This window comes from Dyadobacter sp. CY326 (genome assembly GCF_021390515.1).
Lineage (GTDB): Bacteria > Bacteroidota > Bacteroidia > Cytophagales > Spirosomataceae > Dyadobacter.
Genome location: NZ_JAJUXI010000002.1, coordinates 57,672 through 115,342, shown reverse-complemented (window position 1 = coordinate 115,342; position 57,671 = coordinate 57,672). Strand labels below are relative to the sequence as shown.

The window sequence follows — 57,671 nt, the reverse complement described above, 5'->3', positions numbered from 1 at the left end:
TTATGGAAGTTCAGATGTGATCGAAGAGGTTGAAGTTTCAATCCCATCAATCCAGAGTGAAAATGATGTCTTGATCCGGGTCAAGGCGGCAGGTGTAAGTCCAATAGACATAAAAATCCGCATGGGGTTTATGAAGGAGGCACGCCCTGTTGAAATGCCCTTTACACCCGGCGGTGAGGCTGCTGGGGTAATTGTAGCCATTGGGGATGGGGTAACAATGTTTAAAGCGGGTGATCAGGTTGTTGCCCTTACCAAGACAAACGGTTATTCCGAGTATGTGACAGTAAACAAGGACTTTGTGCTGCCTATGCCGGAGGGGCTATCCTTTGAACAGGCAGCATCAATTGGTGTCAATATCGGGACTGCACAATCAGTGCTCTTTACTGCCGGGCAACTTGAAAAGGGTCGAAAAGTATTGATCCAGGGTGGGGCTGGTGCGGCCGGGGGAGCAATGGTGCAACTGGCCAAAGCCGCCGGTGCGTACGTAATCGCCACAGCGTCCGGAAAAGGTGTGGAACTGGCAAAAAACCTGGGTGCTGACCAGGTTATTGATTATAAATCACAGGATGTGGCCCGTTTGGTCAACGATATTGATCTGGTGGCCGATACCGCGGGTGGCCAGGCCCAGGAAAAGCTTTTTCAGGTGTTAAAGCCAGGCGGAAAACTATTGAGTATTGTCATACCCCCATCACAGCAGTTGGCAGAACAATACAAGGTAAAAGCTGGTTTTGTAGCCTCAGACATCTCAGTGAAAACCTTGCAGAATGGCTTGGAGCTGGTAAAGGCCGGGAAATTCAAACCAGTGGTTTCCAAAGTATTTAAGCTTGGTGAAGCAGCGAAAGCCCAAGATTTTTTAACGGCTGGTGGTGTAAATGGTAAGGTTATTCTTACGGTCGATTAAAATTAATTCTATAATCTAAAAATCAAAAAAATGAATAAAAAGAAAGTTCTGGTGGCTGGTGCGACCGGATACCTTGGAAATAAAATCGTTGCCGAACTACTTAAACTCGGCACGGAAGTCACGGCAATGGTCAGGGCAAGCAGCGATAGAAGTAAACTTGTGGAAATGGGCGTCAAAAGCTTTGTCTTAGGTGATATGATGGATGCCCCTTCTTTGAGTGAGGCTATATCACCAACATATGGATTCGATGCGATTGTGGCAAGTGCAGCAGGATACACGAAAAGGACAAAGGGCGACAGTCCGGTAATTGATACGATCGGGTACCAGAATCTGGTGGATGCTACCAAGGCAGCAGGAATCCCCCGTTTTATACTGATCTCTATTCTCGAATCCGATAAAGCCAAATCGGTACCTCACTTTTATAATAAATATCTGATCGAAAAATATCTAAAAGAAAAAAAGCAGCCTTCCATTGCACTCAGGCCGGGTGCGTTCCTTGACCAGACACCGGATTACATCATCAAGAAAATTACAAAAGGAGTGCTACCAACATTCCTAACAGGAACTTACGGAGTTATTTATACATCACAACTTGCCAAAAAGATCTGTTCGGAGAGCTGCCAACGGCCGAAGAAAGTGTGAGACAATATTGCCTTGACCGTGGGCTGATCTAGGAATATATTCCAGATTCAAACGTACAATTTACAGATATAACTTAATAATTGAAGAGATAATGAAATTACTAGAAAAGGTAACATTGGGAAAACAAACATTGCAAAACGCGCTTGCTATGGCACCCATGACACGCAGCCGTGCTAACAGCGAGGGTGTTGTGTCAGATCTGACGACTTTATATTACACCCAGCGGGCAAGCGCGGGACTTCTGATCACAGAGGCTGTAAATATCTCAGAACAGGCACAGGGTAGTCCTTTGACACCTGGCCTTTACAGCGAGCAGCAGATTGAGGCCTGGAAGAAAGTGACAAAATCCGTTCATGACCAGGGAGGCGTAATTTATGCACAGCTTTGGCATACTGGCCGTGTTGGGCATTCAGTGGACAGGAAAGGAAAACTTCCGGTGGCACCATCAGCGATCGGGATAACAGGGCAGCAGCATTTCACCTCCCAGGGAATGAAAGATTACGAAACGCCTCAGGAATTAACCACACAAGAGATCAGACAGATCGTAAAGGATTATGGCCAGGCAGCCAGAAATGCTATTGAAGCTGGTTTTGACGGCGTCGAACTGCACGCAGCATTCGGATATTTACCTAACCAATTTTTATCAGAAAGTGCCAACCTTCGAACTGATGCGTATGGTGGCAATATTGAAAACAGGAACCGCTTCGTGCTGGAAGTGATGCAAGAACTCGTTGATGTGTTGGGAAGTGATAGAGTAGGCATTAAGCTATCACCAACTGTCTATTATAATAATATAGTAAACAGTGATCCTGTTGCTCAATTCTCACCTTTGATCGAAGCTTTGAATGAATTGCCCCTGGCCTATATTCATTTGATGAATGGCATGTTCCCTTTGGACAACTTCCCAAAAAATCCTAAGAATGCTGTTGAAACATTTGGCGAAATAAGTAAACACCTGGTCATCGGAAATGCCGGTTTCAATAAAGAAAGTGGGGAAGCGGAACTCGAAAAGGGGATCGCTAAAGTAATTTCTTATGCTTCATTGTTTCTGGCCAACCCGGATCTGCCAAGACGTTTTCAATTGGATGCTGAGTTGAACCAACCTGACAAAGCTACCATGTACGGTGGAGGCGAGCATGGATACACAGATTATCCGTTCCTGGAAGATTGATTCTGAAGTCTCCTTTGAGTACTCAAATGCTTGCGTAAAATTTAAAGCTATGGATTTAAAAACTTTTAGAAATCGTTGCCTCTCGTTGGGGCAGGCCACTGAAAAAATGCCATTTGATAAAGCGAAAGCGGACTATGACAAAAACTTGCTGGTATTCTCTGTGCTTGACAAATGGTTCTGCTTCTTCAATGTTGAAGCATTCGACTTTTGCGACATCAAATGCAGCCCGGAGGAATCACAGCAACTGCAAGACCAGTATGAAGGCGTAAAGCCAGGCTACCATATGAACAAAAACATTGGATCAGTGTCTATTTCAACCAGGATGTTGCTGACTCCAAAATTCTAGAACTCGTTACCAAATCGTATGACCTGGTTGTAAGCGGTCTAACTAAAAAGCAGCGTGAGCATTTACAGGGATGGAGTAGGACGTTAATTTCACATTTGAATAAAACAATATGAAAATGAAAGATAAACCTGCTTACTAGCAAAATTAAACAGAGCAGGAACGTAAACTCGCTGAGCACATCATCGGGCTGGAAAGATCAGCACTTGACAAATGGTTTAACGGTGACACTTCTGGTTACAAGCAACTTTGGTCAAAGCGAAGTTTCACTTACTGTGTTAGCCCCCTAAACGGTTGGACAAAATTGTAAAAACAGTTTAGTCCATTTAATTTAGGAATCATGAGTAAACAACGGCGAACATTCAGTGCCGAAGATCGGTACTCGATCGTACAGGAATCTATTCGGAGCGGACCTTCCGAGGTTAGCAGAAAGTATAGCCTGTCACCCTCTCTTTTGAGGAGATGGAAGGAAAAGTATTTGGCGAGTGGCAAGGATGGCCTTCGAGATTCTTATCCACGGGTTGACCCGCAAGTACGCATCTTAGAAGAAGAAAACGAACGCTTGAAGCGCATAGTAGCCAAGCAAGCTCTCGAACTGGAGGTAAAAAGTGAACTTCTAAAAAAAACTCCTATCGGACCGAGGAAAAGATAGCTGTCATGACTCAATATCAGCGATCTACAACGAGAAAGGAATTGTGTAAATGGCTAGGTTTACCCCGTAGTGTATCTTATTATAGAGCTCGAGATGGCAAACCAGGAGCAAAACCTAGTCAGATAACAATGAAGCTGGATGGCGCTTTGGTACCTAATGAAGATGTGGTAATTCGCATTAAAAATGCTTATTGACACCGAATTTAACGCGTTTGGATATGAGTATGCTACGCACGAATTGAAAAAAGAATATCTGATCAATAAGAAGAAGGTGTACCGGCTTATGCTTGCCAATGGCCTTTTATTGAACAAAATGATTCGACCCAGTGGAAAGCGTGATTTTGTTCAATTTCGTCGTATTGAGGCCAGTAAGCCATTAGAATACTTGTGCTGGGATATTAAATATGTTTGGGTTCATGGTGAACGTGGCAATTACTATTTGCTGAGTATTCTGGATGTTTACACCCGTAAAATTATTGATTGGATCTTCCAAGGCAGCATTCGGCAGCTTGATTTAATAAACTTGCTTCGCCGGGTTAACCATTTTTATCAGCTGCAAGGTGTAATCTTACGAAATGACGACGGAAGCCAGTTCATTGCCCACAAGGTTCGAAATTTTCTAATAAATTCGGATGTAAAGCAGCAATTCACCCATGTTGCAACGCCTGAAGAAAACTCTTATATCGAAGCCTTTCACAGTATTTTAGAACGTGAAGTGATTGAACGGAACCAGTTTGCTAGCTATTATGAGGCCAAAGACACAATCCAGCGTTTCATCAAACATTATAATGAAAGTCGCCTCCATCGTTCAATCGGTTTCGTGACGCCCCAACAAAAATGGGACGAAGCGATGGTTTGTGACACAACCATCTTGGAAGAAGTGTCCAACTTATAAGGGGTCAAGACAGTGATTCGGGACCTGGAAAACAACTATAATCCTGACGTAAGCCGCTTTCGAGCGCTGAATTAAGATACTACCGGGTTGGTAGGCCAAAGATGTAGAAATGTTACTTTAAAGGGCGTGCCGTTTCGGTTCGCCTTTTTTTTAAGGAATTTGAGAATGACGTTATCTTGTATAAATTACTTCAAATTTAATATTCAATGAAAATGACTCTTGCAGAATGGGGCCTGACAATTGTGTTAGGTGGATCAATATTATCAATCGTCGGCGCGTACATTCAATATACAAAAGAGATAAAGGATGAAGAGGAAAAAACTAAGCAGTATAAAAATCTCTTGGATAGAAGTACCACGTTGCTCCAAAAAGCGGAGATCACGATTGTAAAGCAAGACTCCCTATTTACAACTCAAGTGGAGATTTTGGAGAAAGCAGGTGTCACTATCACTAAACAAGATTCTCTACTTCAAACGCAAAGAGAAATTTTGGATAGGTCGACACAGACTATTGAAGCACAAGCCAGAATCGTTGAACAGCAAATTCAAACCCTTAGAACATTAATTGGCAGTGAAGAACCGCCTGTCGTTGAAATGGAGGTAGTGGATATTGCCTCGGTATCTGTATATAAGCTTGTATTTTCATTGAGAAATTTTGATCAATATCCAACCCGGGATGTTGAAGTCACAGTTGAAGATAGATTCATCGACAGAGTGCAAGGCCCAGAATTCATCAATGATTTTAACTCCGGACAGAAGGAAATTGACAAAATTATTGACACTTATAGGAAGGAAGAGGGTACTAGCAAAACATACACAACCATATTACGAACACAAAAAAAAACTTTTCACAATAGTTTGATGTCGCTATCAACTGAGCGCTCTACTATTTCAATCAAAGTTAAGTGGCCGTTTGGAGCATATGAAATAATCTTAAATCTTTCTAATAACAATTATATGCCAGATCTTTCGCCATCATATATTATGAAAGAGTCTGGTACTCTTAGTATTGATCGTGGTAACGTAGTGGAAAATAGAAAATATTTCAGATTTGTGAATCCAGTTGATGAACGTTTAGTAGAGAATAAAAAAGCATGGATACGAGCAGTTCGAGAAAAAAGACAAAGGTAGGGAGGTTGCTGTGTTGGCCAACATGGTTATATTTGTTGAGAGCACTTATCAAGTAAGCTTAAAATTTGGTCAAAACTGAGCTTTGTGTCATGTATAATGTACGATCATTTTTGAGGGCTTCTGAGTTTAAGTTTACTTTGCTAAACATGTGTGCAGCAAGTGAATTGATTCTGTTCTTGTGTGAAGTAATTACATTGAAGGCATATTTAATATCAACATTCACAACGTTTCTCCTCTATGTCGTAGCGAGGCGATGGATTAGATAGATTCTACTTCTTTTTCTTCTTGTTCTTCTTTTGTGCTGATTTCAATTGAATTGAAGGATTTTGTAATGCTGACGATGGAATCTTGCGAAATGATGGAAGTTGATTAATTGTCACGTTGATAACAGGTGCGGACTCAGGTTTTTGTTTACGAGTTTCTACGAGGGTTAATATTGCAACGAGCATTCCCACAAATGCAAAGAAAGTCATTAATCCAGTGTTGACCAGATTCCAATTTCTTTGGAAAACCGGAGAGTCGAACAGTTCTTTGACGGCAGGATCAACTTTTACTACTTCTTCTCTAAACTGTTCGGGTGTATACTGGTTCTCTTTTGCTCGTAATGCTACTTCTTTAAACTGAGTAATAACACCTGGGCTAACTCTTGGGGCTGAAAAAAGTGTAATTAATCCTTTTTCATCAAAGTTGTAAGTTCCGTCTTGTACCCTTGCTGACGACCCGCATTTAGGGCAAGTAGCATAAGAGTCTGTAATTGTGACATTTGTTGAATTTTCTATATGGATGGCACGTGTTGCCTCAAAGATGAACCGGCAGGATGGACGTTGGCATGTTGCTAAAAGTTTGTTCATGAGTTAGTGATTTGAGTAGAATGTTTAAATGTGGTTACCAATTGTAATTTTTAATGTTCGGGTCAGTCCGTAATCCTAATGATTTTAAATAAATGTCAGTGATCTGGATGGAAGAATGTCTCAATAGTCCCTGCAATTCTTTGATTCCTACACCGGCCTTGTAAGCCTTTACGGCGCCGGTATGCTTCCAAGAATAAAGTGTGTATCCCTTTTGAATCAATCCCAATTTCTCCAGTACTTTTTCGTGTCTGCGGAATGGAACCTGCTTACTGAGTGGAAATTTGCCCGGCTTCATGCCAGCGGAAAATAAATAATAGTCAGGTTTCATAAATACCATGCGGGTTTGCAATTCGTGAGCTAATGCCGGAATGATTTGCGCCGTTTCCGTTTTGCCACTTTTGCTCATTAGGCCATGCACCAAAACGTAGCCTTCCTGCATGCGCACGTGCCCAAACTGTAATTTCAGTATTTCCCCTGGCCGGATGAATCCATAGTAAATCATGCGGGTGAATAAATACAATTCCGGATGGTGCAACATTAGCTCCTTTTCAACTGTCGCTTTGTCTTCATCAGTAAATGCAACATTTTTCATGGTGGCCGGTTCCTTCAAGGACTTTACCTTAAAGGGGTTGATTTCTATTCCCGTGCGCTCCTGATATTTTGAAAACATGGAAAGCAAAAATTGTGTGGTATTGTTAGCCGTCCGTGCTGAGTTTTTAAGGTTGTTTAGCATAAAGTCCCGAAACAAAATCGCATCTCCTGATTTGAATTCAGAAATGTATAGCGAGCGTTTGTCAGCAAACAATTTCAGCTTATTGATAGCGGCCTGATAAGAAATGATTGTTTTTGCAGAAACGCTAACAGACGTTGCCGAAAGAATGAATTCAAGTGCCTTAATCAGATCGTCGTTCTTTTTAATGGCATCCGGTTTCAGATCAGCTGCTTGTTTTTTGAAGTGGTAACCTTTTTTCAGCAGATCGTTGCATGCACGAACAAGCCGGTTGCCTTCGGCGGTCCTGCTTTTTACATCCCTGAAATTCATTGAAATGCTTGTGCGCTTGCGAACAAGTTTGCTGGTTACTTCATCCCAGGCATAGAACTCGACATACCAAACTTGTTTCAGGTCCTTGTTGCGGTCCCTGAGCACTGCCAACTTATAAGGTAACTCTGTGTCGTGACTTTTATGCATTCCGAAATTTGGCAGATTATTTGTCGAAATAATCAAAAAAGCCGCTCCTGCAAGCAGAAACGGCAATTGGCAGAGAGGAAGAGATTCGAACTCTCGATGCAGTTACCCACATACTACCTTTCCAGGGTAGCTCCTTCAACCACTCGGACACCTCTCTGTTTGGTGGTTATGGGGTGCAAAGATAGCTTTTATCGGTTTACTTGCAAATCAAATGATTGGCCAGTGTCAAATTTGTCTGACCGAATGTGCGATTTTGGCCGCTTAAATACTCATTTCACCGCGTAAGGGTGTTGCCAGCAGTTCAATGCAACTGCTAACATTTGTTTCTTTGCCAAAAACATACATCATTTTTGTGATCGCGGCTTCGGCAGTGATGTCTGAGCCGCTTACAACGCCTGCGCTTTTCAGGAAGCGGCTGGTTTCGTAGTGACCTTGTGCAACTCTGCCGCCGTCACATTGGGAGACGTTGTAAATGACAATGTCGCGCTCGATTGCATTGCTTATTGCATTGAGAAACCATGGAGCAGTGGTTGCATTGCCCGCGCCATAGGTTTCGAGCACAATGCCGCGCAGACCTTCGATGCTTAAAATTGATTCAACGACCAGCTGACTGATCCCTGGAAACATTTTTATGAATGCCACGCTGCTGTCCATACGTTGCTGTACTTGCAACGGAAGGTCTGCTCCGCGCTGACTAATGTAAGGCAAATTATATTCAATGCGGACGCCCGCTGTCGCAAGCGGAGGGTAGTTTTCGGAATGGAATGCATTGAAATCGGAGCTTTCGCGTTTCTTGCTGCGGTTGCCGCGGAGGAGCAGGGAATTGAAATAAATGCACACTTCGGAGATGACCGGTTGTCCGCTCAGGTCCTTGGCGGCTGCAAGTTCCAATGCAGTAATTACGTTCTCGCGTGCATCCGAACGTGCTACGCCAATGGGCAATTGCGCTCCCGTCAGGATTACGGGCTTATTCAGATTTTCAAGTAAAAAACTCAGCGCAGAGGCTGTGTAGGCCATTGTATCTGTGCCATGCAGAATCACAAAACTATCGTAATGTGCATATTCATTGGCAATAATGTTCGCCAGCTCAATCCAAATTTCCGGATTCATGTTCGACGAATCAATGGGCTCCGAAAGTGACAAAAATGTGATGTCAAAGTTGAGCCTGCTTATCTCCGGAACTTTCTCGATGATCTGGTCGAAATTGAAAGGAACGAGTTGCTTGCCCTTTGTTTCATAAACCATTCCCAGCGTGCCACCGGTGTAAATCACGAGCACCGAGCCAATTGTCGGTTCTGGGGAAATTGGATTGATACGGATCTTATTATAAGCCATTTACACGGATCATTGAAGGAATTGACTGGATTTTCGAAGCAAACTTTTTGCATTTTCGCTCGTCGCATCAATGACTTCTTGCTTCGAAATCTGCTTCAAATCGGCAACACGTTCGGCAACTAAATCAATGTAAGCAACTTCATTCCGTTTGCCGCGATAGGGGACGGGCGCGAGATAGGGTGCATCTGTTTCGAGCACAAGATGTTCGATATCTACGTAAGGAATCACTTTATCGAGGCCACCGTTTTTAAAAGTTGCCACGCCGCCAATGCCGAGTTTGAAACCTAATTCAATGGCTTTATTTGCTTCATCCAACGTTCCGGTAAAGCAATGAAAAATGCCTTTTAACTGCGAATCGCCGAATTCCTCAATCAATTTCACCGTTTCCCAAAACGCACTTCTGCTATGAATATCAATCCATAAATCGTGTTTTCGTGCAAGCTTGCATTGATACAAAAACGCTTCTTCCTGCTGTTTCTGGAAAGTTTTATCCCAAAATAAATCCATCCCGATCTCGCCAATGGCAATGAAACTGGCTTTTTCCAGCCAATCCTCCATAATGGTCAATTCTTCGTCAAAATTCTCTTTCACATAAGTCGGATGCAAACCGATCATGGGCAGGCATTTGCCGGGAAAGCGTTCAGCAAGTTGCATCATGCCGGGGATTGTGGCATGGTCGCAATTGGGCATCCATATTTGCTCTATCCCGGCGTTCCATGCTCTTTCCAACATCGCGTCGCGGTCTTCTGCGTAATCGTCACTGTATATATGTGCGTGGGTTTCTATCATTTGAATTAGTACTCCCGACCTTTCCAGATCGTTTTGTTTGGTAAATAATAATTAACGAGCATAATTAAGCCAATGCTGACCATGTAAAACCAGAAAAGCAGCGCGGCTTTCCAAAGGTCATATTGTTTGAGCATGAGAACAGCCGTGAGCGAAATGCCGGTCACGAGCACGTAATATTGGATAATGCTTGACCATACATTGATAGGGAACCAAATCGAGATCAGGAACAGTATCGGCACAATCAGCGACGACACGAACAGGCTCAACCGCGTCAGCCAATAGGATTCCATCACGCCGTGCATCCACCGTTTCCGCTGCCTTAGCAATTCGGGAAAGGTGTTCATAGGTTCCGAAATGCTGATCACTTCGGGTTTGTAGGCCATTTGAAAATCATATCCTTGCCTTACTATTCCGATGAACAGCGCGTAATCTTCAACAATAGAAAATCCGATTTTTTCGTAGCCGCCAATGGCGAAATAGGCGTCCCGCGTAACCGCCATATTGTTGCCCATCCCGGTAATCGGAATTTTTAATAATGAGAAAAAACGCGTCGCAGTCAACGCAAACAGCCATTCCATCGACAGCATATCCGCCAGCCAATGAATGTGCTTCATCCGCGTCAACCCGATCACGACACCCGTTTCTGGCCTGAAATGAGCAAGCATTTGCGCGATCCAGATGGGCTGGACGGCAATATCGGCATCACAATAAAAGAAATATTCGCCGTTCGCTTCGTGTGCGAGTTGCGCCAACACATTGGCTTTTCCCTTTAATCCTGCAATCTGCTTGGTAATTTTAATGCATTTAAACTGCGATTTGTCACATATATATTTGGAAACCAGCTCATTAGTCCGATCATCGGAATCGTCGTCACCGACAATTATTTCAATATTTTCTTTGGGAAAATTCAGCTCATGAAGGGATTGCAGGCATCTTTCAATATTTTTCTCTTCGTTCCGTGCGGCGACGAGAATGCTTACTTGAATGCGATTGCTTGTTGGAAGCATGTACTAATGCAAATGTTAATTGTCGTAATGTGTTCATCGTAAGGTTATTAACCTACTTCATAGCCATTGCTTCAAATGCGAATCCGAGATTGCTGAAATGATCCAGGAACCTGGGAAGCGCATATTGCATGTTCTTTGCGGCTTTGACGCTGTCGTGGAACAAAACAATTGAGCCAGGGCGCGCATATTGAATGGATTTTTCAAGACAAATTTCCTGCGAGATCTCCTTGGAAAAATCCCCGCTCAAAACATCCCACATAATAATCTTGCGCTCCTTCCTCACAACCCTAGACTGACTCTTTTTAATCCGCCCATAAGGTGGTCTGAAAAGGTTTGTAGGCACATTCAATGTTGCTTCACATTGCTTAATGTTGTCCAGATACAAGGCATCTTCCGTCTTCCAGCCATTCATGTGATTGAATGTGTGGTTGCCGATAGAATGCTGATTATCAATGAGTTTTTGGAAAATTTCAGGGTGCTTCTCAACATTATTTCCAATGCAAAAAAAGGTGGCTTTGGCCTTGTAACGTGCAAGTGTTTCAAGAACCGACTCAGTAATGTCAGGGATTGGGCCGTCGTCAAATGTCAGGAAAATCTGCTTTTCCCGAGTAGGAATGTGCCAGACAAAGCCTGGGAAAAATGCTTTCAGCCAGAAAGGCGAATGGTGTAAAAACATTATTAAAATTGATGTCGGGCGCGAATGATGCCCAAATATAAAGGGTTAAAAAATAAGAAGCTGCCCTTTTGGAGCAGCTTTCTTACTAATAACATTGAGCGGATTATTTTAAAATCTTCGCTTTATCAGGCATGCGCAAATGCTGGATTGAACATTGAAACCGCTTTGGCTTCCAGGAATGACTCACCCATCAGATATTCGTCCACAGATCTCGCTGCTTCACGACCTTCGCTGATTGCCCACACAACCAATGATTGTCCGCGGCGGCAGTCGCCTGCTGCGAACACTTTTTCGTTACTGGTTGATTGGTAACCGTTCGTTTTAATGTTGCCACGCTCGTCGAATTCTACTTCCAGGTCATTCAAAAGTCCTTCTTGTTGCGGATGCAAAAATCCGGCTGCCAAAAATGCAAGGTCGCAAGGAATGTTTCTTTCGCTTCCTGCAACTTCTTTCATTTGCATACGGCCCGTTTCAGGATCTTTTTGCCAATCGAGGTCAACGATTTTCAATTCTTTCAAATTGCCATTTTCGTCGCCTACAAATTCTTTTGTATTGATAGACCAATGTCTGTCGCAACCTTCCTCATGCGAAGTCGAAGTCCGCAACATCATCGGCCAGTTCGGCCATGGCGTGCTGGAATCGCGTTCTTTTGGAGGGATTGGCATTAATTCAATTTGCGTAATTGACGTTGCGCCGTGACGTCCGGAAGTTCCTACACAGTCAGATCCTGTGTCACCGCCACCGATAACGACAACATGTTTGTCTTTTGCAATGATCTGTCCGTTCGTATAAGGCGCGCCGCGGTGGTCCACTTCCGGGCTAATGCCTGCATTGCGTTTGTTTTGCTGGCTAAGGAATTCCATCGCGAAATGAACGCCTTTCAAATGACGGCCTTCAATTTTCACATCTCTCGGAATTGTTGAGCCCATTGTCAATAACACAGCATCAAACTCGTCCAGCAACTCATTCGCTTTCACAGTAACACCCACATTCACATTCGTGCGGAATTCAACACCTTCTGCTTCCATAACCGCCAAACGACGGTCTATAATGCTTTTTTCTAATTTAAAATCAGGAATTCCATAACGAACAAGTCCACCGATTTTATCAGCGCGTTCCATCAGCACTACTGAATGTCCGGCCTGGTTAAGCTGGTAAGCCGCAGCCATTCCCGCAGGTCCTGAACCTACAACGGCCACTTTTCTGCCCGTGCGGAATTTCGGAACTCTTGGTTTTACCAAATTCAGTTCAAAAGCTTTTTCAATGATCGCTTTTTCAATGTATTCAATCGCCACAGGCGGCTTATTAATTCCTAATACGCAAGATGCCTCGCAAGGGGCAGGGCAAATGCGGCCTGTGAATTCCGGGAAATTGTTGGTTGATGACAAAATTTCGTAAGCCAACGCCCAGTTTTCATCATACACCGCGTCATTGAACTCGGGAATAATGTTGCCTAGCGGACAACCATTGTGGCAAAAAGGGATTCCGCAGTCCATACAACGGGCTGCCTGCTGTTTGGAATGAGAGTCTGTGGGGGCTGTTTCAATCTCACGATAATCCGAAAGACGTTCGTCAATGCTTCTCTTCTTTGGCAACTCCCTTTCAAACTCTAAAAATCCGGTTGGTTTTCCCATTCTTATATTGCTTATTAAATCGTTATTCTAATTAAAAATCACTGCTTTAATGTTGGTAACCGCCTATTGGTGAACTACATCCACAACGATATCTTTATAAACCACGTTCTTATCAGCAATCTGCTGCGCAAGCGTAATGCCGCGTCCTTCGAGTGCTTTTTTGAAATCCGCAGGCAACACTTTCACAAATTGCTTCACCGACTGTTCCCAGTTTTGGATCAATTGGAATGCAATGTTGCTGGTCGTGTACTGGAAATGTTTGTCCAAACATTCCCGCAAAATGCCTTGATCTTCGTCATTAAGCGGGTCCAGCGAAACCATTTCCATGTTCACTTTCTCTTTGAACGTGCCGCTTTTATCCAAAACATAAGCCACACCGCCCGACATTCCAGCCGCAAAGTTTCTGCCCGTTTCGCCAAGAATCACAGCCAAGCCACCCGTCATATATTCCAAACCGTGGTCACCAACGCCTTCCACAACCACCTTTGCACCTGAGTTACGCACGCAGAAACGTTCACCCGCTGTTCCTCTAATGTAAGCGTCGCCCGAAGTTGCACCGTAAAAAGCAACGTTACCAATGATAATGTTCTCTTCCGGCTTGAATTTCGAATCGCGGTCTGGGTAAACGATCAGCTCAGCGCCACAAAGCCCTTTCCCAAAATAGTCATTGGCGTCACCTTCCAGTTCCAAACGAAGTCCGGCAGTGTTGAATGCACCAAAGCTTTGTCCCGCCGTTCCACGGAATTTGAAGTGAATGTTTCCTTTTGGAAGCCCAGCGCCACCGTATTTTTTAGAAATCTCATTAGAAAGCATTGTCCCAACCGAACGGTTCAAGTTGTTCAACGGAAACTCAGCATAAATTTCATCCTGACTTTCCAAAGCCGGTTGCGCCGCTTTGATCAAATCCCAGTCGATAATGCTGTCGATGCCGTGATCCTGTTCTTCCTGTTTGAACTGAGCAACCGACAGGTCACCTTCTTTATATAGGATCGCGTCGAAGTTCAGGTTTTTGTATTTCCAATGTTTGATATCATTGCGCAGTTCAAGATATTGGGCTTGTCCAACCATCTCATTTACAGTCCGGAAACCAAGTTGTGCCATAATCTCGCGCAACTCTTCGGCCATGAAGTGGAACATATTTACCACATGCTCTGGTTTCCCCGAAAACAACGCACGCAATTCTTTATTTTGTGTTGCAACACCCACAGGGCAAGTGTTCAAATGGCATTTGCGCATCATAATGCAACCTGCTGCAACCAATGCTGCCGTCGCCACGCCCCATTCTTCTGCACCAAGCATCGCTGCAATCGCCAAGTCGCGACCCGTACGAAGCTGACCGTCAGCCTGAACGGTAACACGTCCGCGCAATTTGTTTTTAACCAAAGTCTGGTGCGTTTCCGCCAAACCAAGCTCCCAGGGCAAACCTGCGTGACGAATCGAACTCAAAGGTGAAGCACCCGTTCCGCCGTCATAACCGGAAATCAGAATGTGGTCCGCATGCGCCTTAGCAACACCCGAAGCAACTGTTCCAACACCAGCTTCCGAAACCAATTTCACGCTGATCCTAGCCTGACGGTTTGCATTTTTGAGGTCAAAAATCAACTGAGCCAAATCCTCAATCGAGTAAATATCGTGGTGGGGCGGGGGAGAGATCAAGCCTACACCCGGCGTCGAGTGACGTGTGCGACCGATCCAGTCATCCACTTTGAAGCCCGGAAGCTGTCCACCTTCGCCCGGTTTTGCACCTTGTGCCGTTTTAATCTGTAATTCGCCAGCATTGCTCAAATAATGACTGGTAACCCCGAAACGTCCGGAAGCAACCTGCTTAATCTGCGAATTCATGCTGTCGCCATTCGCCATACGCGTGTAACGCAATTCGTCTTCGCCACCCTCTCCCGAGTTGGATTTGCCTCCAATCCGGTTCATGGCAATGGCCAATGTTGTATGCGCTTCCCACGATATAGAACCAAATGACATGGCACCCGTAGCGAAGCGTTTGAAGATGCTCTCAACCGGCTCAACCTCTTCAATTGGAATAGACGTTCCTTTTTTGAAACGCAGCAATCCGCGAAGCGTTAACGCCTTATGGCTCTGATCGTCAATTAGTTTCGAATATTTCTTAAATGTTTCGTAGCTGTTGGTTTTCGTAGATTGCTGCAACAAATGCACAGAGGCAGGGTTGAAAATGTGTGCTTCTCCACGTTGTTTCCATTGGTAAAATCCACCCACTTCCAGCTTAGGTTTCGAGTCCGGCGTTTCGTGGTAAGCCACTTTGTGACGCACCAGGATTTCACGTGCAATCTCAGAAATCCCCATTCCGCTAATGCGTGAAATGGTTCCTGTGAAATATTTATCAACCACATCTTTATTCAAACCAACGCATTCGAAGATTTGTGCGCCTTGGTAAGACTGCAATGTAGAAATTCCCATTTTAGAGAAAATCTTTAAAAGCTCCTTATTAATGGCCTTAATGTAATTATAATGTAGTTTCTCGTCCGTGAATTCACCTTCAATCATTCTCTGGCGGTTCATGAAAGAAAGCGTTTCAAATGCCATATAAGGGCAGATTCCCGCAGCACCGTAACCAATCAATGCGGCAACATGGTGTGTTTCCCAAACATCTCCCGCTTCAACCAAAAGACCCACTTTCCCTCTCAATCCTTCGCGGATCAAGTGGTGGTGAATGGTTGCAGTCGCTAATAATGAAGGAATTGGCGCGTGATCCGAGTCGATAGCACGGTCAGATAGGATCAGGATTTCAAATCCATCGTCAATCGCATCCGTTGCGTAACGACAAATGCGCTCCAATGCTCTTTCCAAAGCTTTTCCGCCTTCGTCTGCACGGAAATAAGTGTTTATTGTTTTGGCCTGAAAACCGTCTTTGTCTACAAAACGCAGTTTATCAAACTCCTGCACCGACAAAATGGGATGCGGAAGCGCGATCTGGCGACAGTGTTTTGGTGTCTCGGTTAATATATTTTCTGTTCCACCCACGAAAGAAATCAGCGACATAATCGAACGTTCGCGGATCGAGTCAATCGGTGGATTGGTAACCTGTGCAAAAAGCTGTTTGAAATAATTGGACAAATGCTGGCTTTGCTCCGAAAGCACCGCCAAAGGCACATCCGTTCCCATCGAGCCAATCGCTTCCTGACCAGTCTGGCCCATAGGAGCCAAAATCATCCGTAAATCTTCTGATGTATAACCAAATGCAACTTGACGTTTCAGCAATGCATTGTCATCATAAGCACGGTAAGTGCGGATCGGGTGATCCAACTGATCCACGTGCAACTTGTTCTCATCCAGCCATTTCTGATAAGGCTGACCTGAACAAACGGCTGCTTTAATTTCTTCATCAGGGATAATGCGGCCTTGCTCCATATCCACCACGAACATGCGTCCTGGCTGCAAGCGGCCTTTGGTAACAACGCGCGATTGATCCACATCCAAAACCCCGGCCTCAGACGCCATAATAATTGTGTCGTCGTCCAAAACCCAGTAACGCGAAGGGCGGAGTCCGTTACGGTCGAGCGTTGCGCCCACCATTTTACCATCCGTAAACGAGATGGAAGCCGGACCATCCCAAGGCTCCATCATTGCAGCATTGTATTCATAAAATGCTTTGCGTTCAGGATCCATTTGCTCGTTTCCGTCCCAAGCTTCGGGAATAAGCATCATCATTACGTGTGGCAATGAGCGGCCCGAAAGATGCAGCAATTCAATTGCATTGTCCAGGTTTGCCGAGTCAGACTGATTTCTGTCGCAAATCGGGACGATCATGTCCATTTCTTCTTTTGTAAAAAACTCAGAAGCAAATGATTTTTCACCGGCACGAATCCAGTTCACATTTCCTTTCACGGTGTTAATTTCACCATTGTGCGCAATGTAGCGGAATGGCTGAGCCAGTTCCCACGACGGGAATGTGTTGGTAGAAAAACGTGAGTGAACAACCGCAAGCGCAGAAACCACCGATTCATTTTCCAGATCCGGGAAATAATATTTTAGCTGGGCAGTTGTAAGCTGTCCTTTATATGAGATTGTACGGCAGGAAAGGGAAGAATAGTAAAAGCTTCTTTCCACGCCCTTAACCGTATCGCGAATCATTCTCGCAGAAACCTGGCGCAGAATGTAAAGTTTTCTTTCAAAACCAAGATCGTCCGTCACTTCGTCCGGGCGCTTGATAAACAATTGCTCCACATGCGGTTCAACAGACAATGAGCCTTCGCCCAATGTGTTGTTCAATGTGGGCACTTTCCTATAACCTAATATATGAAGGCCAAGCTTTTTGACTTTGCGGCTCAGAATGTCGCGGCATTCTTCACGCATGGTTTCATTGCCTGGGAAAAAGATCATCCCCACGCCATATTCACCAGCAGGCGGCAGCTGAAAACCTAAATGTGAACATTCTTCAACAAAAAACTCGTGTGGAATCTGAATCAAAATGCCTGCACCATCACCCGTGTTCGGATCAAAGCCGGTTGCGCCCCTATGTTCCATGCGTTCAAGCATGTGAATGGCGTCTGCCACGATCTGGTGTGACTTGCGGCCCTTAATGTTAGCCCGGAAACCTATACCACATGCATCATGCTCAAATTCCGGACGGTACAGTCCCTGATTTTCTACCATTGGTTCAATCATTTGCGACATTAATCGAAGATTCAGAAGTTGACAAATTCGTAAATAGAATTTGTTTAAATAAGCAATTAAAAATTAGCGCTAAACCGCCATTGGGTTATGGTTAGGGTAAAGCCACGCAAGATAACCATAAAAGATATTTGGCCGAATACGGAAATGACAAAATTTTCTATCAACCAAGATTTTTGATTATTTAGTTACAAATAATATGGAAATATTGATAATTGTTTAAGCCATAACCGCATTACTTATTAAATTTATAATAGAAAATGAGAGTTTTGCCTTCTTCGTGAAATACAAATTGCGTCTTGTTAAATTAATAAATAACGGTGACAAAGCCAAAAAAAACGTCTGGCTTTTTAATGGCCAGACGTTCTGTAATGTTTTATTTATGTAAAACCTAGTAGTTACGGCTCTTTCGATTCAGTCACATTATCGTAATCCTCATCATCATAACCATCATCGCCAGCGCCAAATTCGTTTTCCAAACTATGCATGAAAACCGCGTCAATGGCTTCTTCTTTTGATGGCAACACTTCCATATCCGGGATTTTAAGATCTTCTAAAAGATCCATAAAATCATCATCACGCGTTACGATCACCAGCAGGCCCAGGTCGTTGGCGCAGAGCCAGTTGATTTTTTTTAGAATCGTCACCCCAACCGGATCCACCGATTTCACAGGCTGCATATTCACGATCAGATTGTGATATCCTTCACGGAAAATTTCGCGCGCTGTTTCCTCGAAAGCTGCCGGAACATCACCCGCAAATGCAGGCTCTTCCAGCTCTATATATACAAATTGTTCTTTCTTTTCCAGTTTATAGTTCATTGCATTTTTTGTTTTGTCAAAAACAATATTTTAATAAAACGGCAACAGAATATGCTTATAATGCTCTTAGAATGGCGTTTTCAATGCGTTTTAGCGGATTGTCCAGATTGTTTTTCTGAAACTTGTTACCTGTCACCTTTTCAAATAATTCAATGTAACGATCTGAAATAAGCTGTACACGTTCGTCGTCCATTACGGGCACGGTTTGTCCATCTTTACCTTGAAAACCATTCTGTATCAACCATTCTCTTACAAATTCCTTGCTAAGCTGTTTTTGTGGAAGTCCTGCTCGCTGATTCTCCGCATATATGTCGGCGTAAAAATAGCGTGAAGAATCCGGCGTGTGGATTTCATCAATCAAATAAATAACACCATCCAGTTGCCCAAATTCATATTTTGTATCCACTAAAATTAAGCCCTGGTCAGCCGCCATCTCAGTTCCTTTGGCAAAAAGCGCCAGTGTATATCTTTCCAAATGTTCGTAATCATCCACACTTACAAGTCCTTGTGCGAGAATTTCTTCACGCGAAATGTCCTCATCGTGGCCTTCATGCGCCTTGGTTGTCGGCGTAATGATCGGTTGTGGAAGTTTGTCATTTTCTTTCAAACCATCCGGCAGCGCGACGCCGCAAACTGAGCGTTTGCCAAGCGAATATTCACGCCATGCATGTCCGGCCAGATAACCGCGGACAACCATTTCAACCGGATAAGCCTGGCATTTCAAACCAATGCTCACGTTCGGATCGGGCACTTCTTCCAGCCAGTTGGGCACAATGCCAGACGTTGCATTCAGGAAATGCGCCGCGATCTGGTTCAAAACCTGGCCTTTGTAGGGAATCGCCCGCGGCAGGATCACGTCGAAAGCAGAAATGCGATCGCTGGCAACCATTACAAGTTTTTTCTCAAAGGAATAAACGTCGCGCACTTTTCCTTTGTAAAACCCTGTCTGGCCAGGAAATTGAAAGTTGGTTTCTGGAATGCTATTCATCTTTTTATAGTAAAAATTACCACTCTATTTCGTCTTGTTTTGCCGTTTTAGACTTGTATTGCTTCTTTCTGAGCTGGTAAATATATTGCGATTCGTTTGATTTCATGGCATCCAATATCGCACGGGCCTGTTCCTCAGACATATTCATCTCCCGCAAACTCCGCAGCAATTCCTCTTTTTGCACATCTTCGGCCACTTCTCTTGTTTCTGGTTTCGGCTCCGGGGGCGTTGGCTCATTTCGCTCGGCGACAGCATCTTTTTCTGATTTTTTCTTTTTGTTGTTGAAGTCAGATGGCTTGTCAACTCCTGAAAATGCCTTTTTCAAAACAATGTAATTACTTCGGGCGAGCCCGTTGCCCGGTTCAAGTCTTAATGCTATTTTCAAATGATCCAGCGCATTTGCAGTGTCCTGTTGGCTGACCTTGATCAGTGCGATCTGGCTATTGGCAATGGACGCAATGGTGTTATTATCAATGTGATCCAGTAATTCGTAGTGTTTCAGCGCAAGCTTGTAATTGCCCATTTGATAGTACGAATGCGCGAGGTTCAGGCGGGCAGCCGGGTCGGAAAATATGGAGCCGTAAGTGATTTGATAATACAGGTCCGCCGAGTGCTTAAACTGCTTGTTGTTATATGCCTGTTCCGCGCCCAGTTTCCGCTCATTGGCCTTGGTAATGGAGTCAAAAGTCCGATTATCCCAGAGCCAGAGCAAAACATAAAGAATAATTGCGGTCATGTGTGATGCTTGGTGAGACGCAAAAATAAGCATTGATCTTTACAGTCGGAACGTTCCGATGGTAATTAAAACGTCGAGCACGATCAGCAGCAGTGCCGCACCGAGGAAGTAATAATATTTGTTACTCACCACCGTAATCGTCCGCGAATCTACCAATGTTCCTTCCGCCTGATTTACGTCGTTGGTCAGTTTCGGCATTTCGTTTTTCGCATTATTTAGCTCGTAATAGGAGCCTCTGGACGCTGTGGCCATCGTTCTAAGGAAATTTTCGTCTAGTTTGCTGATCACCAATTTGTCATTCTTATACATCAAAGGCTTACCATTCTGTTGAATGCTGATGCCCACTTTCGTTCCGACGGCAACTGTGTAAACGCCAATTCCAAACCTCCGCAGATTATTGTAAAGCGCGCCGCTGCAAGATGAATTGTTCTCGCCATCGGTGAAAAGGATCATCATTTTGGAGCGTCCGTTCGGGTCAGCAGCATTCATGAGCTTGCTATAAGCCAGCTGCGTCGCGTCGCAAATGTTCGTGCCGCCCGTTGCCAGCAAGTCCGTTTGTAACGATTGGATAAACAGCTCCAAAGCCGCGCCGTCGTAAGTCAGCGGGACGTGGATGAATGCTTCATTGGAGAAAATAATGATCCCGATCCGGTTAGCGCGCTCATTTTGGACAAAGCGGTTCATTTCAAACTTCACTTTTTCCAATCGCGAAGGCGTCACATCTGCTGCGTCCATGGATTTGGAAAGGTCAACGATCATAAAAATATCTTTTCCCTTCGACTGAATCTGTCGGTCAGCTTCTCCGAACGACGGTCCAAGCAAACTAATGATCAATAATGAGAAGGAAATGGTGCGTAAAAAAAGTTTGAGGATAAGTGTTCTCGCGGTGGTTTGGAGCTGCCGTGCGATGCGGACTGTGCGGATTATGTAGGCTGTGTAGATTAAAATGAAGAAAAGTATAAATAAAAATTCAGTGGTCTCAAAGGGGTAATTCCAGTTCATAATGAACGCTTTGGGTAATTTAAAATTTTTCAAAAATAGGGAATTGCGGCTTCTGATAAAGTTTTTTTGAGGAAATGTTTGTTTTTCTGACAGGCAACCTTCTATATTTGCAACCCAGAACGGAAAGAAGGAGGGATGGGTGAGTGGCTGAAACCAGTAGTTTGCTAAACTGCCGTACTCGCAAGGGTACCGCGGGTTCGAATCCCGCTTCCTCTACACCGATCTAAAAAAGTAACAAGAGGAGCTGACAATTGACGAAATCAAGATATCAGCTTAGCAATTAAAATAACTCGGGGAGTGGCGCAGCCCGGTAGCGCATCTGGTTTGGGACCAGAGGGTCGCAGGTTCGAATCCTGTCTCCCCGACATCGAAAAAAGGCAGTAAGCCGTATGCAGATACTGTTTACTGCCTTTTTCTTTAAAAGTTTTGGTCCGGTAGCTCAGCTGGATAGAGCAACTGCCTTCTAAGCAGTAGGTCATGTGTTCGAATCACATCCGGATCACGTTTAAGCACTTAGCATTAATTTGTTGAGTGCTTTTTTTGTGCCTTAATTTGTCTCTTGTCCTTCTTGCGAATCTTACTTATTATTGCATAAGGAAATATTCGAGTCCTTCATATCACACACATACTAACGAACAAAAAATATGATGTCATCACATTCAAACTTTCATACGCTTAGCAGAAGCATCACCCCTTATTTGCATGAGGCAAATAAAGGTTTTGGAGCAAATGCGAAAAATGTGCGAAATGAAGAACATTTGGCGTTGAAAGACCTGAAAATTCATTTGCAGGAAAAAACAAAGTCTATTGAACGACTAATCGGATTTTTAGAAGATGTCACCTGGCTTGATATCCCTGATGATCAAACCCGCACTGCGATTGTAGACCTCATTCACATTGCCAAGCTTTATCACAAAGAAGAGCAGGTTTATGGCGCTTCGCTGCAAGCAGATCAGACAAATAAAGAGCTTGAAGAATTTTTACTTGCCCTGGATGATCTCAAAGAAACAATTCAGGATGTAAAGTCCGCAATCATTACACTTCCCAAACTCGACGGCTATAATGAAATTTTTGACGAGCTGTCGAGATTGTAAATGAAAATTTTTTGTACACAAAATTTTAAGAGCCAGTTTGAAACGCTTGTTAAGAATAATGCTTACAAGTCTTTGCAACAGGGAACTCATAGATTACTTTTTTAATCCAGACCATGACAAACTTTCCGGAACGAGGTTAAACGGTCATGCACGACCCTTTCCTGAAAAAGCGACTAAACGGCTCAGGAGGATTCTGCGCTTACTATTACATCGTGATCAAGGACGATTGTCTTTACCTCGCGTTTGTACATCCTAAGACAGGAAAATACGGAATGAACAACATTTCGGACGAGTACAAACGTCTGTTGGCAAAGGAAGTGTTAGAGGCGATAAAAAGTAAAGCTTTTTATAAGGTGGAAGTTAGTGAAGTGAAATCGCAGATCATTTTTGTAGAGATTGTTTAAATAACTTGTCGGAAATCCGGACTTTTTACATACATTTGAGCATGAAGAAATTCTCAACAATGAAGGAGGCCTTTGAATATTGGGCGAAGAATATTTACCCAACATTGCCGCCTGATGTTAAGAAAGGAAGATATACAAGTGCTTGGAAAGATTACACTTATCAGCAGGGGATTTCTGAGAAACGGATGACAGAAATACTATCGGAATTCGGCAAAGTCGATATCAAGTTGGAGATAACTTTTACACCGAACTAAAATTTTTTGCTCAAAATTAGTCGGAAAGCTCGACTAGTATAAGTCAGGGAAAAACCCGGAGCGTCTTAGTTTCTGAGGCCGAGAGTCTCCGGGGGAGTTTAATCAGTAACAATTAAACATTGTAAATGTATGCGAACAGCACATGAATTAAAAGCGAAAAGTGCACAAGTTAGGAACAATGAGGCTGTCAGCATGGTGAGACAGGAGATGATTGATGGTCAGGTGAAGCAGCTGGTTGCCTGCATTCATGATTTTTTTGACGAAAATGACGCTTGTGGGCCAGTTTGTTATTTGAATGAACTGATGAAAAGCCGCGCTGATAATGCAGAAGGATTGAGGATATCGAGTTTTTTGATGCAGTTGGAAAGATTTAACCGGAGCTTTCGAGTGTTGCAAACTGGCAATCGCAGGTCGGCCAAATCATGATTTAAATTGATGTAAGTAATTGACATTCATTTGTTAGGTGCTTTTTTTATCGAAATGTTAAAGAATTTGATACACTTTCCATCAAACTCTGTTGACTTCGTTTTAAAATCCTAATCATGTTTTGTTGCTCTTCCGCAAATGTTATGCAAACACAAATAATTTAATATATGGATTATTTCCAATAAAATGGATTTATTCCATATATTTGAAAAAAAACTTAATGGACTCCTATGCAGAATGTGCAGTATGTGATCGTATCCGAAGACATGGTTTGGCTCTGGTATTATGACCGGTTTGGGACCAAGCATTTCAAAGAATTACTGGCCAAAGAAGCGACCAACTTCATAAAGCAGATTGCTTTGAAGGAGCAGCCTGCGGAAATGATGGCGTTATATATTGAAAAAGAGACCATTCCGAGGGATAAGCTATCCGGAACAATCTCTTTTTAATATTGTGATTTGAAAAGATTAGGTCGCAAGAGGAGGTCCGGACGGGATCATGATCTTCTCGCGTTTCATTTTAAATTTCAGTTTTTTAGCTGTGAACTTGGCTGTCATGTATTCGCCCATGTAAATGGAGCCTGTCATCGCGTCATTCTTTACGGTTCCTGAAAACATGAATGTAATTGAATCACCGGGCTGGCGGTCGGTGCTGCGCATTTTGAACTCGTTGCCTTCCACAGTTCCCTGCAATTCCCGCACGCTGAATTCGCCTTTGTGTGAGCCTTCCAGCCAGTTGCCGTCCTGCTCAATGATCAGCATGTGCTTGCTCGTTGAAGAGAAAAACTCAACATCGGCTTCCCAATGTCCCTTCAAGGAAACAGCGGCTGCTGCCATATCAGTTTTTTGCGGCGTGCGTTTTTGAGACAAAACCTCAAACAAACGATCAGAAACCACTTTTTCGTCACCTGGCTGCATTTGTCCCGTTGTGATAGAAACGAATGTTGCGCCGTCCCGACTTCCGCCGCCCAACGCAATCCGGGGCTTGCTGCGACCGAAAAGCTCAGCAATTTCTTCTCCCGTAATGTTCAGTTTTGCAGGGTCCCAGGATATTCGCAGTTGCGGCGTCCGGTTTGAAAGTTCAGTTGGTTCAATGACTTTCGTCTTCACGGACTCAATTGTTGAAACCTTTTTGGAAATGCTGTCCAGCCACGAAAGCCATCTTTTCCATTCGCCGGCATGGTCGCGCTTGGTCCAAGCTTCAACGGCTGCAACCATTCCCATCGTCTCCTCGCGGCCCACTTTGTTGTCGCGGCCAGGACCATGATGCGGAGCGCTTGCCTGCCAGGCCGACATGAGCAAATCTTTTCTACCTAACACTAAACCAGCACATTGCGGGCCGCATAAGGCCTTGCCGCCGCTATAAATCACCACGTCGGCGCCCATTTTCAAATGCACATTCGGGATAGTGAGATCTTCTGCGGCTGCGTCCACCATTACAGGAATGTTCTTGGTTTTGGCAATTTTTGAGATCGCTTCAAGCGACATTGGACCTGCCATGGAGGATTCACCAGCCATTAAGTAGATCATCGCCGTCCGCGAACTGATCGCATTGGACAGCTCTTCAATGGAATCAACCGTGATCAGCGTTACGCCAACATTGCGAAGCGCGTGGTCGTAAACGTTGCGCGAATATCTTGGAATAATAACCTCTGTTTTCTCAAAACCTTCCAAATTAGGAATACGAACCAGCTTTTCAGGATTGCCGCCCGTCACACAAGCCACCGTCACATGCTTCATTCCCGCCGCGCAGCCAGCCGAAACCAGCCCCCACTCAGCGCCCGTAAGCTCGGCCAAACGTTTCCCCGCGCCAAAAGCAAGTTCATCATATTGCACAAAAACCTGAGCAGCAGCGTCCATTGCAGCGCGCACTTCGGGCCTTTCGATGGAGCCGCCAATGATCGTAAACGTTCCGCGGCAGTTGATGATTGGCTCCACGCCGATCGCCTGGTAAATTTCTTTGCTTGCAGCCACTTCGGCTTTTCGGGATTTGATTTCCTCGGTCGCTTTTTTGGGAACCATGAGGCTTCCGGCAAGCGGGAGCATGGATAAATCTTTAATTACATCTCTTCGTTTCATTACTTTTTTAAATACAGGTTAAGGAACATTAAGGGAGAAGCGGAAAAATAGCGCAGTAAAATATAAGATTTCGTGTAAATAATAGAGGGCAATTGTTTTGTGTTGCCATAAGGCGCATTAAAAAGACGAGTTTAACATTAAAACGAATCTTTACCAAATATAAAAGAACCATTCGCGGGTAGGTTACCGGGGACATTATGTTAGAAAAATTTGGCCAAAATTGAATTTTGCATTCGAAATGATGGCTTTTGTTTAATATAACTTAACGGAGAACAACATTAATTACCGATCTTTACCAACCGTTTTCTACCTTCTGCTGACTTTTAAAAAAGACCGTTTTGCGAATAAAATCCAGGCTTTACGATTTATGGATTAGAATGTTAGGGTCGCCGTCCGACTTTCCTCTCAACGCCCGCATTTTCCACGCCGTAAGCCTGATCTCGATCGCTGCGCTGATCTACAATGTGCCGTTTAACTATATTATAGGTTTACCAAAAATTGCGATTGCCAGCATGGTGGTTTTGATAATCATGTGCATGCTCTATTATAATTCGCGCATTAAAAACAGGGTTACCGTTTCCGTCCTGATTGCAAACATTGTGGGGCTGGGATTATTTACGCTGAACTATTTTTTGAACTCAGGCCTAAACGGCCCGACTGAATTATTTTATCTGCTTTTTCTGCTGCTGAGCATCGCAATAAGCCCTGTAAATCAATACAAGGTCTGGATTCCAATCAATATTTGCCTCGTGTTGACGATGAATGCGATCGAATATTTTTATCCTGAAACTGTTCCTTACACTTATTCAAATCGCGCGAATGCATTCGTCGATCAGATGTCTGCATATGTCGTGGTGGCCATTTTGGCTTATATTTCAATGGATAACATTCGGAGGAGCTACGAAAGCGAGCGGACTGCCGTGCTGGAACAATCGAGATTCATAGTCGAGAAAAATGCGCAGATCCTGAAACAAAACGAAGGATTGGAGCGCATTAATGCGGAAAAGAACAAGCTCATGTCCATCGTGGCGCATGACCTGCGGTCGCCGCTCGCGAGCATTCAAAACTTCCTTGAATTGCTGAATCAATACGACCTCGACGAAGCGCAAAAAGCAGACATCAAAAAAGATCTGCTGGAAGCCACGAAGGACACCATGGCGCTGCTTTCGAAATTGTTAAATTGGTCAAAATCACAGCTTAATGGTGTTTCTGCAAACAAAGAAATGCTTGTGCTGCACGAGTTGCTGGATACAACGCTGAACCTTGAAAGAAGCGGCGCGATTAGAAAACACATTGAAATAGATTATGACATTGATCCGTCCATTGCCATTTTTGCGGATAGTGAAATGATGCAGATCATTTTCCGAAATCTGATCGGCAATGCAATTAAGTTCACACCGGAGGGCGGGCAGATCAGCATCAATTCTATCGTAGCCGGAAAAAATTGTGTGATCGCGATCAAGGACAATGGCATCGGCATTCCGCCGGAGCGACAGGCTGCTATTTTTTCTCTGAATGTGCAGTCGACATATGGGACGAAGAAGGAGAAAGGCGTGGGCCTGGGCCTTTTATTGACCCAGGAATTTATTCTTGCTCAAAATGGAAAGATCTGGTTTGAAACCGTCCCAACCGGCGGAACTTGTTTCTTTGTATCCATTCCAATGGCTGATGCATTAGTGACCAAGACCACAGAAAATCAATTGCAATTGGGCACTTCGGACAGATCGTAAAAAATCTGCAATCCTCTTTCCCGGCCAATGCGCACGTCCTCATCCGCACCTTTTGAAGCGCCTTCCAGTCGAAGAATGGCGTCACATTTATGCAATAATCGCTCGGCAACGGGATACAAAATTTCCTCATAAGGCGCGTCGCCAGGCACTTTTGACCCTGCCAGGTGCAACAGTGGCAGCGCCAGCCATTCCCCGATCACCGGCAAATGTCCGGCGCGAAATAAATCGAGTGTCACAGCTTCCAGCCGCGATAAATTTTGCTGCATCAGCGCAGGATCGTCATTGGTCCCCGAGCGATACGGACCGGCAACAAGAATCATTAAACCTTTCATATTAATTTGATTAAGTGATTTTTCTCAGCATTTACAGCTGTTTTCATGGATTGCCTTACATTTGATAAGCATTAAAACAACAAAGCAAGAATTATCGATTTTGATTAAAATTGATTAATTTTGATCAAATGTAAATATTAGCGATGAATTTCCAAGAAAGAAAAAGAAAAATCCTGGCAGCGGTTGACGAGTCGGGGAGCCTGTCTGTATTTGAACTGGCTGAAAAGCTTTCCATGTCTCCCGCAACCATTCGCCGCGACTTGCACGACATTGCGAACGAAGGGCTTCTCCTGCGCACACATGGCGGCGCTATGAAAATCGAAAACCAGGTTTTAACCAGTTTTACAGCCAAATCGGACACAAATGAAGATAATAAGGAGAAGATCGCAGCCCTAGCCGCCGAGTATGTGACGGACGGTGATATCATCTTCCTGGATTGTGGCAGCACCGTTTTCAGAATGTGTAGATATTTGAAAAAGAAACACGGCATTAAGGTGATTACCAACTCATTGCCCATTATGGCAGAGCTGATCGACACACCGGCGATTAACCTTAACCTGATAGGAGGGGAGATTGATAAGCAGCGAAAGGCCGTGCACGGTCACAAAGCCATCGAGCACATTGACAGCTATCACGCGCACAAAGCATTCATTGGGATTGACGGACTTTCGGCTCAAAACGGCCTTACCGCACACAGCGAGCATGAATCGTCCATTACATCTGCATTTATTCGGAATGCATCACAAATTTATGTTCTGTGTGATTCGTCTAAAATCGGTAAGGATAGTCACATTAAGTTTGGCAGCCTGGATATGATCAATTGCCTCTTCACTGACGCCAATCTTGACGCAGCGAAAAAGAAAGGATTGGTGGACAAAGGATTGGAAGTGGTGACCGCAAAATAGCTCTGATGTGACCGTTAAATAAATAATTGAAATAAATTGGGTAAGAATATCTTTGCCGATTATGCCATTCAGTCACAAGCTTATATTTTTTGCAAGAGGCTTGTAAAGCAGGGAGATTTCAATGTTAAGGCGCTTCTGGCTAAATTTACAGTGTTTGATTTTCGTATAGATGTTTCGCAGTTTGTAGAACGTCAGTTACTTTTAAGTGCTTGATTTTCAAAAAGTAGAATATTTTCTACAATAATATTACAACCGAATAATAAATATTACGTTCCCGATTGACTAAATTCGTTAGTTTAACAAATACGCAGGCGCTCCGTTAACTGACCTGATATCGAGAATGAAACAAATTTTACTTGTCGAAGACCACTCTATCGTCAGATTAGCAACTCGGTTTCTGATCAATGACCTCCTTGAAACAGCAAATGTTTATGAGGCAACAAGCTTCAACGAAACGCTCAAACAGGTGGCTGCCACGCGGTTTGATCTGATTATGCTGGACATTAACATTCCTGGTGGTGAGGGATTTAACATGATCCCGAGAATAAAGAGACTGCAGCCAAAGGTTTATATTCTGATTTTCTCTGGAATGGATGAATCTCTTTATGCCATGCATTATTTAAAAGCGGGTGCAAATGGATTTTTGGCCAAAAATTCGCCGCAGCAAACCGTGAAGGCGGCTATTCTTTCCGTTTTGGAACGGGGCAGATATGTGAGTGAAGTGGTGCAGCAGCAACTCATGCGAAATACATTTGAAGCAAACACCAATAGTGAAAATCCACTGGAAAACTTGTCACAACGTGAATTGGAAGTTATGGACTTGCTTTTGGACGGCAAGTGGACCAAAGAGATCGCAACGCAGCTCAACATCACAGGCAGTTCTGTAAGCACTTATAAATCAAGGATTTTTGAAAAGCTGGAAGTTTCGACTATTATTGAAATGTTTGTAAAGGTGGAACATTATAAAAATCGTTTGCCTGGCGAGTAAGAATTACGCCCAAAAAGTCACTGGCTTTCCTTTTTCGCATTAACTTTACTGCGAAGTTTCTTGTGCCGCTCCTTAGTTGTCCGCATGGTGATGAAAGGGTCCCGCAAGGGAATAAGATGTAATTTCACACGCATCCATGAAGGAAACGAAGATAATTTATTTAGCAGACGATGATCAAGACGACCGTTTTTTCCTGAGACAAGCCATTACAGCCGCCGCCGAGTCTGCGGAGATCATTGAAGTCGAGAACGGACTCGAACTGCTGAGCCTTATTAAAGAACAAAACGATACACCCGCCTCGCTGATATTAATGGACATGAACATGCCCAAAATGAACGGGTTGGAAACAATTACTGCAATACGCTCCGACGTAACATTGTCCAGCATTCCGGTGGTGATGATCTCAACTTCTTCTAACACTTTGCTTATAGAAAAAGCCTATGAGGCAGGTGCAAACGGTTTTATCACAAAGCCAAGCACTTTTGACGGGTTCAATGAGCTAGGAGTGCGGCTGGCTGTTCAGTTCCTGACCTAGCCACAATACACAATTTGCGTATATCCATCAACGCCCAATTATCAAAAATTTATGATTATCCAACTGCAAGCCGCCTGGTACGGTATTTGCGTTTGTTGATTTTCATATACGTAAACTATTGCCAAAATCAGAACAGATTACATCAATGATCCCCGATTCCTCTGAACAAAAAAATCATCTGCGCGCACTAGAAAAAGCTTGTACTGGCATCAAGGGCCTGGATGAAATTACGCTGGGCGGTTTTCCACAAGGCAGGCCAACCTTGATATGCGGCGCCGCCGGATGCGGCAAAACGCTATTTTCTATTGAATTTCTCGTTCATGGCGCATTAGAGTACAACGAGCCCGGCGTCTTCATGGCTTTTGAAGAAAAGACCGAAGAGATTACAGTGAATGTTGCTTCGCTTGGGTTTGATTTGGAGCAAATGCAAAAGGATAAGCTTATCCGACTGGATCATGTCCGAATCGAGAGAAGTGAAATTGAGGAGACAGGAGAATATGACCTGGATGGTTTATTCATTCGATTAGGCTACGCCATCGACAGCATTGGCGCAAAGCGCGTTGTTCTCGATACGATTGAAAATCTATTCTCCGGCCTTAATAATCAAGGAATTATCAGAGCGGAGTTGAGAAGGTTGTTTGAATGGCTGAAAGAAAAAAAGGTTACGACAATTATAACCGGTGAAAAAGGAGATGGCGCGCTGACACGTCAGGGACTCGAAGAATATGTTTCTGATTGTGTGATTTTGCTGGATCACCGGGTTACCAATAAAATTTCGACACGACTTTTAAGAATTGTAAAATACAGGGGTTCGGTTCACGGAACCAACGAATATCCGTTCCTGATCGACAGCGACGGAATATCCGTTTTGCCCGTGACTTCGCTAACGCTTTCTCACGAGGCATCTACTGATCGGATTTCGTCGGGCATTCCTGCATTGGATAAGATGCTGGGCGGAAAGGGATTTTTTCGCGCAAGCAGTGTGCTTGTGTCGGGCACGGCCGGAACGGGAAAAACAAGCATTGCGGGTTCATTTGCCAACGAAACTTGCAGTAATGGAGAGCGCTGTATCTATTTCGCATTTGAGGAATCGCCGAAACAGGTGATTCGGAACATGTCCTCCATTGGCATTGATCTGCAACGACATATTGATAGCGGCCTTCTTAAATTCAATGCTGCCAGGCCTACATTGAATGGATTGGAAATGCACTTGGCCTCAATCCACAAACTTATCGTGCAGTTTAAACCGCACGCGGTCATTTTGGACCCGATTACCAATTTGATCACGGTCGGTTCGGTCAGTGAAGTGAAAAATTTGCTGATCAGGCTGATAGACTTTTTACAATCCCAGGAAATCACAGTTATGTTCACAGCACTCGCTTTGAATGATAACATTTCGGAACAAACGGACGAAAGCGTGTCATCACTTGTCGATGCATGGCTTTTGATCCGCGACATTGAAATGAATGGTGAACGGAATAGAGGTTTGTACGTGATGAAATCGAGAGGAATGAAGCATTCCAATCAGGTGCGGGAGTTCGTTATCAGTGATAACGGAGTGGACCTTGTGGATGTTTTCCTTGGTCCGGATGGAGTGCTAACCGGCTCTGCGAGAGAAGAACAGCAGCTCATGCAAAAAGCAGGAATTGTGTTGAAAGACCATGCGGTATCGAGAAAAGACAGGGAAATAGACAGAAAAAGAGCGGTTCTGGAATCTAAAATTGCAAGTCTTAAAGAGGAATTTGAGTCGGTTCGGGAAGAACTTAACAAGACTTATATTGAGGACGAGTTAAAAAAAGAGGTTCTGGAAAGTAATCGTAAGGAAATGTCCCGCCAAAGAGGCCGAGAAGATTCACCTGAATAACAGCATTACAATTATTGACAAATAAATGGAAGAAACAGAAGAAATTTGGGAGCTCAGGTTATATGTAGCCGGCAAGACAGAAAAGTCAGTCACTGCATTAACAAACCTTAAAAGATATTGTGAAGAATATTTGAAGGATAAATATGTCATTGAAGTAATAGACCTCCTTTTGCAGCCCCAACTGGCGGAAGGAGATCAGATTTTGGCCATTCCAACATTGGTTAAAAAAGTGCCTGAGCCCATTCGGAAAATTATCGGAGACCTTTCCAACGAGGAAAAAGTGCTCGTTGGATTGAATATACGCCCTGCTAAAAGATCAGAATGAGTGAAAACACAGATATAGAACCAATTGGTGATAACGATAACCCACAATACGTGCTTCGGCTGTTCATCACGGGCGCGTCCATTAATTCAAGAAGGGCAGTCGTTAATGTCAAGCAGATCTGTGAACAATATATAAAGGGCAACTATTCTCTCGAAATTATCGACGTTTACCAACAAAAAACCATCGCAGAAAAGGAACAGATCATTGCCTTACCTCTACTCATCAAAAGTAAGCCACTGCCGGCAAGAAGGTTGATCGGAGATATGTCCGACACCCAAAAAGTACTCAAAGGTCTGGGAATTTCGATTGGAACATGAATAATCAGAAGACATACGAAGAGTTGTTGAGGGAGAATGAGGAGCTTCGTGCGCATTTGGAAGAAGCAACCGAGACCATTCACGCCATCAGATCGGGGCAAGTGGATGCGCTGGTTGTAAAAAATCCGGAAGGCGAGCATCAGCTGTTCACGCTCAAAACTGCGGATCAAACCTATCGTGTTTTTATTGAGAAAATGAATGAAGGCGCGGTGACGCTCAATCATCAGGGCCTTATTCTGTATTGCAATTCAATGTTTGCTTCGATGATCGATATGCCGCTTTCCAAAGTGGTGGGTTTGCATTTCAGTGAATTTATTCCCAAAGCATTTAAGGAAATTTATTTTGACCTGTTCAATAATGGCTGGAAGGAGGATAGCAAAACGGAACTCTCCATCAGCAGAAACGGAACAATGGTTCCCTGTCAACTTTCGGTAACCATGCTGCAACTGGATGAAGGTCCTGCTTTAAGTGTAATTTTAACAGACCTTTCGTTCCAAAAAGAAATCCAGCAACTGCTGAAAACGAACAACCTGCGGCTGGAAGAAATCAATGCTGAACTCGAAACAAGTAACCATGATTTGCAGCAATTTGCTTCCGTGGCCTCCCATGACTTGCAGGAACCGCTTCGGAAAATCCTGATATTTTCGACCATGCTCCGCAACAAGCTGATCAACGAGCTAACGGATGAAAATGCTGTTTTTTTAGATAAAATTATTGGTTCTTCGCTGAGAATGCGGAACATGATTACGGATATTCTGAGTTATTCGCGACTGTCAACACACGTGAACAACTTCGCGGTGACGAATTTGAATGACGTTGTCAATGAGGTTTTGGAAGATTACGAAATCCTGATTCAGGAAAAGGGTGCAGACATTCAAGTAGGTGATCTTCCGCAAGTTGAAGTCAACCGCGGCCAGATCAAACAGGTGTTCCAAAACCTGATCAGCAATTCCATTAAATTCTCCAAGCCAGGAGAAAAGCCGGTTATCCGGATTTCCGGCGGCGTAAATGAAGCCAATGGCACCGCGTTAAAAGATGATGCAGAGGAGCCAGCGACCTGCTTTATAACCATTTCCGACAATGGCATTGGCTTCGACGAATTGTATAATGAGAAAATCTTCTCCCTTTTCGAGCGCCTTAATACAAAGGACAAATACGAAGGTTCAGGAATTGGTCTTGCCATCACAAAAAAAATCATTGACAAACACAACGGCCGCATCAGTGTAACCAGCCAGGAAGGCCAGGGCGCAAGTTTCGCACTGACATTGCCGGTTTCGCAGGGCTGATTTGTTGCTTCCCATCCCTCATAGTAAGCGAGCAAGCCGCTTTTAACTTCTTTTAAGATTTCCCGTTGTCAGGAATGCATATTTTTGAGCATCAACTCAAACTAAGGCCATGCAACAGATTGACAGCCAAACAATTCAAGAGTTACAAATCATCTCAAAGCAAACAAAAGACGCAAGCATCCTAAATTTCTTTGACCACACGTCCACACAAGGCGGACGTGATGCCCTGAAAGCAATGCTCCTGTCGCCAAAAGCGTTCAGAGATGATGTAATTGTTTTTCAGGAGTTGTTAAAAACCATTGTCGCTGATCCAAACGTCTTTCAGGTTGATGTTGCGAGAGCTTATGTCGCAGCTGCGGAGGCATATTACGCATCCAGCATTGCTTATTCAATGTCCCAGGATGTGTTTCAGCATTGGTTCGACACCTTCATATTTGCCTGGCGCAATCCGTCGGAATTCTATCTGGTCCGCAGCGGCCTCATTGCCACTTTCCGAATTTTTAAGGCAATGCAGGTTATGATCTCAAACATTGGCGACTCACAAGTTCCACAGCTTTTAAAAGACGACGTTGATTTCCTGAAAAATTTCCTTCAATCCACCGGACTTGCTGCCATACTCAAAACGAGAGACACTAAACTGTCCCTAAGTGCTATTTTCCTGTGGGATTATCGTTTGCGCATTTCGCTAAAAAAGGATTTCCGAAGGCTTTTGGATTGCTTTTACACATTGGACGCATATCAATCCATCGCGAGAACAGCCAAAATTCACAGCCTGAACTTCCCTGAGTTTGTAAGCGAAAATTCGACTGGACCAACTTTTGAAGTTGAGAGCATTTGGCATTTATTGATGGATAATGCCGTGCCTAATAGCATAAGTCTGAACAACCAAACGCCTATCTGTGTGCTTACAGGGGCCAACACAAGCGGAAAAACGACCTTCCTTAAAACAGCAGGCGTCGTAATTTACCTCGCTCATCTGGGATGGCCGGTGCCAGCCAGGACCGCGCGCATTTCCTTTGTTGACAGGCTGTTTACTTCCATTAACCTCAGCGACAACATGGGTCTTGGACACAGCCATTTTTATGGAGAAGTAATCCGCATTCGTGATATCGCGACGGCCTTGTCCGCCAAGGAAACTTGCTTTGTCATCATTGACGAGCTTTTTCGGGGAACAAATCAAGAGGATGCATTCCATTGTTCCAAAACCGTGATCGACGGATTCCTGTTACACAACACGTCGTCTTTCCTTGTTTCAACGCACCTTTTAAACCTCATCAAGCATTACGAAGCCACAACCGAGATATGTTTTCGATGTTTCAGGACAAAGATCATTGGCGACGACTTTGAAAATACATTTCAAATTGAAGACGGCATTTCCACCGAAAAGTTGGGTCAGATTATTTTGAAACAAGCCGGTGTTGCAGAGCTCTTGCATAGTTAAATGCCCCACATTTACTATCTTGTCTTAGCCATTGAAAATCGAGAGCGCTATGAAATTGCTGGCTTCATCTGTTCTGATCCTCCTGTTTTACGGCCAAAGCTTTTCGCAAAATCACGTCGATTGCAGTTCTGTTGCTGTTCGGGATAGTCTTTTTAATGTGTATGCAAAAAAGGCGCGCACGTTTGGTTTCGATGACCCGGGTTGGGACCGAAGCTTTGATGAACTGCTGGCAATATGCCCGAACATTGCGGAGGCTTATCAGGAAAAGGGTTTACCGCATTTGGTAAAAGGAAATCTTGCGAAGGTTTTTGAATACAACGACAAAGCGGTTGAACTGGATCCCCAGCGGTGGACTGCTTACCGCGGTTATCTGCACTGCATTTACGCCAAAAATTACGAAAAGGCGATCTTGGATTTCGAAAAAGCGCTGCAATTTGCGCCGCACGGTTTTATTCAGGATCACACATATTGGTTTTTTCTCGCACTGTGCAACATTGAACTTGGAAATTATGAAAAAGCCGTTTCGTTTTTGGAGAAAGACATTGCGCAGCAGCGCCGTGGAGAAGGCAAGAATGATCTGCATTTCAACTCATTGCTGTATTTCGGAATCACCTATTATTTGATGAATGAGTATGACAAAGCCGAAAAGTGGCTAACCGAATGCCTGCAACTTTACGATCAGCATCCGATGGCCAACTATTATCTGGCCATGACCATGAAAATCACAGGCAACAAGCAGCAGGACGTGTATTTTGCCAAAGCGAAGCAGTATATGCTTGACGGTTACAGGCTTAACGAGCCCAATTCGGCCTCCGTGGTTTTTCCCAAACAAATGACAATGGAAGACATTGAAAAGCGATAATTATAATTTGCTTTCAATCCAGACCGACAGCAAGCAGCACATGATCAAACCAAACCACATCCATTCGGAAAGCTTGCGTTTCACTCCGTTCGTTTTTGGAACCGAGCCAACGGCGTTACTATCCATTTTTGCCCTGTAAACATTGTAGGATCTGACAAAGTCCCTGACGAGCGCAGCATTATAACGTCCAGCGTTAACGGCTTGATCTTCAACAAATAATTCCGTTTCAAGCGAGTCGTTAAAAGCAATCCAGCCAGACTCAATCGGTTTGAAAATCGCGTTCCCGGATCGTGGATTCAATGCCGAAGAAACTGGAAAAATTGTGTCTGCGCCTATCCGAAGCATCTTAACCGGTTCCGGGAAATTGTTCAAAGCGACTTCCGATCCCAAGCCTCGAAAAATAGGAGCCGTAAGGTCGATATTGGATTTAAGCAAAGGGCGAATTGGAGCTAAAACGGCATTCCAAATCTTCTGATATGCAAGCGAATCCCCAGATAACTGCAAAGGAAAAGTCTCATTTAAAAGGCTTATGCCAACATTTCCAGTGGTTTTCTGAACTGCAAAAGGATAACCGGCGATTTGAAAATAACGATTGGATGGCGCAAAATGATAAGGCAATGCAGTAAGCCCGGACCAAATCGCAACGGATTCTTCGGTAGAAGATTTTCTCACTTGAAAAGTGGTTCCTAATGCAGCATTGATGGCCGAAACTTCGCTGAGCGGACTGGTAAGATTAAGAAACAAAATACTTTTTCCTTTTAGTAATGACTTCTTAACCAATGCATTAGTCGCGTTTGTCGCATCCGTAACGATCATATCCGGCTCCTTGCCTTTGTTAATCGTGAGTTTGCTTTTAATGTCTTTGGACAAAATGGCCGTGTAAATCACTGAATTACCAGCCTTTCCCAGCCAATTCGCCAGCGCCCGGCTTTCAAAATCGGGGCTGTCCAGAATAAACTGCACCGTCATTGGCGCGGTGGAACGTGAGAAGTAATGCAGCGTATCGGTAACTGCTTCATTAACACTCAATTCAACAACTGTTCTTCCCAAAGTAAAACTTGGATATTGCAGCTTGAAATGATTGCTCCCAATATTCAGCGAAACACTATCCAGCGTTTGGCTGCCATATCTGAGCTTGATTAAATGCTTTTCAGTGGATTCGATCCGCCCGTACAAAACCTGCATTTCACCATTCCGAACCAGTTCTTTCCACTGCAAATCGTATGGCAAATTCTTCTGAAAATAAGGAATCCATTTGATCAAGCCCGGCGACTGTTGCGACTGCAGGATTTTCGGAAAAAGTGTAGCATCAAAGTCCTGACCAGCCAGAATCAATGTATCAAATGTGCTTTCTTCCAAATCATTCGAAACAACATTTCCTGATCCGGATAAACTGTCCAGCAACGAGTTAGCAACCGAGCGAGGCACATCTTTTCCGGCAATGAAGCTTACCGAAGTTTTCGATTCTCTAACCAGATAAGGCTGAACAACAAATGCCATTATGGCGATCCAGAGAAGCACATTCAATCCGGTTCTAATCCAGAATCTTTGGCCCGAAACATTCGATTTTTGACGAAATAACAACCACAATTGCAACGGAAGCAATGCAACGGTTACTGCAAATATCAGCAGGTTTAGCGGTTCCGACCAGTTAAAATCAAGTTCAATCATGCGCAAGTTTTCATTGGGCGGCTAAGGTTGTGTTCATTGCATTCTTTTCCAGAACGCTTGTTCCAATTTCTTTTCACTCAAATAGCCACGTTTGCTTTGCTCGGAACGATCCGTATATTTTGCAAGATCGGTTTTGAGATGCTGCATTTCTTTCATGGTGAGCGCTTTTCCGCTAACGAGCTTTTGCAGCGACCCGATTATTTCCCAATTTCCCAAACCACCATTAAAAGGACCGCTATTGATGAGGCGATCGCTGAGTGCCGCTCCGATTTGCTGTAAGCTAAGCTGCTGATTTTTAGAGCGATCATTAATTTCTAGAAAACCTGAAATCTCGGCCGCCAGCTGCGCTGTGCTTTTATCATCAAAGAATTTAGCATTGTTTAAATCGCTGCTAATCTCTTTCAGTTCTCCGCTCAGACGCTTTTCTTTCTCTTTAATAGGTGGTGGATCGTAGCTACTTTTCTTCACATAAGTGCGCGCCTTGTGCTGCGCAGATTTCAAATATTCAAGCGCCTTATGTTCAAAAGGCAATGCTTTTTCAGGCTCATACATCCGCAAATGCAGCTCAGATTGCCACATTTGTTCCAATGCCATTTTCAACAAGCTCCGCGTCGACTGCTCATAAAAAGTGTTCGTCTCCGCGTCGTCGTGCGCGTGCACATATTGCTCCATCAAAGCAGCAATCGGATCTTTTTCGCCCGCCTCGCTGTGCTCTTTTCCGTGGTCATGCTCATCCTGATGCGCCGGTTCCGATGCCCTCCGCTCGGCCGCTTCGCCTTCCCCGTCCGACTTATGCGTGAATGCATCCAGCATATTCCCGCCGTCAGCGCCCGGAGGCGGCGCTCCGCCACCGCCAATGCTTGTTTCAAATTCCTCACCCAAATACTGCCCATAACGCAACCTGAGCACTTTTTGGTCAAAACCAATCTCATTGGAAACCGATGCGAATTCTCTCTGCGCCAGTTTCTTACGTTTAGCAATCAACTTTTCCGTATCAATGATAATCTGTCGCTGACTCCGAAAATATTCCGGCATGATGTTCACCGCCATCGTTGCCAATTCGGCATCTTCCACCTGCGCAGTGTCCTTAAAAACGATGAAATAAGTGTCCGATTTGCTAAAATTGGCTTGCGGATTTTTGTTGTCAACCGCAGCCCAATAGTAATACAATTCGTCCCCGGGTGCGAAGTTCAACTCGTTCAGGTTAATCTCTTTTTGCAAATTGGCCTGTTTGAAATCAGATTGCGACAATGGAAATTTCACCTCGCGAAACTTCACATTTTCACCCGAACCTCTGGCCAAAGTCGCGACAATAAATGCTTGCCTAACCAGGAAGTCGTCAGAAATTTTGGCCGAGATCCGGATGGATTTTTTGTCTTTCAAAAAATGATATTTGTAAAGCTCCTTGGAAACAGGCTCTATTTTCGGAGCGAGATCTGGAATGGCTTCCAGCTTGTAAAACTCGGATTGATAAACAAGCGAATCTTTCCAGTAACCTTTAATGGCATACAAACCAGAACCCGTCAGACGGTCCGAATGTATGAACGAACCTTGTTGCTTCCGGAATGGAATTTCTTCACCGCGATTGTTTGCCAATCGAACTTCGAGATTTTCCGAGTGCGTAAAAGTGATTTTCCATTGCAGCGACGAACCGGATATTGTGCTCACATTGAGATCATTGGATTCACGCTTCGGCATTTTTGTGTAGGCAGGCGGCGTTATCAAGACGCTGGCAGACTCAAATTCAGGAGCGACAAGCGGATTCACTTTTTGCTCAGTAATGTTCTTATCAATGCGAACTTCCTTCTCTTTTTTACCAAAATTTATTTCAGGATAAATAAAATAGAATGCCGCTGCAAACAACATTATGCCGACATAAGCGCCTAATCCGCGATATAATTTTGAAAAAGGAAAACCAAACTGCCTTCCTGCAATTCGCTCCACTTGTAATTGTTCTGCAATGTTGAGCTCAGCCTTATCCAACAAGTGCAAACTATACTCCGTGCCGCCCACATACTGATGAATAAGCGATATGGCCGTAAATTTTTTGTTTTGAAACACGCGCGTCAATCCGATGCCAGCCGCAAAACCAAAAGCACCGGACAATATGCTGACAACGTGCGCAGAACCAGCAAAGGCAGAGACCAAAAGATAAGCCGAAGCGGCCAGCAGCAGACAGCGCAAAAGGGCGCTGGCGTAAAGCTGGTTTGTCACCGAACCGATCAATTTTCGAAGTTCATGCATGGCTCGTACGAATATTTTTGCGCAATGCGATCCAACGCTCAGCCATGAGCGTCAGCACAAAAAGTAACTTGATCCACTGGCTGAAAATGCTTTCTCCCCTGGTTTTATCTGGTTTTGTCAATTCAAAATGAGCAGCCAACTGCTTGTCGCTTAGCATATTCCCAGGTTTGCCTAATCCAAAATGTGCGATCATCAGATTTCCCAGCCATTCCGGCAGTTGCCCGTTTCTTACCATATCTGATGTCGCAATTCGCAAAGAATCGGAAACCTGAATAACATTGGTTGCAGCATTAACAGTGCTATTTTTTTTCGGAATCACGTAGAGCGTTTTCGGATTGTAATTAACTACGGGCTGATCAGTAAATATCCAATCATATGTCGTTTCAGGTTGCTTATTCAGATCGACTTTGAACGGAATTTTATGAACTTCCGCCAAAGCCAGAAGTCCAGCCTGAACGGTCAGCTGCTCGCCTGCATTCTTGTAGTTAACCAATATATTAATTTCATCTTTTCCGGTTTTTTTCCGGAAGCCAAGAAACGGATTTTCCGGTTTTCGCACCGAATCTGCAATGCTATGGATCTTAAAAGAACCGGGAATGTAAATTTTCGGAAGTTGGCTAACATTCTGTACATCGCTGATATACAACTGTATATCAGCATTTTTATCGCTTAATCCGTTTATGGTTTGTTGCAAGAAAAGCAGGTCATCACTATTTTGGGGAACTGTGTTTATGTCCTTCATTTCCATGTTCGCCGGCGCTATCCAAAAAACTTCTTCGCCTTTTTTCATTGCGCTTTCAAGTTCGAACCGGAAGTTGCTGGCCACATTTGCATTGCTTTGGACCAAATGAACTTGCTTCCGCGCGTGCTTGCTTTTCACCCAATTGATGATGGGCTTGCTTAGCATCACTGACAACAGCATAACCAGCAGACACCGAATCAAAAGCAGCGGAATTTCATCCAAACGAAGCCCGCGGTGTTGCAACGATGTTTTCTCTGTAAGCCACTGTGAAGCCGCCCATGCAATCGTGTTGCCTTTTTTTTGATACCAAAAATGGATTATAACCGGCAATGTTATCGCCAGCATTCCCCACAGCAGATTTGGATTCAAAAATTCCATCTATCCTTTTCTTTTGGTTAAAAAGGTCTTCAACACCATTCCGATCGGATCGCTCATGCGCGCACGAACCAATTGCACATGCGGAATTTGCAATGCTTCTTTCAGTTGCTGCAGATACAAATCTGCCGATTCGCGAAACTTTTCCCTGACCGAAACCGCATCTAACTCAATTTCTTTTCCCGTTTCCAAATCTTTGAACCTGTAAAATCCGTCCAGATTGAAGTCCACTTCCTGATCGCCGAGAATCTGAAACACCACAATTTCACGGTGCGCATTGGCCAGTGACTTAATCAAGTCCAGCCACTCGTCCTGCGCCTGCAAGAAATCGCTTACGAAAATCAGCTGCTCCTTTTTCTTTGATTGCAATTCCGGAAACCTGATCCCGCCACCTGAGTCGCCTGAAAGTCGCCATGGCCCCTCGGCCACGGTTTTCTCTAAACCCACCAATATTTTCTGAAAAGCCTGCTTACCGGATGAAGAAGCTCCGGTCGCAGAAATGGTTTGTATCGTGCTGTTTTTCAAAGTGTACAAACTCATCTGGTCATTCTGAATATAACAGAGATAACTCAGCGAGGCCAGCAAAATTTGTGCATATTGAAGTCGTGTGACGCCATTTTCACCATAATTCATCGATCCCGAAAGGTCCAGAACAAACCGCACTTGTTTGTCACTTTCTGTGGAAGATTCCCTGATCAAATGTTTGTCCGTGCGCGCAAAGAGCTTCCAATCAATGCGTTTGGGATCGTCGCCAGGTTCATAATGCCGATATTGCTCAAACTCCACGCCAATCCCTGACCGCTTGCTGGCATGGATGCCCAGCATCAGCTCCTCGCTCACCAGCTTGCCAGTCAGTTGCAGATTTTTCAGCTTGATCAGTTGCGAGGCCAGGAGGCCGGTGCTTTTTGTCATATCATAAATGATAAACCTCAATTTTTCACGGTTCGCAACAATTGATCAATCACCTGATCCGTGCTGATGTTTTCGGCTTCGGCGCGAAAATTCATTGCGATTCTGTGTCTTAAAACGGGATAAGCCAGTGTTTGAATGTCTTCGGGAATCACTGAATAGCGTTCATTCAGGACTGCACGGGCTTTGGCGCATAGCACAAGCGCTTGGCCTGCGCGCGGGCCTGCTCCCCAATCGCACCATTCTTTTACAAAATCGGACGGGCTTCCATCTGGCCGCGTGGCGCGCACCAATTTGTTGATCCAATGAATCAAATCGTCGCTTATGTGCACTTGCCGCGTCAATTTCTGCAATTCCACGATTTCAGTGTCTGCCAAAACGCGGTTAATGCTTGCTTTGAAAGATCCCGTTGTGCCTTTCAAAATATCCAGTTCCTCCTGCTCATTGGGATAATTCAGCTTGATGTAGAGCAAAAACCTGTCGAGTTGGGCTTCGGGTAATGGATATGTTCCGGCTTGCTCGATAGGGTTTTGCGTGGCAATGATCAGGAAGGGGCTGGGCAGCCCGTAATTCGTTCCCCCGTAAGTGACCGATTTTTCCTGCATCGCTTCCAGTAAAGCGGCTTGGGTTTTAGGAGGCGTCCGGTTTATCTCATCGGCCAAAACCACATTGGCAAAAATGGGCCCCTGATTAAATTTAAAAAACTTCTTGCCCGTTTCGTGATCTTCCTCCAAAATTTCCGTTCCGACGATGTCGCCGGGCATTAGATCAGGTGTGAATTGGATTCGTTTGAAGCTCATATGCAGCGCCTCCGACATGGTTTTCACCATTAATGTCTTTGCCAAGCCAGGCACACCTTCAAGCAGGCAATGTCCTGATGCGAGCAGGGAAATCAATATTTCGTCAATTGCTTCCTGCTGCCCAACAATCACCTTGGCAATTTCTTGTTTCAGCAATGGCAGTTTAGCGACGAGCGTTTTATAGTGGGTTAAATTGTTTGTTTCCAAAAGAAAAATGGGTTAGGCATTCAAAGCATAAACGACAATATTCACCCCAAAACGCGTATTATCAACGGCCAGGAAGCGTTTGTTTCTGAAATCGTAATCCCATTCGCAGCCGTAATCCTTGTTGCTGTAAAGGACGCCGATCTTGCCATTGATTGTGACGGCTTTCAAATAATCGTGCACGAGATCGTCGCCCCAGCCATTCAACTCGAAAGATGTTGTGGGCGGGCCGTCTTCAAATTTGAAAAAGCTGTGATAAATCGGATGATTATTGGGGATTTTTTGCAAAGCGCGCGGTCCAAATGTGCGCTCCATTTCCTGTTCAAATGATTTGGCGAAAAGTCCGTCGATATCATGGTTGCAGTCGTCTACAAAAACGAAGCCGCCATTTTGCACATATCTTTTGAAATGATCCCTTTCCTGTGTGGAAAACTCAACGAGCTTGTGGCCGCTCAGATAGCAAAACGGACTTTTAAAAATCTCATTGCTATTCAATTGCACCACTTTTTCCTGCTCATCAATGGGGATTGTGGTGTATTCAACCAGCGAATGCAGCAAATTAGACGGCATTCGCTGGTCGGTGTCCCAATTTCCGGACGTGTATTGAATTCGTGTAAAGAAAAAAGGCTTCAAACCGCGTCGGAAAGTGAAGAAAATGTAAACTCCCTGATTTTCATCGGCGGAACCAGGTAATTCCGGTCGGATTCTGTGCTCACAACCCGCTCCGATTTGCCCAATGTTTCCAGATTGTTGAGCATGATAACCGGACTTTCGTTAAAACGGAAATTTTTGACGGGATGCTTGATGACGCCGTTTTCAATGTAAAATGTGCCGTCGCGCGTAAGCCCAGTTAATAACAATGTTTGCGGGTCCACTTCGCGGATATACCAAAGTTTGGTGACCAAAATCCCTTGTTTCGTGGATTTGATCAACTCCTCCATTGTCGCAGTCCCGCCTTCCATAATTACATTGCTTGGAAAAGGAACAGCTTTCACATTGTTCTTTTGTGCCCAATAACGCGAATAAACCATGTTTTTGACCACGCCTTTTTCAATCCAATTCATTTTCTGCAATGGCTGACCGTCACCCGACCAAGGCGATGCGGGTAAATCCGGATGCGTAGGATCGGAGTAAATGTTAACGCGTTCGTCGACGATTTTCTCTCCCAATTTTGTTTTTCCACCCGGCTTGCTCAGGAACGAGCGACCTTCATCCGCGCTTCTTGCATCGAAATTGAAATAGATATTTTCCAATAAAACCGCTGCCGCAGTCGGTTCAAGAATGACTGTGTATTTTCCAGGTTCCAACGCTTTTGCATTCATCGAACCCATGGCTTTTTGGATTGCTATGGTCGTTGCTGCGGCTGTATCTAGCTTATTTACATCGCTATAACCCCGCGCAATGTAACCTGAGCCCGTTCCATCTGGCGTGCGGACGGTGAGTGAAAAGTTGACACTCGTGCTCGGATAGTAAGCGAACAAACCTTTGGAATTCATCATTGCCGAATAGCCTTTCTGATTGTCCAGAAAACCGGCGGCGGTTAAGTTTTTTCCTCTCGACAATTCCAGACTTTTCGCAACAGCATCAGCGCGTTTATCTGCATTGATGCTCGCGGTGGATTCAAAGAAACCGGACGATTTGAGATAAGTCTGCGGACCCAGAATGCTCACATACTCAGGGTTTTCCGGAGCAAGCTGAGCAAGTTCTTCGGACCGTCTCACGACTTTTTCCAATGATTCGTCGCTGAATTCATCAATGGTCGCGACGCCCACTTTTTTGCCAAAAGAGGATTGAACAGACAAGTTTTGGTTAACGAGCGATCCGCTTGTAGAAACTTCATTTCGTGCATAACGCAGGTTGCCGCGCTCTTCGCCCAGCAGGTTTATTTCGCATTCATCCGCTTTGGAATAAGCCAGCACTTTTTGCAACAATGCTTTCGCTTCTGATTCAGATAGGATTATTGACATGGTTTTTCAATTTTGAATTTTGAATGACTGAATGAGTGAATGATTGAATGAGCAGGCGTCAAACGGAGAATGAGCGGGCGCCGCCGCGCTGAATTTTGAATGATTGAATGGCTGAATCGTTCGAGGTTTAGTGAATGACTGGTTGCTAGTTTATGATTGAATCTGAAAGCAATTCATTCAGTCATTCAATCATTCAATCATTCAAAATTATTTTCATTCACTCATTCACTCATTCATCATTATATCTTCCTAGCCGTGTTAATAACATTCACTCCATTAAAGCGCGTGGTCGAGCTTCCGTGGGATACGGCGCTTGATTGTGATGGCTGGCCTTTTCCGTCGAAGAACGAACCGCCGAGGCGATAATCTTTTTCATCACAAACCTGCGTGCAAGAATTCCAGAACTCCTGTGTATTGGACTGATATGCAACGTCTTTCAACATTCCTGCGATCTTGCCATCTTTGATTTCGTAAAACAATTGTCCGCCAAATTGAAAGTTGTAACGCTGCTGGTCAATTGAGAACGAGCCGTCGCCAATGATGTAAATGCCTTTTTTAACATCCTTAATCATCTCATCCACAGACAATGGCGTTTTTCCGGCTGCCAAGGAAACATTCGGCATTCTTTGGAATTGGACAGACGACCAGCTGTCGGCATAGCAGCAGCCGTGCGACTCTTTTTCACCAATAATATGCGCCTGATCGCGGATTGCCTGATAATTTACCAAAACCCCATCCTTCACAAGATCCCATTTTTTCGTATTCACCCCTTCATCATCCCAGCCCACAGCGCCCAGTGATCCTTCCTGCAATTTGTCAGCGATTAAATTCACTTGCTTGCTGCCATACTGGAAGTTTTTGGATTTCCATTTGTCCAAGGTTGCAAAGGAAGTTCCTGCAAAATTGGCCTCATATCCGAGCACGCGATCCAGTTCCAGCGGGTGGCCAACGGACTCGTGAATGGTCAGCCAAAGGTGGGATGGATCGAGGATCAAATCGTATTTTCCAGCTTCGACCGACTTTGCGGTCAACTTTTCTTTGGCTTGCCTTGCCGCCGCAGTCGCGTCTTCCAGCATATCATAACCTTTGTTGTAACGCGTGGTTACGCCAGTGAGTTTATCCGAGGGATTGGATTGCAAATAATCATAACCCATGCCCATTGGCGCACTTAATGCGTTTCGAGTTTCAAATTTTCCGGATTTCGGGTCAATGGCTGTTACATTGAAAATCGGCCAGATACGATGCACGTCCTGATCAATGTAAGAGCCGTCGGTTGAAGCGAAATATTTTTGTTCATTAACCAGAAAAAGCACTGAATTGACATAATTAGCGCCGTTTTTCAAGGCTGCATCATTCACAGAAAGCAATAAATCAACCTTCTCTTTAATGGGCACTTCAAATGCATTCTTCTTGATCGGCGCCTTCCAGCTTACTTCGCCAAAACCCTTTTGAGGCGCGAGTTGAACGGGTTCTTTCATCAATTTGGCATTCGCCTTTGCAATTGCAACTGCGTCCTCGGCAGCTTTGGCAACTTGTGCTTCATTACTTGCATCCACTACGGCGGCAAATCCCCAGCATCCGTTGGCAATCACGCGCACGCCCACGCCATAGGATTCCGTGTTGACAATATTCTGGACTTTATCTTCCCGGGTGGTTACAAATTGGTTGAGATAACGCCCAATTCGAACGTCGGCATAGGAAGCGCCTTTGGATTTTGCGGCGTTCAGTGCAGCATCGGCGAGCCGTTTCTTGACGGCGACGTCAACACTTTTTTCGAAGAATGCCTCTGGTGAAACATTCCTGCCCATTGCAAAGGCGGGCATCATGACCGCTCCCGTTCCGAGTCCGGCCAGTTGTATAAAGTCTCTGCGTTTCAAAGTATATATGTTTGCTAATAGTGACGAATTGGGTTTTTTGGCAAAAAGCGCACAGCATAATCTAGCAAAAAGATCTCAGAGAATCAATGCACTTTTTACCTGAGGAAATTTAAACGGTTTGAGCGGCAGCGGCCTCTAAACAGCATCCGAAAGACTCGTAAATGTAAAGTCACGAATTTTCAGCGGCGGCACGAGGTTACCACTTGCACGCACCGGCTTGCCAATCGCTTCGAGATTATTCAGCATGATAACCGGACTTTCGTTGAACCGGAAATTCTTCACCGGATATTTGATCTGCCCATTTTCAATGTAAAAAGTGCCGTCTCGCGTCAGGCCTGTGTAAAGCAATGTTTGCGGGTCCACAGCGCGGATATACCAAAGTCTTGTGACCAAAATCCCTTTTTCAGTGCCCTTGATCAAGTCGGCCAGCGACTCTGTTCCGCCTTGGAAAATGAATCCTGATGGAGATGGAATTGCCTTAACGCCTTGTTTTTGAGCCCAAAAGCGCGAGTAAGACATATTTTTGACGACACCATTTTCAACCCACATCACTTTTTCCTGCGGCCGGCCATCACCGCTGAACGGCGAACCCGGAATTTCAAGATTTTGCGGATCGGAATAAATGTTGACGCGTTCGTCAAAAAGCTTTTCGCCAAGTCTTGTGCCGCCTCCTTTTTTGCCCAAAAAACTCCGTCCTTCATCTGCATTCCGTGCGTCCATGCTGCGCATCATGTTTTGAAGCAAATCAACGCCAGCGGTTGGTTCGAGGATTACGGTGTATTTTCCTGGTTCCAATGCTTTTGCCGACGCAGATGAAAGCGCTTTTTGCATGGCCACCTCAGTTGCGGAGGCTGTGCTTAATTTTGAGGAATCATTGTAATCACGCGCTGCATAACCCGAACCCTTGCCGTCAGCCGTGCGCACGGTGATCGAAAAGTCGACCGATGTGGCCTTATTGTAACCGAAAAGGCCCTTGTTGTTTCCCATTGCTGAAAATCCGGCAGTGTCTTCCATGTAACCAGCGGCTGTCAGATTTTTCTTTACGCAAGGGTCAATGCTGTCAAATGCTGCTTTTGCGCGGTAATCCGGGTTGATCGCAGCTGTTGCTTCGGCGAAAGAATTGGTATCCACATATTGCTGTGGCCCGAGCATAGGCACATATTCCGGGTTGTCAGGAGCCAATTTAGCTATTTCTTCGGCTCTACGAACCGTTTTTTCCAAAGACGCGTCATCGAACTCGTTGATCGTTGACGTTCCAGACTTTTTGCCAAAAACGGAAGTCACCGAGAGGGATAAATCAGTCGTTTCTCCGCTTGTTGAAACTGAATTTCTTGCATAACGAATGTTGCCGGTCCGGTTGCCGTCCAAACCCACGCTGATCTCGTCGGCCTTCGAAAATGCCAAAACTTTGTCAATAATTTTCTTTGCTTCCTCTTTTGATAATATGGCCATGGAAATTTAATTTTGAATGAGTGAATGACTGAATGAGTGAATGATTTAATTTTTAAAACTTTAACTCATCGCCCGGTCACTCTCACTCATTAAGTCATTAATCAGTTTATTCATTAATTCATTCATCTAATGCAGCGGCGCCCGCTCATTCAATCATTCAGTCATTCAATCATTATATCTTCCGTCCCGTATTGATCACATTCACGCCGTCAAATCGCGACGTTGCGCTGCCGTGCGAGACTGCGCTTACTTGTGCGGGTTGGCCTTTTCCATCGAAAAACGAGCCGAATGTGCGGTAATCGTCTTTGTCACAAAGCTGTGAACACGAATTCCAGAATTCCTGTGTGTTGGATTGGTAAGCAACGTCGTCGAGCATGCCCACGAGTTCTCCATTTTTGATTTCATAAAAAACCTGACCGCCAAACTGGAAATTATAACGCTGCTGATCAATAGAATACGAGCCTCGACCAATGATGTAAATGCCTTTGTCAACGCCTTTGATCATATCCAGCACACTGCGTTTTTCGGTGCCCGGTTTCAATGAAATATTGGGCATGCGCTGAAATTGGACAGAATTCCAATTGTCAGCATAACAGCAACCATGCGATTCTTTTTCGCCAATGATCTTCACCTGATCGCGGATTGCCTGATAGTTTACTAAAACACCATCTTTAATGATGTCCCATTCTTTGCAGGGAACGCCTTCGTCGTCATAACCGACGGCTCCGAGCGTGTTAGCCTGCGTTTTGTCAGCGACGATGTTCACAAGCTTGCTTCCATAAGCGAAGTTTTTTGACTCCCATTTATCCAATGTTGCAAAGCTCGTCCCGGCATAATTGGCTTCATAGCCCAAAACGCGATCGAGTTCCGTAGGGTGCCCGACCGATTCATGAATGGTAAGTCCTAGGTGATTAGGATCCAGAACAAGGTCATATTTGCCTGCCAGAACCGATTTTGCTGTCATTTTTTCCTTCGCCTGCTTGGCAGCTGTAATGGCATCCTCAACCATGTCATAGGAATTACGGTAACCGACCAGACCATTGGGGCCGGCTATTTTTTCGGAAGACAAGCCGTCCAGATATTCGTAACCCATACCCATTGGAGAACTGATGGCGTCGCGCGTTTTGAACTTGCCAGCCGCTTTATCTGTCACCGTAACTGTGAATGTTGGCCAGATCCTGTGCACGTCCTGATCTATAAATGAGCCGTCGGATGAGGCGAAATATTTTTGTTCGTTTACAAAAAACAAATTGGAAGTCACGAAGCCAGCGCCATTTTTCATTGCCTCTCCGTTAACATTCATTAAAAGATCTATTTTTTCCTGAATAGGGATTTCAAATGCATTTTTCCTGATCGGCGTCTTCCAGGTTTTATCGCCAACTCCTTTTTGCTCAGCCAATACAACCGGCTCTTTTTGAAATTTTGAGTTCGCTTTGGCAATCTCGACGGCCGTTGCAGCACATTTGGCAATGCCTTCCGCGGTTACATCGCTGGTCGCCGAAAACCCCCAGGTTCCATTTGCAATCACGCGAATGCCAACGCCATAAGACTCCGCATTGACGATGTTCTGAACCTGTTTTTCGCGGGTGAAAAGATATTGCTGCAAATAGCGCCCGATCCGGACGTCGGTGTAAGTTGCGCCTTTACTTTTGGCCGCATTAAGCGCGATCTCTGAAAACTTTTTCTTGGCAGCGACGTCGATCCAAGGTTCGAGCAAATGTGCTGCGCTCACAGGATTTCCGACAACCGAGACGGTGGCAAGCATCAAAGCGCCCGTGCCGAGCCCGGCCATTTGCATAAAATCTCTTCTTTTCATTAAGATTCAGGATGTAAATTGAAGATCATTCAGATCAAAAACAGCCATCAATGCAGTCAGAATGATGAAAGCGGCTTTTTATCAGAATGTCATATTGAAAACACAATGTAAAAAAATATTTTCAACAAATATTGGTGTGCTAATTTTTTTCCGATTTAGGCTCAAAACAAAAAGCAGCCAATCCATTGTGGACTGGCTGCTTTTCTATGCCGTTTGCATTTTATTAAACTGAGTGTGCAACGATCAGGCGTCTTAAATCCTGTTCATCCCAAGGCTTGCTTATGTAACTATGAAAATAACCCCGGACTTCGGCGTGTTTGAACTCCGCGCTATAAGCTTGACCTGTCATCAGGACGCGGATGCTTTCCGGAAATTCACCTGACACCATTTTGAAAAATTCCAAACCCGTCATGTCTGGCATCTGATGATCTGCAAAGATCACATCGATCTGCTGTTCTTTCAGAATTTTCATCCCCGCATCCGTTGAGTCGGCGACATAGACAGTTGCGTCCCGACGGAAGGAGGCTTTAAAGGAATTGAGATTATTGATCTCGTGATCAATGTAAAGAATGCTCATATTTTTCTGATAGCGGGTTACGTTGCACATAAAAGTACAACTTTTTACCCACCACAAATAGTTTTACAAGCAAACTTTATATTTGGCAACTATAAATGGTTAAAAGTGAGCAAATTACCATCCGCTCACCGCCATGTTGTTATCCGATTCGTAGTATTCCTGCCACACGTCAAGCAGGTTGGGATCGCCTTCCCATGGTGAGCCATCGAAGTTTGTAATCTGGCTTTTATCCAATTCCTGGTTAAAAATCACGTGGTGAATGTTGCCATCTTTTGTTCTCATAAAAGCCTTAATCGCGTATTTGCGAACATAGGTTGTCTGCCATTTTCTTGGATTAGGAAGTGGCGCTGCAACCGCCGGTGCATCATAGAATCTTCTATAAAATTCTTCAATTGCACGCTCATAATTGGATTCAGGTGCTTGGTCTGCCTGGAAAATATCGGACTTGAAGAAGTCCCTTAATTGGTCTGGAGTCGGTTTCATTGTTTAATCTTTGTCAGCATGCACAGGACAATCAGCTGTCCTTGATGTAATATACACTTATTCTGGCCGCAATGCTAAGCGCGCCGCAGAATAATTGATAGCAGGCCGTTAGTTAATTGGAAAGTCGTTTGACGGATCCGCATTATTTTTCAGCAGTTGGTTTCACCTATTTGCAGCATCAATTTACGAAACCAGTAATGTATTTATGACAAACAAAACCTTTACAAATCGCATTTCCGCTGCTTACTTCTTATTCGTGCTGCCGATTTCACTGGCTTTATTTTCGTGTGAAAAGGAAAGCGTTTCCAGACAAGCAGATCAAGTTGATGAATTAAAACAAAACGCCAAAGTTTCGGCTGTTGAGCAGTTATTAAGTGAAACTAACCAGCCTGGATATCCAATTACGGACATTCAATACAACTCCGACAACTCTTTAAAAAGCTTCAAGACGGACGCAGTTTACACCACTAATGTGACTTACGGGTCGAATAAGGTCATTTATACAACGCTTCTGGGTGGCAATAAAACCTCGGATATTGTTTACGATATGGTCAATAACATTGCTGTAAAAAAGACCGAAACTTTTTATACAAGCGGCGGCAATGTTGCGGATAGGATTGAGACAGATTACGTGTATGAATCAGGCAGATTGGTTCAGGAATTTTATCGTGAAAATAACCTTCCGGATGGTTATCTAGCTTATTACGATAATGGCGTCAATGTGACTTTCCAAGAGCGATATGACAGCGACGGCAACCTGATCAATAAAGTGAGTTATGAATATTATTTGAAACTGGCGGACAAGTCTAAACACCTCAGCCAGTTCAATTTGAAAATGGACGCAAAACTTTTTCCCCGCTTTTCAACGAATCTCATCGAAACAAAAACATTGAAAAAAGCGGGAAAAAATCCGGTTGTTACGCATTTTAGCTACAAACTAAACAATGAAGGTTACCCTGTCAGCGGCGATGTAACCGGCCCATATCCATACAGTTGGACAAGCATTTGGCAATGAGATCACACCCTTGCGCAAGACGCTGAAAGCCTTGATTTTTATTTAATGTATTCGAGGGAGTCTTTTAGAGATATATCTTCGTGGGAGGCGTCAAAGATGCATTCGCCATTTTTTACAACAAGCAATTGAGGCGATTCGTGGCCGACATTGAAAGTGTTTGCAATCGACATGGATTCGGGGCGATTGTTAACCACATCCACAATATAAAGCGGAATGTCAAGATGTTGCGCTGCATTAACGTCTGATTTGAGCTGGCGATAAGCCATCAAACTAGTCATGCAACGAGGACTATGTTTGTAAATGATAGCGTAAGCATCTGATTTATAAATCTGCTCGACCTCTTCCGTACTATTGATTGTGATCCAATTCATAACTTTCAAAATTATTAACTATTGTGCTGGCAATTATTTAGACAACAATATTAGAGCCTTTTTTCATTCCCGCGAAATGAAAAAACAGTGAATAGGAACATTCGTTTTGAATTTTTGAGGTAAAAAATAGCGCTTAATTCATAATTTGACAGGCTTTTGATTAAAAAACGAATATTTGTTTTTTCATCAAATGGCAATTGATTATATTTATTTGTTACAAAAAGTCGAAAGATTCTTTGTTAATCCCGCCGCAAGCGAAATTCCCGGTAGCCGCACTGCCCGCATGTTGCAATGCCAATGCTCATTGGCAATTGTAATTAGACCCTGTAACCAAAAATCACATTTCAACCACAAACACATTTACCAATGGTACAGAAAATCAATCGCCGCAGTTTGCTCAAATCTGGTTTCGCGTCCATGGGCGCGCTGGTAGTTGCACCTTTTTTAACAGAAGGAGCTTTCGCAAGCACGCCTTTGCGACTAGACAAGTCGAATCGCATTTTTTACAGCCCGATGGTTCGGGGCCACTATTTGGAGAAGGAGCCTGATTTGGCAAAAATGGTTGCCCGGATCGGTTCGAATGAAAATCCGTATGGACCACCGCCAATGGCCAGGAAAGCGATTGCCGATTCTATAGAAAAAGGAAATCGTTATGCACGCACCGAGCTTAAAGCACTGACAGACAAGATCGCTGCCAAAGAAGGCGTAACGCCAGAATACATTATGATGGGCAACGGCTCGGGTGACCTGCTCGAAAAGACAGCACTTGCCGTGTTCAAAGACGGCGGAAATCTCGTGTCAGCGGACCCAACCTACATGTCACTCATCCGCGTGGCCGAATCCATCGGCGCGACCTGGAAGCCGGTTCCATGCAAATCCGACTGGTCGCATGACCTGGATGCGATGGAAAAGGCCATTGATAAAGACACAAAGCTCGTTTACATCTGCAACCCGAACAATCCGGTTGGCGCAGTTACATCCACCAATGCATTGATGGATTTTTGCAGCCGCGTTTCTCAAAAAGTGCCCATTTTTATTGATGAGGCCTACATTGAGCTCGTCGAAGGCGCAGACAATAAAAGCATGGTGTCGCTTTTGAAGGACAATAAAAACGTCATCATTGCGCGCACTTTTTCCAAAATCATGGGAATGGCAGGGTTGAGGGTCGGTTATATCACCGCCATGCCCGCGACGCTTGACATGATCAAAAAAGAAACAAAAGGCGGTGGTTCCGGCATTGCGTGCACGTCTGTTTATGCGGCATCGGCGGCGATGGACGACGTTGAATTTCAAAACAGCACAAGGAAGTTGAACACCGAGGCAAAAACCTATTTATATGAGAACCTCACCGCAATGGGTTACAAATATGTTCCTTCGTACACAAATTTTGTAATATTCCCGATTAACATGCCGGGAAAGGAATTTCTTAAGAAAATGGTCGATAAGGGCATTGTTATCAAGGCAATGGACATTCAGGAAAAGCCGTGGTGCCGCGTTAGCATTGGCACAAAAGACGAGATGAAACTTTTCGTAACGGCATTGCAAGAACTGAGTTGAGCATTCAATTTGGAAGCCGGACAGTCTCAAAAGGATTGTCCGGCTTTTTTAGTTTTTCGCCTTAACTTCTCTTTTCCACCGGCACAATAATGAAATTGAGCAACACTGTGTGCCGGATAACGGAAATGTTTGTGATCGTTAGGATGCTTTTGTTAGTCAGTTCTTTGAAGAGTTCGTTCGAATCATTTACAGTTTTGTTATTGAATGAAACGACAATGTCGCCCTCCAACAATTGCGATCTCGATGCAGGCGTGTTCTCTTCGATTTTCGTAATAAAAATCCCGGTCCGATTCAGCAATTTATGATGCTGACGCACTTTTTCATTGATCTGAACATCCTGCAATTGAAGGCCGAGAAATGCTTTGAAAACTTTGCCATCATGAATCAACTGCTTTGCAATTTCCTTCGCTGTGTTGATGTTGACTGAAAAGCTAAGGCCCTGAGCGCCTTGAATAACTGCCGTGTTAACGCCAATGACTTCCCCGTCCGTATTAATCATTGGTCCGCCAGAATTTCCTGGGTTCAAAGCTGCGTCGGATTGGATCACATTGTCGACCATCCTGCCGGATTGTGTTTGCAATGTCCTGCCCAATGCACTCACAACGCCTGTTGTCACCGTGTGTTGGTAACCATAGGGATTGCCGATCGCTATCACAAATTGCCCAATCTGCAAATCAGCAGCGTCGCCAAGTTTTGCCACGGAGTAACCTTGCGTGTAAATTTTGAGAATGGCTAAATCTGTGTCCGGGTCTTTTCCAATGAGCGTTGCCTCGATTTCATTTTCGTTCAAAAGGCTAACCATCACTTTCTCAGCGCCATCCACAACGTGGCTGTTAGTGAAAATGAGTCCGTCCGAAGAAAACACAAAGCCCGACCCCGAGCCAGCCGGCTTCAATTTGCCATTTACCGTTTTATATGTGTCAATTTTAACGACTGCGTTTTTGATCTTATCAACCGCGTCGATAATCATTGTCGAGAAAGAATCCATAACTGCCTTATTTAAGTCTATTGAGTTGACAGTCAAAAATTTGTCCAGCCAACAATTAGTGCCATACTGACGTGGTTGTGATTTATTTTCCACCAAAAGGGCACAATCACTTCTTGATCACTTTGTAATGTTTGCCATTGGCTGAAATCATGTATAAGCCGGTTGGAAAGATATGCATGTCAAGTTTCATGGCATTGGCGTTCTGTTTGGAGAAAAACAATTTTGTTCCTGCGCTGTTCGCAACTTCCACCGATCCAAGCACTTTGTCTGATTCAATGTTCAAAAGGTCTGTTACCGGATTTGGAAAAACACTTAATGCGTTATTCGCTTCGATTTTAGTGCTTATGACGCGTGTGTAATCAAACTTCCCGTCCAAATCCACCTGCTTAATCCGGTAATAATAAGTGCCAGATGGCAGAAACTCTTCTGGATAAGCATATTGGTGTGTCGCGGTCGAGTTTCCCGCCGCTGCTACGTTTTTAATGTTGGTAAAATGAATGGCGTCGTTGCCTCGCTCCAATTCATAGTGCGATGCGTTTGTTTCCTCGGATGTTGCCCATTCAAGCAACGGACGGCTGTTTTCCATTTCGCGAATATGAAAGTATTTCCAAACCACAGGCAGTGAAGTTCCCGAAACATAAAGCGTTGGCGAGAAAATCGTGTTTTTGTAAGCATCAACAATTTTCAACTTATAACTGCCCGTTCCGACCGTCCACTGCGGCGACATGCTTTGCACTTGATTGCAGTTGTCAGCGGTCAGCCAAAAGCATTGCGCACCGCTTTGCATAGCCGGACCAGTAAAAGTTAGGTTTGTGCTGCCGGGAGCTTGCGCTGCGGTAACCTCGGCAGGAGCGAGGGCCGGATAGGGTGTTGATTGTGCCAAAAAATCATTGGTAATCTTGTCATTCCAAAAGCCGGCGAGCGCTATCAAGCCCGAATAAACATGTCCGTCGGGCGAAGTTGTGACGCCATCGCCTCTGAAATGAACTTCGTCGGCCCGATAGTCAATGCTGTAATAAGGGTCCGTTTCAGGTCCCTGGAAAACATCCGCATAAATGCCGTCATTGTCAATCAATTCATTCTGAGCCGCTATGACATTTGATGAAACACGACTTGCGCCATCGAAAGTGAACCGTGATGCCCGTGCGACAACCCACGCAAGATTGCTTTTGCCGGACAGATTGCGGCTCGCGCTGATAACTTCCCAAAGCTTGTCGCGATAACGGTCCTTAGGATTGACACTCAATGAGGACTCGATGAAATTATCAGTTTCTCCCTGGTGCCAGATAACAGCTCTTATTCCCAGCTGTGCAATGTAATTATTGAGCGCAAGTCGTAAATGTCCGAAAGGCAATCCTCTTGGAAAAGTGTAACCGAACGGACCTGTTGTCACCGCGTTCGGATCAATGCTTTGTCGCCATTCTTCAATGCCAGTGCTCGACCAGCCCGCATTAAAGATCATCACCGGCACGCGCAACTTTTCGTAAATTTTATCGCCAAAAGCACCCCAGCACCAGGCATAATTACCAAATGGTGCCGTTTTCACACTTGCATCGAGGTGAACAAAGTCGGGGCAGGGGAGTTGTACATTGTCGTATTCTATCACCGAGCCGCCGCTGACATTTTGAAAATTGACGCTATTGACCTGATCGTGCATGGCGCCGGGGCCGTTAGGATTAGCATCGCCACCCGTGGCATTTGACTGGCCCGCAACGAGGAAAACTTCTCCCACGCCAACGCGCTCTACATTGGTCTGTTTCGGTTCGCTTCCTTGTCTAATTCCACGGACTTCCAATCGATACCAGCCACCTTTGACTGGCATAGAACCATAAAAATGGCCGCTTGATAATGTGTTGTCAATGATGGTCCATTCTCCACTTGCAGGAGAAGCCTCGCCTTCGCCGGCGATGTGTGGCACGAAGCGTGCTTCAATGCGCTGAAACGGCTCGGTTGTAAACCCTCCTATGTATACGTTTGCTTCGTTGGAATTGTTTCGCTGAAACACGGCCCGCTCCATTGGAAACGTGACGGTAATTTGCGCGAAAGCTAGTTGCTGGGCAAAACATAGGACATAAAAGCTCATTGAAAGGAAAATCTTTTTCATATAGAGGAGGTTAAAATGTTAATTTAAATTTAAGGTTATTAGGTAGATCTGCAATGGCGTTCCAGGGAAATAATGGCATTCAGGACGCCTAATTGCACGATTATTTATTTAGCGTTGGCGCGAAGCTGCGCTTCGTGTCTACTATTTTAAGGCCTCCGGCCGGACCTTCGTGTAAGCCGCCAGCCACCTGCACGCTCGCGGCCGGAGGCCTTGGAATAGCTATCACGAAGCTGGGGCTTCGCGCTAACGTTTCTGGCGGGAAGTTCATGCACG

Annotated in this window: 53 protein-coding genes and 4 tRNA genes (1 of these 57 only partly in view); 27 read left to right on the top strand and 30 right to left on the bottom strand. The window is 44.5% G+C overall.

The window, feature by feature from the left end:
* From LZG73_RS01025 to LZG73_RS00995, 7 genes are all read left to right on the top strand, one after another.
* Window positions 1-901, top strand: the 3' portion of a protein-coding gene (locus LZG73_RS01025; RefSeq protein ID WP_233845636.1) for an NADP-dependent oxidoreductase. It extends 23 nt beyond the left edge of the window; only the last 901 of its 924 coding nucleotides appear in the window; its start codon lies beyond the left edge, outside the window; it ends in the stop codon at window positions 899-901.
* 30 nt (window positions 902-931) lie between these two features.
* A complete protein-coding gene (locus LZG73_RS01020) occupies window positions 932-1,543 on the top strand; it encodes an NAD(P)H-binding protein (RefSeq protein ID WP_233845635.1) in 612 nt (203 codons plus the stop codon).
* 91 nt (window positions 1,544-1,634) lie between these two features.
* Window positions 1,635-2,714, top strand: a complete 1,080-nt coding sequence (locus LZG73_RS01015; RefSeq protein ID WP_233845634.1) for an alkene reductase — start codon at window positions 1,635-1,637, stop codon at window positions 2,712-2,714.
* A 49-nt stretch (window positions 2,715-2,763) separates the two neighbouring features.
* The gene (locus tag LZG73_RS01010) at window positions 2,764-3,060 is read left to right on the top strand and encodes an MmcQ/YjbR family DNA-binding protein (RefSeq protein ID WP_233845633.1); all 297 of its coding nucleotides are present in this window, start codon (window positions 2,764-2,766) and stop codon (window positions 3,058-3,060) included.
* A gap of 337 nt (window positions 3,061-3,397) precedes the next feature.
* Entirely contained in the window at window positions 3,398-3,709 is a 312-nt protein-coding gene (locus LZG73_RS01005; RefSeq protein WP_233845632.1) for a transposase, read from the top strand.
* A 183-nt stretch (window positions 3,710-3,892) separates the two neighbouring features.
* Complete coding sequence (locus tag LZG73_RS01000) at window positions 3,893-4,603, top strand: integrase core domain-containing protein (protein WP_233845631.1); 711 nt, start codon at window positions 3,893-3,895, stop codon at window positions 4,601-4,603.
* Between the two features lie 206 nt (window positions 4,604-4,809).
* Window positions 4,810-5,733 carry a hypothetical protein gene (locus LZG73_RS00995; RefSeq protein ID WP_233845630.1) on the top strand — a complete coding sequence of 308 codons (924 nt, stop codon included), beginning with the start codon at window positions 4,810-4,812 and terminating at the stop codon, window positions 5,731-5,733.
* Window positions 5,734-6,002: 269 nt separating this feature from the next.
* Here the strand turns inward: LZG73_RS00995 and LZG73_RS00990 are convergent, their stop codons facing one another.
* The 13 genes from LZG73_RS00990 to LZG73_RS00930 form a co-directional block, all read right to left on the bottom strand.
* A complete protein-coding gene (locus tag LZG73_RS00990) occupies window positions 6,003-6,584 on the bottom strand; it encodes a hypothetical protein (RefSeq protein WP_233845629.1) in 582 nt (193 codons plus the stop codon).
* Window positions 6,585-6,618: 34 nt separating this feature from the next.
* Window positions 6,619-7,773, bottom strand: coding sequence for a site-specific integrase (locus LZG73_RS00985; protein WP_233845628.1), 1,155 nt, complete (start codon window positions 7,771-7,773; stop codon window positions 6,619-6,621).
* 67 nt (window positions 7,774-7,840) lie between these two features.
* Window positions 7,841-7,930 (bottom strand) — tRNA-Ser (locus tag LZG73_RS00980).
* 104 nt (window positions 7,931-8,034) lie between these two features.
* A complete protein-coding gene (locus tag LZG73_RS00975) occupies window positions 8,035-9,108 on the bottom strand; it encodes an asparaginase (protein ID WP_233845627.1) in 1,074 nt (357 codons plus the stop codon).
* Between the two features lie 9 nt (window positions 9,109-9,117).
* Window positions 9,118-9,897 (bottom strand): TatD family hydrolase, encoded by a 780-nt coding sequence (locus tag LZG73_RS00970; protein ID WP_233845626.1) that lies wholly within the window; start codon window positions 9,895-9,897, stop codon window positions 9,118-9,120.
* A 5-nt stretch (window positions 9,898-9,902) separates the two neighbouring features.
* A complete protein-coding gene (locus LZG73_RS00965; RefSeq protein ID WP_233845625.1) occupies window positions 9,903-10,904 on the bottom strand; it encodes a glycosyltransferase in 1,002 nt (333 codons plus the stop codon).
* 52 nt (window positions 10,905-10,956) lie between these two features.
* On the bottom strand, window positions 10,957-11,580 hold the full coding sequence (locus tag LZG73_RS00960) for a polysaccharide deacetylase family protein (protein ID WP_233845624.1): 624 nt from the start codon (window positions 11,578-11,580) through the stop codon (window positions 10,957-10,959).
* Window positions 11,581-11,705: 125 nt separating this feature from the next.
* A complete protein-coding gene (locus LZG73_RS00955) occupies window positions 11,706-13,214 on the bottom strand; it encodes a glutamate synthase subunit beta (protein WP_233845623.1) in 1,509 nt (502 codons plus the stop codon).
* 63 nt (window positions 13,215-13,277) lie between these two features.
* Entirely contained in the window at window positions 13,278-17,861 is a 4,584-nt protein-coding gene (gltB, locus tag LZG73_RS00950) for a glutamate synthase large subunit (protein WP_233845622.1), read from the bottom strand.
* Between the two features lie 395 nt (window positions 17,862-18,256).
* Window positions 18,257-18,679: an STAS domain-containing protein gene (locus tag LZG73_RS00945; protein WP_233845621.1), complete on the bottom strand. Its 423-nt coding sequence runs from the start codon at window positions 18,677-18,679 to the stop codon at window positions 18,257-18,259.
* A gap of 55 nt (window positions 18,680-18,734) precedes the next feature.
* Window positions 18,735-19,667 carry a phosphoribosylaminoimidazolesuccinocarboxamide synthase gene (locus LZG73_RS00940; RefSeq protein ID WP_233845620.1) on the bottom strand — a complete coding sequence of 311 codons (933 nt, stop codon included), beginning with the start codon at window positions 19,665-19,667 and terminating at the stop codon, window positions 18,735-18,737.
* A 16-nt stretch (window positions 19,668-19,683) separates the two neighbouring features.
* Window positions 19,684-20,403 carry a hypothetical protein gene (locus tag LZG73_RS00935; protein WP_233845619.1) on the bottom strand — a complete coding sequence of 240 codons (720 nt, stop codon included), beginning with the start codon at window positions 20,401-20,403 and terminating at the stop codon, window positions 19,684-19,686.
* A 39-nt stretch (window positions 20,404-20,442) separates the two neighbouring features.
* Entirely contained in the window at window positions 20,443-21,405 is a 963-nt protein-coding gene (locus tag LZG73_RS00930; protein WP_233845618.1) for a VWA domain-containing protein, read from the bottom strand.
* 129 nt (window positions 21,406-21,534) lie between these two features.
* Here LZG73_RS00930 and LZG73_RS00925 point away from each other — a divergent pair.
* From LZG73_RS00925 to LZG73_RS00890, 8 genes are all read left to right on the top strand, one after another.
* Window positions 21,535-21,621: transfer RNA gene (locus LZG73_RS00925), tRNA-Ser, on the top strand.
* A 75-nt stretch (window positions 21,622-21,696) separates the two neighbouring features.
* A tRNA-Pro gene (locus LZG73_RS00920) sits at window positions 21,697-21,770 on the top strand.
* A 63-nt stretch (window positions 21,771-21,833) separates the two neighbouring features.
* Window positions 21,834-21,907, top strand: a tRNA-Arg gene (locus LZG73_RS00915).
* A 142-nt stretch (window positions 21,908-22,049) separates the two neighbouring features.
* Entirely contained in the window at window positions 22,050-22,499 is a 450-nt protein-coding gene (locus LZG73_RS00910; RefSeq protein WP_233845617.1) for a hypothetical protein, read from the top strand.
* Between the two features lie 146 nt (window positions 22,500-22,645).
* On the top strand, window positions 22,646-22,903 hold the full coding sequence (locus tag LZG73_RS00905) for a hypothetical protein (protein ID WP_233845616.1): 258 nt from the start codon (window positions 22,646-22,648) through the stop codon (window positions 22,901-22,903).
* A 41-nt stretch (window positions 22,904-22,944) separates the two neighbouring features.
* Window positions 22,945-23,157, top strand: a complete 213-nt coding sequence (locus tag LZG73_RS00900) for a hypothetical protein (protein WP_233845615.1) — start codon at window positions 22,945-22,947, stop codon at window positions 23,155-23,157.
* A gap of 129 nt (window positions 23,158-23,286) precedes the next feature.
* Window positions 23,287-23,583 (top strand): hypothetical protein, encoded by a 297-nt coding sequence (locus LZG73_RS00895; RefSeq protein ID WP_233845614.1) that lies wholly within the window; start codon window positions 23,287-23,289, stop codon window positions 23,581-23,583.
* A 230-nt stretch (window positions 23,584-23,813) separates the two neighbouring features.
* Window positions 23,814-24,032 carry a hypothetical protein gene (locus LZG73_RS00890; protein ID WP_233845613.1) on the top strand — a complete coding sequence of 73 codons (219 nt, stop codon included), beginning with the start codon at window positions 23,814-23,816 and terminating at the stop codon, window positions 24,030-24,032.
* Window positions 24,033-24,050: 18 nt separating this feature from the next.
* On the opposite strand, the gene LZG73_RS00885 is transcribed toward LZG73_RS00890, so the two are convergent.
* A complete protein-coding gene (locus tag LZG73_RS00885; protein WP_233845612.1) occupies window positions 24,051-25,661 on the bottom strand; it encodes an aminotransferase class V-fold PLP-dependent enzyme in 1,611 nt (536 codons plus the stop codon).
* A 338-nt stretch (window positions 25,662-25,999) separates the two neighbouring features.
* On the opposite strand from LZG73_RS00885, the gene LZG73_RS00880 reads away from it, so the two are divergent.
* Window positions 26,000-27,391 (top strand): sensor histidine kinase KdpD, encoded by a 1,392-nt coding sequence (locus tag LZG73_RS00880; protein WP_233845611.1) that lies wholly within the window; start codon window positions 26,000-26,002, stop codon window positions 27,389-27,391.
* Here LZG73_RS00880 and LZG73_RS00875 read toward each other — a convergent pair.
* Complete coding sequence (locus tag LZG73_RS00875; RefSeq protein ID WP_233845610.1) at window positions 27,358-27,723, bottom strand: DUF4406 domain-containing protein; 366 nt, start codon at window positions 27,721-27,723, stop codon at window positions 27,358-27,360. The two genes, LZG73_RS00880 and LZG73_RS00875, sit on opposite strands and share 34 nt — an antisense overlap.
* A 143-nt stretch (window positions 27,724-27,866) precedes the next feature.
* On the opposite strand from LZG73_RS00875, the gene LZG73_RS00870 reads away from it, so the two are divergent.
* From LZG73_RS00870 to LZG73_RS00830, 9 genes are all read left to right on the top strand, one after another.
* Entirely contained in the window at window positions 27,867-28,628 is a 762-nt protein-coding gene (locus LZG73_RS00870) for a DeoR/GlpR family DNA-binding transcription regulator (protein WP_233845609.1), read from the top strand.
* A 340-nt stretch (window positions 28,629-28,968) separates the two neighbouring features.
* Window positions 28,969-29,616 carry a response regulator transcription factor gene (locus LZG73_RS00865; RefSeq protein WP_233845608.1) on the top strand — a complete coding sequence of 216 codons (648 nt, stop codon included), beginning with the start codon at window positions 28,969-28,971 and terminating at the stop codon, window positions 29,614-29,616.
* A gap of 136 nt (window positions 29,617-29,752) precedes the next feature.
* Window positions 29,753-30,151, top strand: coding sequence for a response regulator (locus tag LZG73_RS00860; RefSeq protein WP_233845607.1), 399 nt, complete (start codon window positions 29,753-29,755; stop codon window positions 30,149-30,151).
* Between the two features lie 145 nt (window positions 30,152-30,296).
* Window positions 30,297-32,015: a circadian clock protein KaiC gene (gene kaiC / locus LZG73_RS00855; protein WP_233845606.1), complete on the top strand. Its 1,719-nt coding sequence runs from the start codon at window positions 30,297-30,299 to the stop codon at window positions 32,013-32,015.
* A gap of 25 nt (window positions 32,016-32,040) precedes the next feature.
* Window positions 32,041-32,340, top strand: coding sequence for a circadian clock KaiB family protein (locus tag LZG73_RS00850; protein ID WP_233845605.1), 300 nt, complete (start codon window positions 32,041-32,043; stop codon window positions 32,338-32,340).
* A complete protein-coding gene (locus LZG73_RS00845) occupies window positions 32,337-32,657 on the top strand; it encodes a circadian clock KaiB family protein (protein WP_233845604.1) in 321 nt (106 codons plus the stop codon). Before LZG73_RS00850 ends, LZG73_RS00845 begins: the two co-directional genes overlap by 4 nt.
* Entirely contained in the window at window positions 32,654-33,943 is a 1,290-nt protein-coding gene (locus tag LZG73_RS00840; RefSeq protein ID WP_233845603.1) for an ATP-binding protein, read from the top strand. The genes LZG73_RS00845 and LZG73_RS00840 overlap by 4 nt, the downstream gene beginning before the upstream one ends.
* Window positions 33,944-34,052: 109 nt before the next feature.
* On the top strand, window positions 34,053-35,384 hold the full coding sequence (locus LZG73_RS00835; protein ID WP_233845602.1) for a MutS-related protein: 1,332 nt from the start codon (window positions 34,053-34,055) through the stop codon (window positions 35,382-35,384).
* Window positions 35,385-35,433: 49 nt separating this feature from the next.
* A complete protein-coding gene (locus LZG73_RS00830) occupies window positions 35,434-36,246 on the top strand; it encodes a tetratricopeptide repeat protein (protein ID WP_233845601.1) in 813 nt (270 codons plus the stop codon).
* Here the strand turns inward: LZG73_RS00830 and LZG73_RS00825 are convergent, their stop codons facing one another.
* From LZG73_RS00825 to LZG73_RS00770, 12 genes are all read right to left on the bottom strand, one after another.
* Window positions 36,247-37,917 carry a hypothetical protein gene (locus LZG73_RS00825; RefSeq protein WP_233845600.1) on the bottom strand — a complete coding sequence of 557 codons (1,671 nt, stop codon included), beginning with the start codon at window positions 37,915-37,917 and terminating at the stop codon, window positions 36,247-36,249.
* Between the two features lie 33 nt (window positions 37,918-37,950).
* Window positions 37,951-40,161 (bottom strand): hypothetical protein, encoded by a 2,211-nt coding sequence (locus LZG73_RS00820; RefSeq protein WP_233845599.1) that lies wholly within the window; start codon window positions 40,159-40,161, stop codon window positions 37,951-37,953.
* Entirely contained in the window at window positions 40,154-41,281 is a 1,128-nt protein-coding gene (locus tag LZG73_RS00815; RefSeq protein WP_233845598.1) for a BatA domain-containing protein, read from the bottom strand. The genes LZG73_RS00820 and LZG73_RS00815 overlap by 8 nt, the downstream gene beginning before the upstream one ends.
* The gene (locus LZG73_RS00810; protein WP_233845597.1) at window positions 41,282-42,190 is read right to left on the bottom strand and encodes a DUF58 domain-containing protein; all 909 of its coding nucleotides are present in this window, start codon (window positions 42,188-42,190) and stop codon (window positions 41,282-41,284) included.
* Window positions 42,191-42,207: 17 nt separating this feature from the next.
* Complete coding sequence (locus LZG73_RS00805; RefSeq protein WP_233845596.1) at window positions 42,208-43,194, bottom strand: MoxR family ATPase; 987 nt, start codon at window positions 43,192-43,194, stop codon at window positions 42,208-42,210.
* Between the two features lie 12 nt (window positions 43,195-43,206).
* The gene (locus LZG73_RS00800; RefSeq protein ID WP_233845595.1) at window positions 43,207-43,824 is read right to left on the bottom strand and encodes a DUF4159 domain-containing protein; all 618 of its coding nucleotides are present in this window, start codon (window positions 43,822-43,824) and stop codon (window positions 43,207-43,209) included.
* Window positions 43,821-45,158 carry a TldD/PmbA family protein gene (locus tag LZG73_RS00795; RefSeq protein ID WP_233845594.1) on the bottom strand — a complete coding sequence of 446 codons (1,338 nt, stop codon included), beginning with the start codon at window positions 45,156-45,158 and terminating at the stop codon, window positions 43,821-43,823. The genes LZG73_RS00800 and LZG73_RS00795 overlap by 4 nt, the downstream gene beginning before the upstream one ends.
* A gap of 239 nt (window positions 45,159-45,397) precedes the next feature.
* A complete protein-coding gene (locus tag LZG73_RS00790) occupies window positions 45,398-47,035 on the bottom strand; it encodes a TldD/PmbA family protein (RefSeq protein ID WP_233845593.1) in 1,638 nt (545 codons plus the stop codon).
* A gap of 135 nt (window positions 47,036-47,170) precedes the next feature.
* Window positions 47,171-48,487 carry a TldD/PmbA family protein gene (locus LZG73_RS00785; protein ID WP_233845591.1) on the bottom strand — a complete coding sequence of 439 codons (1,317 nt, stop codon included), beginning with the start codon at window positions 48,485-48,487 and terminating at the stop codon, window positions 47,171-47,173.
* A gap of 172 nt (window positions 48,488-48,659) precedes the next feature.
* Complete coding sequence (locus tag LZG73_RS00780; RefSeq protein ID WP_233845590.1) at window positions 48,660-50,303, bottom strand: TldD/PmbA family protein; 1,644 nt, start codon at window positions 50,301-50,303, stop codon at window positions 48,660-48,662.
* Between the two features lie 223 nt (window positions 50,304-50,526).
* Entirely contained in the window at window positions 50,527-50,910 is a 384-nt protein-coding gene (locus LZG73_RS00775; RefSeq protein WP_233845589.1) for a response regulator, read from the bottom strand.
* Window positions 50,911-50,994: 84 nt separating this feature from the next.
* Window positions 50,995-51,363: a hypothetical protein gene (locus LZG73_RS00770; protein WP_233845588.1), complete on the bottom strand. Its 369-nt coding sequence runs from the start codon at window positions 51,361-51,363 to the stop codon at window positions 50,995-50,997.
* A gap of 205 nt (window positions 51,364-51,568) precedes the next feature.
* Between LZG73_RS00770 and LZG73_RS00765 the strand changes: the two genes are divergently transcribed.
* Complete coding sequence (locus tag LZG73_RS00765; RefSeq protein ID WP_233845587.1) at window positions 51,569-52,378, top strand: hypothetical protein; 810 nt, start codon at window positions 51,569-51,571, stop codon at window positions 52,376-52,378.
* 38 nt (window positions 52,379-52,416) lie between these two features.
* On the opposite strand, the gene ytxJ is transcribed toward LZG73_RS00765, so the two are convergent.
* Window positions 52,417-52,749 (bottom strand): bacillithiol system redox-active protein YtxJ, encoded by a 333-nt coding sequence (gene ytxJ, locus LZG73_RS00760; protein WP_233845586.1) that lies wholly within the window; start codon window positions 52,747-52,749, stop codon window positions 52,417-52,419.
* A gap of 366 nt (window positions 52,750-53,115) precedes the next feature.
* Here ytxJ and LZG73_RS00755 point away from each other — a divergent pair, with 366 nt between their 5' ends.
* The gene (locus tag LZG73_RS00755) at window positions 53,116-54,306 is read left to right on the top strand and encodes a histidinol-phosphate transaminase (protein WP_233845584.1); all 1,191 of its coding nucleotides are present in this window, start codon (window positions 53,116-53,118) and stop codon (window positions 54,304-54,306) included.
* A gap of 61 nt (window positions 54,307-54,367) precedes the next feature.
* On the opposite strand, the gene LZG73_RS00750 is transcribed toward LZG73_RS00755, so the two are convergent.
* A complete protein-coding gene (locus LZG73_RS00750; protein WP_233845582.1) occupies window positions 54,368-55,294 on the bottom strand; it encodes a S1C family serine protease in 927 nt (308 codons plus the stop codon).
* A 106-nt stretch (window positions 55,295-55,400) separates the two neighbouring features.
* Entirely contained in the window at window positions 55,401-57,398 is a 1,998-nt protein-coding gene (locus LZG73_RS00745; protein ID WP_233845581.1) for a T9SS type A sorting domain-containing protein, read from the bottom strand.
* Window positions 57,399-57,671: the final 273 nt, after the last annotated feature.

Bases quoted from the DNA above. Each gene is read 5' to 3' on its own strand.
- LZG73_RS00895 (WP_233845614.1), top strand. From the start codon at position 23,287: ATGCGAACAGCACATGAATTAAAAGCGAAAAGTGCACAAGTTAGGAAC.
- LZG73_RS00830 (WP_233845601.1), top strand. From the start codon at position 35,434: ATGAAATTGCTGGCTTCATCTGTTCTGATCCTCCTGTTTTACGGCCAA.
- LZG73_RS00850 (WP_233845605.1), top strand. From the start codon at position 32,041: ATGGAAGAAACAGAAGAAATTTGGGAGCTCAGGTTATATGTAGCCGGC.
- kaiC (WP_233845606.1), top strand. From the start codon at position 30,297: ATGATCCCCGATTCCTCTGAACAAAAAAATCATCTGCGCGCACTAGAA.
- LZG73_RS01010 (WP_233845633.1), top strand. From the start codon at position 2,764: ATGGATTTAAAAACTTTTAGAAATCGTTGCCTCTCGTTGGGGCAGGCC.
- LZG73_RS00955 (WP_233845623.1), bottom strand. From the start codon at position 13,214: ATGGGAAAACCAACCGGATTTTTAGAGTTTGAAAGGGAGTTGCCAAAG.
- LZG73_RS00865 (WP_233845608.1), top strand. From the start codon at position 28,969: ATGAAACAAATTTTACTTGTCGAAGACCACTCTATCGTCAGATTAGCA.
- LZG73_RS00815 (WP_233845598.1), bottom strand. From the start codon at position 41,281: ATGGAATTTTTGAATCCAAATCTGCTGTGGGGAATGCTGGCGATAACA.
- LZG73_RS00755 (WP_233845584.1), top strand. From the start codon at position 53,116: ATGGTACAGAAAATCAATCGCCGCAGTTTGCTCAAATCTGGTTTCGCG.
- LZG73_RS00970 (WP_233845626.1), bottom strand. From the start codon at position 9,897: ATGATAGAAACCCACGCACATATATACAGTGACGATTACGCAGAAGAC.
- LZG73_RS00745 (WP_233845581.1), bottom strand. From the start codon at position 57,398: ATGAAAAAGATTTTCCTTTCAATGAGCTTTTATGTCCTATGTTTTGCC.
- LZG73_RS00785 (WP_233845591.1), bottom strand. From the start codon at position 48,487: ATGGCCATATTATCAAAAGAGGAAGCAAAGAAAATTATTGACAAAGTT.
- ytxJ (WP_233845586.1), bottom strand. From the start codon at position 52,749: ATGAATTGGATCACAATCAATAGTACGGAAGAGGTCGAGCAGATTTAT.
- LZG73_RS01020 (WP_233845635.1), top strand. From the start codon at position 932: ATGAATAAAAAGAAAGTTCTGGTGGCTGGTGCGACCGGATACCTTGGA.
- LZG73_RS00935 (WP_233845619.1), bottom strand. From the start codon at position 20,403: ATGACCGCAATTATTCTTTATGTTTTGCTCTGGCTCTGGGATAATCGG.
- gltB (WP_233845622.1), bottom strand. From the start codon at position 17,861: ATGTCGCAAATGATTGAACCAATGGTAGAAAATCAGGGACTGTACCGT.
- LZG73_RS00795 (WP_233845594.1), bottom strand. From the start codon at position 45,158: ATGTCAATAATCCTATCTGAATCAGAAGCGAAAGCATTGTTGCAAAAA.
- LZG73_RS00885 (WP_233845612.1), bottom strand. From the start codon at position 25,661: ATGAAACGAAGAGATGTAATTAAAGATTTATCCATGCTCCCGCTTGCC.
- LZG73_RS00910 (WP_233845617.1), top strand. From the start codon at position 22,050: ATGATGTCATCACATTCAAACTTTCATACGCTTAGCAGAAGCATCACC.
- LZG73_RS00825 (WP_233845600.1), bottom strand. From the start codon at position 37,917: ATGATTGAACTTGATTTTAACTGGTCGGAACCGCTAAACCTGCTGATA.
- LZG73_RS00810 (WP_233845597.1), bottom strand. From the start codon at position 42,190: ATGACAAAAAGCACCGGCCTCCTGGCCTCGCAACTGATCAAGCTGAAA.
- LZG73_RS00890 (WP_233845613.1), top strand. From the start codon at position 23,814: ATGCAGAATGTGCAGTATGTGATCGTATCCGAAGACATGGTTTGGCTC.
- LZG73_RS00960 (WP_233845624.1), bottom strand. From the start codon at position 11,580: ATGTTTTTACACCATTCGCCTTTCTGGCTGAAAGCATTTTTCCCAGGC.
- LZG73_RS00875 (WP_233845610.1), bottom strand. From the start codon at position 27,723: ATGAAAGGTTTAATGATTCTTGTTGCCGGTCCGTATCGCTCGGGGACC.
- LZG73_RS00820 (WP_233845599.1), bottom strand. From the start codon at position 40,161: ATGCATGAACTTCGAAAATTGATCGGTTCGGTGACAAACCAGCTTTAC.
- LZG73_RS00775 (WP_233845589.1), bottom strand. From the start codon at position 50,910: ATGTGCAACGTAACCCGCTATCAGAAAAATATGAGCATTCTTTACATT.
- LZG73_RS00905 (WP_233845616.1), top strand. From the start codon at position 22,646: ATGCACGACCCTTTCCTGAAAAAGCGACTAAACGGCTCAGGAGGATTC.
- LZG73_RS00995 (WP_233845630.1), top strand. From the start codon at position 4,810: ATGAAAATGACTCTTGCAGAATGGGGCCTGACAATTGTGTTAGGTGGA.
- LZG73_RS00930 (WP_233845618.1), bottom strand. From the start codon at position 21,405: ATGAACTGGAATTACCCCTTTGAGACCACTGAATTTTTATTTATACTT.
- LZG73_RS00835 (WP_233845602.1), top strand. From the start codon at position 34,053: ATGCAACAGATTGACAGCCAAACAATTCAAGAGTTACAAATCATCTCA.
- LZG73_RS00940 (WP_233845620.1), bottom strand. From the start codon at position 19,667: ATGAATAGCATTCCAGAAACCAACTTTCAATTTCCTGGCCAGACAGGG.
- LZG73_RS01000 (WP_233845631.1), top strand. From the start codon at position 3,893: ATGCTTATTGACACCGAATTTAACGCGTTTGGATATGAGTATGCTACG.
- LZG73_RS01005 (WP_233845632.1), top strand. From the start codon at position 3,398: ATGAGTAAACAACGGCGAACATTCAGTGCCGAAGATCGGTACTCGATC.
- LZG73_RS00975 (WP_233845627.1), bottom strand. From the start codon at position 9,108: ATGGCTTATAATAAGATCCGTATCAATCCAATTTCCCCAGAACCGACA.
- LZG73_RS00840 (WP_233845603.1), top strand. From the start codon at position 32,654: ATGAATAATCAGAAGACATACGAAGAGTTGTTGAGGGAGAATGAGGAG.
- LZG73_RS00750 (WP_233845582.1), bottom strand. From the start codon at position 55,294: ATGGATTCTTTCTCGACAATGATTATCGACGCGGTTGATAAGATCAAA.
- LZG73_RS00985 (WP_233845628.1), bottom strand. From the start codon at position 7,773: ATGCATAAAAGTCACGACACAGAGTTACCTTATAAGTTGGCAGTGCTC.
- LZG73_RS00870 (WP_233845609.1), top strand. From the start codon at position 27,867: ATGAATTTCCAAGAAAGAAAAAGAAAAATCCTGGCAGCGGTTGACGAG.
- LZG73_RS00945 (WP_233845621.1), bottom strand. From the start codon at position 18,679: ATGAACTATAAACTGGAAAAGAAAGAACAATTTGTATATATAGAGCTG.
- LZG73_RS00780 (WP_233845590.1), bottom strand. From the start codon at position 50,303: ATGAAAAGAAGAGATTTTATGCAAATGGCCGGGCTCGGCACGGGCGCT.
- LZG73_RS01015 (WP_233845634.1), top strand. From the start codon at position 1,635: ATGAAATTACTAGAAAAGGTAACATTGGGAAAACAAACATTGCAAAAC.
- LZG73_RS00765 (WP_233845587.1), top strand. From the start codon at position 51,569: ATGACAAACAAAACCTTTACAAATCGCATTTCCGCTGCTTACTTCTTA.
- LZG73_RS00965 (WP_233845625.1), bottom strand. From the start codon at position 10,904: ATGCTTCCAACAAGCAATCGCATTCAAGTAAGCATTCTCGTCGCCGCA.
- LZG73_RS00860 (WP_233845607.1), top strand. From the start codon at position 29,753: ATGAAGGAAACGAAGATAATTTATTTAGCAGACGATGATCAAGACGAC.
- LZG73_RS00770 (WP_233845588.1), bottom strand. From the start codon at position 51,363: ATGAAACCGACTCCAGACCAATTAAGGGACTTCTTCAAGTCCGATATT.
- LZG73_RS00845 (WP_233845604.1), top strand. From the start codon at position 32,337: ATGAGTGAAAACACAGATATAGAACCAATTGGTGATAACGATAACCCA.
- LZG73_RS00990 (WP_233845629.1), bottom strand. From the start codon at position 6,584: ATGAACAAACTTTTAGCAACATGCCAACGTCCATCCTGCCGGTTCATC.
- LZG73_RS00900 (WP_233845615.1), top strand. From the start codon at position 22,945: ATGAAGAAATTCTCAACAATGAAGGAGGCCTTTGAATATTGGGCGAAG.